General features: G+C 59.5%; 36 protein-coding genes and 1 riboswitch. Of the genes, 21 read left to right on the top strand and 15 right to left on the bottom strand.

Annotated features, from left to right (window positions below; all coding sequences use genetic code 11):
* The first annotated feature begins 140 nt into the window (after window positions 1–140).
* Window positions 141–1,301: an Mbeg1-like protein gene (locus tag ACRX4W_RS08965; protein WP_432300150.1), complete on the top strand. Its 1,161-nt coding sequence runs from the start codon at window positions 141–143 to the stop codon at window positions 1,299–1,301.
* Between the two features lie 111 nt (window positions 1,302–1,412).
* Window positions 1,413–2,417: a nucleoid-associated protein gene (locus ACRX4W_RS08960; protein WP_022094136.1), complete on the top strand. Its 1,005-nt coding sequence runs from the start codon at window positions 1,413–1,415 to the stop codon at window positions 2,415–2,417.
* Between the two features lie 247 nt (window positions 2,418–2,664).
* On the opposite strand, the gene dapD is transcribed toward ACRX4W_RS08960, so the two are convergent.
* Genes dapD through dapA form a run of 3 tightly spaced genes read right to left on the bottom strand, consistent with a single transcriptional unit; the run spans window position 2,665 to window position 6,466 of the window.
* On the bottom strand, window positions 2,665–3,384 hold the full coding sequence (dapD, locus tag ACRX4W_RS08955) for a 2,3,4,5-tetrahydropyridine-2,6-dicarboxylate N-acetyltransferase (protein WP_118267252.1): 720 nt from the start codon (window positions 3,382–3,384) through the stop codon (window positions 2,665–2,667).
* A gap of 39 nt (window positions 3,385–3,423) precedes the next feature.
* Window positions 3,424–4,164: a 4-hydroxy-tetrahydrodipicolinate reductase gene (gene dapB, locus ACRX4W_RS08950; protein WP_432300148.1), complete on the bottom strand. Its 741-nt coding sequence runs from the start codon at window positions 4,162–4,164 to the stop codon at window positions 3,424–3,426.
* Entirely contained in the window at window positions 4,157–6,466 is a 2,310-nt protein-coding gene (gene dapA / locus ACRX4W_RS08945; RefSeq protein WP_432300146.1) for a 4-hydroxy-tetrahydrodipicolinate synthase, read from the bottom strand. The genes dapB and dapA overlap by 8 nt, the downstream gene beginning before the upstream one ends.
* 65 nt (window positions 6,467–6,531) lie before the next feature.
* A riboswitch (Lysine riboswitch) is annotated at window positions 6,532–6,700 on the bottom strand.
* A 145-nt stretch (window positions 6,701–6,845) separates the two neighbouring features.
* On the opposite strand from dapA, the gene ACRX4W_RS08940 reads away from it, so the two are divergent.
* The 5 genes from ACRX4W_RS08940 to ACRX4W_RS08920 all read left to right on the top strand — a co-directional run bounded on the left by ACRX4W_RS08940 (window position 6,846) and on the right by ACRX4W_RS08920 (window position 10,900).
* Entirely contained in the window at window positions 6,846–8,033 is a 1,188-nt protein-coding gene (locus ACRX4W_RS08940) for an N-acetyldiaminopimelate deacetylase (protein WP_432300144.1), read from the top strand.
* Window positions 8,034–8,089: 56 nt separating this feature from the next.
* The gene (locus ACRX4W_RS08935; protein WP_161194564.1) at window positions 8,090–8,359 is read left to right on the top strand and encodes a hypothetical protein; all 270 of its coding nucleotides are present in this window, start codon (window positions 8,090–8,092) and stop codon (window positions 8,357–8,359) included.
* Window positions 8,360–8,523: 164 nt separating this feature from the next.
* On the top strand, window positions 8,524–8,967 hold the full coding sequence (locus ACRX4W_RS08930) for an FxLYD domain-containing protein (RefSeq protein ID WP_117766151.1): 444 nt from the start codon (window positions 8,524–8,526) through the stop codon (window positions 8,965–8,967).
* Window positions 8,968–8,999: 32 nt separating this feature from the next.
* Entirely contained in the window at window positions 9,000–9,422 is a 423-nt protein-coding gene (locus tag ACRX4W_RS08925; RefSeq protein ID WP_432300142.1) for an XRE family transcriptional regulator, read from the top strand.
* A gap of 98 nt (window positions 9,423–9,520) precedes the next feature.
* Window positions 9,521–10,900, top strand: coding sequence for a serine/threonine protein kinase (locus tag ACRX4W_RS08920; RefSeq protein ID WP_161194562.1), 1,380 nt, complete (start codon window positions 9,521–9,523; stop codon window positions 10,898–10,900).
* Between the two features lie 37 nt (window positions 10,901–10,937).
* On the opposite strand, the gene ACRX4W_RS08915 is transcribed toward ACRX4W_RS08920, so the two are convergent.
* Complete coding sequence (locus ACRX4W_RS08915; RefSeq protein ID WP_432300140.1) at window positions 10,938–12,071, bottom strand: coiled-coil domain-containing protein; 1,134 nt, start codon at window positions 12,069–12,071, stop codon at window positions 10,938–10,940.
* A 393-nt stretch (window positions 12,072–12,464) separates the two neighbouring features.
* Between ACRX4W_RS08915 and ACRX4W_RS08910 the strand changes: the two genes are divergently transcribed.
* Window positions 12,465–13,721: a carboxylate--amine ligase gene (locus ACRX4W_RS08910; RefSeq protein ID WP_099431498.1), complete on the top strand. Its 1,257-nt coding sequence runs from the start codon at window positions 12,465–12,467 to the stop codon at window positions 13,719–13,721.
* An 84-nt stretch (window positions 13,722–13,805) separates the two neighbouring features.
* A complete protein-coding gene (locus ACRX4W_RS08905; protein WP_055287235.1) occupies window positions 13,806–14,552 on the top strand; it encodes an aspartate/glutamate racemase family protein in 747 nt (248 codons plus the stop codon).
* A 125-nt stretch (window positions 14,553–14,677) separates the two neighbouring features.
* Here the strand turns inward: ACRX4W_RS08905 and ACRX4W_RS08900 are convergent, their stop codons facing one another.
* The 5 genes from ACRX4W_RS08900 to ACRX4W_RS08880 all read right to left on the bottom strand — a co-directional run bounded on the left by ACRX4W_RS08900 (window position 14,678) and on the right by ACRX4W_RS08880 (window position 21,514).
* A complete protein-coding gene (locus tag ACRX4W_RS08900) occupies window positions 14,678–15,424 on the bottom strand; it encodes a CbiQ family ECF transporter T component (RefSeq protein ID WP_161194559.1) in 747 nt (248 codons plus the stop codon).
* Window positions 15,417–17,168 (bottom strand): ABC transporter ATP-binding protein, encoded by a 1,752-nt coding sequence (locus ACRX4W_RS08895; protein ID WP_161194558.1) that lies wholly within the window; start codon window positions 17,166–17,168, stop codon window positions 15,417–15,419. Before ACRX4W_RS08895 ends, ACRX4W_RS08900 begins: the two co-directional genes overlap by 8 nt.
* A 106-nt stretch (window positions 17,169–17,274) precedes the next feature.
* Window positions 17,275–17,844, bottom strand: a complete 570-nt coding sequence (locus ACRX4W_RS08890) for a hypothetical protein (protein WP_117773926.1) — start codon at window positions 17,842–17,844, stop codon at window positions 17,275–17,277.
* A gap of 400 nt (window positions 17,845–18,244) precedes the next feature.
* Window positions 18,245–20,188, bottom strand: coding sequence for a C69 family dipeptidase (locus tag ACRX4W_RS08885; protein ID WP_432300137.1), 1,944 nt, complete (start codon window positions 20,186–20,188; stop codon window positions 18,245–18,247).
* Window positions 20,189–20,596: 408 nt separating this feature from the next.
* Complete coding sequence (locus ACRX4W_RS08880) at window positions 20,597–21,514, bottom strand: diacylglycerol/lipid kinase family protein (protein ID WP_432300135.1); 918 nt, start codon at window positions 21,512–21,514, stop codon at window positions 20,597–20,599.
* A gap of 98 nt (window positions 21,515–21,612) precedes the next feature.
* On the opposite strand from ACRX4W_RS08880, the gene rnd reads away from it, so the two are divergent.
* From rnd to ACRX4W_RS08835, 9 genes are all read left to right on the top strand, one after another.
* Window positions 21,613–22,746, top strand: coding sequence for a ribonuclease D (gene rnd / locus ACRX4W_RS08875; RefSeq protein WP_006234315.1), 1,134 nt, complete (start codon window positions 21,613–21,615; stop codon window positions 22,744–22,746).
* A gap of 64 nt (window positions 22,747–22,810) precedes the next feature.
* Window positions 22,811–23,515 carry a zinc metallopeptidase gene (locus ACRX4W_RS08870; protein ID WP_432300133.1) on the top strand — a complete coding sequence of 235 codons (705 nt, stop codon included), beginning with the start codon at window positions 22,811–22,813 and terminating at the stop codon, window positions 23,513–23,515.
* A gap of 115 nt (window positions 23,516–23,630) precedes the next feature.
* Window positions 23,631–25,082, top strand: coding sequence for an exodeoxyribonuclease VII large subunit (xseA, locus tag ACRX4W_RS08865; protein WP_432300131.1), 1,452 nt, complete (start codon window positions 23,631–23,633; stop codon window positions 25,080–25,082).
* Window positions 25,083–25,126: 44 nt separating this feature from the next.
* Window positions 25,127–25,393 carry an exodeoxyribonuclease VII small subunit gene (xseB, locus tag ACRX4W_RS08860; RefSeq protein ID WP_117773930.1) on the top strand — a complete coding sequence of 89 codons (267 nt, stop codon included), beginning with the start codon at window positions 25,127–25,129 and terminating at the stop codon, window positions 25,391–25,393.
* A 49-nt stretch (window positions 25,394–25,442) separates the two neighbouring features.
* Entirely contained in the window at window positions 25,443–25,778 is a 336-nt protein-coding gene (locus ACRX4W_RS08855) for a histidine triad nucleotide-binding protein (RefSeq protein WP_432300128.1), read from the top strand.
* 41 nt (window positions 25,779–25,819) lie between these two features.
* Window positions 25,820–26,710: a LysR family transcriptional regulator gene (locus ACRX4W_RS08850; protein WP_118935292.1), complete on the top strand. Its 891-nt coding sequence runs from the start codon at window positions 25,820–25,822 to the stop codon at window positions 26,708–26,710.
* Between the two features lie 119 nt (window positions 26,711–26,829).
* On the top strand, window positions 26,830–27,990 hold the full coding sequence (locus ACRX4W_RS08845) for an MFS transporter (RefSeq protein ID WP_432300126.1): 1,161 nt from the start codon (window positions 26,830–26,832) through the stop codon (window positions 27,988–27,990).
* Window positions 27,991–28,110: 120 nt separating this feature from the next.
* Window positions 28,111–29,289: an acetate/propionate family kinase gene (locus tag ACRX4W_RS08840; protein ID WP_432300124.1), complete on the top strand. Its 1,179-nt coding sequence runs from the start codon at window positions 28,111–28,113 to the stop codon at window positions 29,287–29,289.
* 164 nt (window positions 29,290–29,453) lie between these two features.
* The gene (locus ACRX4W_RS08835; protein ID WP_161194551.1) at window positions 29,454–30,632 is read left to right on the top strand and encodes an acetate/propionate family kinase; all 1,179 of its coding nucleotides are present in this window, start codon (window positions 29,454–29,456) and stop codon (window positions 30,630–30,632) included.
* A gap of 348 nt (window positions 30,633–30,980) precedes the next feature.
* On the opposite strand, the gene pta is transcribed toward ACRX4W_RS08835, so the two are convergent.
* Window positions 30,981–31,961, bottom strand: a complete 981-nt coding sequence (gene pta / locus ACRX4W_RS08830; protein ID WP_089573084.1) for a phosphate acetyltransferase — start codon at window positions 31,959–31,961, stop codon at window positions 30,981–30,983.
* A gap of 231 nt (window positions 31,962–32,192) precedes the next feature.
* On the opposite strand from pta, the gene glf reads away from it, so the two are divergent.
* Complete coding sequence (gene glf, locus ACRX4W_RS08825) at window positions 32,193–33,395, top strand: UDP-galactopyranose mutase (RefSeq protein ID WP_117583930.1); 1,203 nt, start codon at window positions 32,193–32,195, stop codon at window positions 33,393–33,395.
* Window positions 33,388–34,419 carry a glycosyltransferase family 2 protein gene (locus ACRX4W_RS08820; RefSeq protein ID WP_432300121.1) on the top strand — a complete coding sequence of 344 codons (1,032 nt, stop codon included), beginning with the start codon at window positions 33,388–33,390 and terminating at the stop codon, window positions 34,417–34,419. The genes glf and ACRX4W_RS08820 overlap by 8 nt, the downstream gene beginning before the upstream one ends.
* Before the next feature lie 373 nt (window positions 34,420–34,792).
* Here the strand turns inward: ACRX4W_RS08820 and ACRX4W_RS08815 are convergent, their stop codons facing one another.
* The 5 genes from ACRX4W_RS08815 to ppk1 form a co-directional block, all read right to left on the bottom strand.
* Window positions 34,793–35,794: a P1 family peptidase gene (locus ACRX4W_RS08815; protein ID WP_432300119.1), complete on the bottom strand. Its 1,002-nt coding sequence runs from the start codon at window positions 35,792–35,794 to the stop codon at window positions 34,793–34,795.
* 99 nt (window positions 35,795–35,893) lie between these two features.
* Window positions 35,894–36,475, bottom strand: a complete 582-nt coding sequence (locus tag ACRX4W_RS08810; RefSeq protein ID WP_432300117.1) for a Maf family protein — start codon at window positions 36,473–36,475, stop codon at window positions 35,894–35,896.
* Window positions 36,472–37,014 (bottom strand): DJ-1 family glyoxalase III, encoded by a 543-nt coding sequence (locus ACRX4W_RS08805; protein WP_055287259.1) that lies wholly within the window; start codon window positions 37,012–37,014, stop codon window positions 36,472–36,474. The genes ACRX4W_RS08810 and ACRX4W_RS08805 overlap by 4 nt, the downstream gene beginning before the upstream one ends.
* A gap of 106 nt (window positions 37,015–37,120) precedes the next feature.
* The gene (gene rlmD / locus ACRX4W_RS08800; protein WP_432300115.1) at window positions 37,121–38,449 is read right to left on the bottom strand and encodes a 23S rRNA (uracil(1939)-C(5))-methyltransferase RlmD; all 1,329 of its coding nucleotides are present in this window, start codon (window positions 38,447–38,449) and stop codon (window positions 37,121–37,123) included.
* A gap of 98 nt (window positions 38,450–38,547) precedes the next feature.
* Entirely contained in the window at window positions 38,548–40,956 is a 2,409-nt protein-coding gene (gene ppk1 / locus ACRX4W_RS08795; RefSeq protein WP_432300113.1) for a polyphosphate kinase 1, read from the bottom strand.
* A gap of 551 nt (window positions 40,957–41,507) precedes the next feature.
* Here ppk1 and ACRX4W_RS08790 point away from each other — a divergent pair.
* A partial coding sequence (locus ACRX4W_RS08790; RefSeq protein WP_432300112.1) for an arginine deiminase family protein occupies window positions 41,508–41,887 on the top strand: 380 nt, incomplete at its 3' end.

The following is a 41,887-nucleotide window of genomic DNA, read 5'->3' as shown; positions in this document are numbered from 1 at the left end:
GGGTGGCTGAGCCCGATGGAGTACCGCAGGAAGCTTGGATACGCCTAGGCGCGGTCCAAGAAATCGTCCGCACCCCCGTCCGGGCGCCTTTTTGGTGCAAAATAACCTGTCCTCGATGCACCATAGTTGATGGGAGGGCCATGTCGGATTCGCCTAATTTTTTGACCTATGCCCAGACGGCGTTTGACCCGTTTGAGGAACGGCCGTTCTGCGCGGTGGATAGCCTGGTCTTTGCGTGGTTGTCCTATTTGCGTTTGCCGGGTGATATGGCGGAGCTGACGAACTGGCAGGGCCTAGACGTACGCGAGCTGCTTCGTGCCGAGTGCTATCGGGACATGATTGGCGACCTGTGGGATCCAGAGGGGAGCAGGGCCTTGTTGGAGGCCGTGGCAGCAAGCCCTCGCTACCGTGGCGTGCACGTTTGCGGCTATCGTGCCGTGAGCGATGTGGTGGCGACAGAGCAGTTTGCAGCCATGGCGTTCCGGTTTCCGGCGGGGTTTAGCTATCTTTCCTTCCGGGGGACCGACAGTACGATTGTGGGCTGGAAAGAGGACTTTAACATGGCGTTCCGGTGTCCTGTGCCGGCCCAGGAATCCGCGGCGCGCTATGTGGACGAGGCGGCGGATGCGATTGACGGGCCGCTTTTGTGCGGAGGTCATTCCAAGGGTGGAAACCTTGCGGTGTACGGTGCGGCGATGTGCTCCGATGTCGCCCGTGAGCGAATCGAACGGGTGTATTCCCATGATGGTCCTGGCTTCGTCGAGGAGTTTCTGAACGGCAACGCCTTTGCCGATCTTTCCGGCCGCATCGATAAGACGCTACCTCGGTCGTCGATCTTTGGCATGATGTTCGAGACACAGGAGGACTATGCCATCGTTGAGAGCACTGAGTTCAGCCTGCTGCAGCACAATCCCTTTAGCTGGGTGGTTGATGGTCGCGACTTCGTGTACTGTGAGCGCCTGTCCGCCGGTGCTCGATACGTTGATGGCTCCATTCGCGAGATGCTGCTTGCAGTGGGGCCTGCCGAGCGCGAGCGTTTTGTAGATGCATTGTTCTCCGTGTTTGAGGCTACGGGTGCTGAGCGGTTTGCGGATATCGCTGGGAATCTGCGCGAGAGCCTGCCCGTGATGCTCCAAGCTGCACAAGGCTTTGACAAGGATACGCGACGCTTTGTCTCGCAGACCATCGTGGCAATCCTTAAGTGCGCACTGCTGCCCAAACGACCCCAGATCGACATGTCCGCTGCCGGTAAGAGTCTGGCAGAACAGCTCGAGGCTTGGCAGTCCGAGCTCCTGCGCTAGCCATTGGTGCAAAGCAACCTGTCCCAGATGCACCAATCTTCGATGCGCTCGGGGAGGGCTCGACCGCTATACTGGTTCATGCCGAAATCGATCTAGAACGGAATGCCGTATATGAAAATCAATCACGCGATTCTGCATATCCTGGACTTTGACTCTGCCGTCAACGTCATGAGCCAGCGCGAGCTCGATATCGAGAGTCGTACCGTGCGCAACTTCGTGACCACGCATCTGCGCCGCGCACGTACCTCGGCCGACAATAAACGCGCCACGTTTGCCGAGAACTCTGCGTTTGGCGGCGAGCTCAAGGGTTACTTCTTTGGCGAGCGCGAGTTCGTGGACCTGTCGCAGCAGATTGCGGAGTTTATCTCCTCCGAGCTCACCAAAGCCGAGAAAGCCGAGTCCACCGACGTGCTCGTGGCCGATTTTGACGACGATGAGGATGCCCGCTGGTTTGCCGTGATGCTGCTGGGCTCCAAGCAGGCTTTTATGCACGAAGTGGGCCGCGAGGAGGGAGAGGTGCGCAACGACATCGCGCGCCACTACGCCATTCTGCCGAACCCCTCGCAAAAGGTGCCGAGCTATGCCATCGTGCGCGCGAGTACCATGGAGATCGGCTACGTGGACAAGAAGCGCAAGATTGCCGGCGAGGACCGTATGCTTATCCCCGATGGCCTGCTGCAGTGCGACACGGGCGTATCGGGCAAGGAGGTCATCGACACCGTGACGCGTGTGGTCGAGGAAGTCGCCGAGGAGCACGGTGCCAATACGGCCGTAGCGCTCGCTAAGGTTAAGGCTGCCGTTGCCGAGAAGGTCGAGGATGACGAGGAGCTTCCGCCTTGGGATATCGTCGATGAGGTCTTTGAGGACGAACCGGTCATCAAGGAGAGCGTACGTGCGGCGCTGACCGAAGAGAAGGTGCCCGAGCGTGTGCCCGTGGAGCGCAAGCAGGTCGAGCGTGCGGCCGTGCGCAACCACAAGATTCGTACCGACACGGGCATCGAGATCAGCTTTCCGGCCGAGATGGGCTCGAACTCCGAGTACATCGAGTTCGTCAACGAACCCAACGGCCTCATCTCCATCGAGCTCAAGAATATCGGCAGCATCGAGAATCGATAAGTTGCGTTACGCCTGCAGCGAGAAAGCGAAGGCCGAAGCCTCGGATGAGGGCTTCGGCCTTTTTACTTGGGGCTTAATTTCGCTACTGGTTGAGCATAAGTCAGCGAAAACGCCCCAGAGCGAGCAAGGTGACGTGAAAGAGGAGGGCATTGACCTTTTGGTCATGCCCGACGACTGAACGTCAGATTGCCGCTCTGGGGCGTTTGCAGCGTCGGCTAGTTACGCGGTTTGGTAAAACCGCGTAACCCTACAGTTGACGTAAGCCCTCTTCCAGGCCGGTCTTGCTGTCGGTCTTCTCGTCGCGCATCTTGATGACGCGGGCGGGGACACCGGCCACGACGGCGCCGGCGGGGACGTCCTCGACGCACACGGCGCCGGCGGCAACGACGGCGCCCTTGCCTACGTGCACGCCCTCCAGAACCACGGCGTTGGCGCCGATCATGACATCGTCCTCGATGATGACGGGCGTGGCGCTGGCGGGCTCTACGACGCCTGCCAACACGGTGCCTGCGCCGATGTGGCAGTTCTTACCCACGGTGGCGCGGCCGCCCAGCACGGCGCCCATATCGATCATGGAGCCTTCGCCGATGACGGAGCCGATGTTGATGATGGCACCCATCATGATGACGGCGCGATCGCCGATCTCGACGCGGTCGCGGATGATTGCGCCCGGCTCGATGCGGGCGTTGATGCCCTTGAGGTCGAGCATGGGCACGGCGGAGTTGCGGCAGTCGTTCTCTACGTCGTAGTAGTCGATGGAATCGGCATTGGCGACCAGGATGGTCTTAAGCTCATCCCAGTTACCAAAGACGGTCTTGCCGCGATGACCGCCGTAGACGTGCGCATTGCCCCACTGGACCTTCATGCCCGGCTTTTCGCGCACGTACAGTTTGACGGGCGTTTTCTTGGGCGCGGTGGCGATGTAGTTGATAATCTCCTGTGCATCCATCTCGGCTGCGTTACTCATATGCTGTTTCTCCTTTTCGTGGATACGGTTGATACCTGGTTAGGCAAACATGACCTGGTCGAAGGTGTAGAAGCCGGGGTCGCGGGTGATGAGCTTCTGGGCGGCGGCCAGGGCGCCGTTGACAAAGATCTGGCGGCTCGTGGCACGGTGTGTGAGCGTGACCTCCTCGTCCTGGCCAAAGAAACTCACCTCGTGCACGCCGGCGACAGTGCCACCGCGCAGCGAGTGCATGCCGATCTCCTTGGGGTCGCGTGCGCCGCACATGCCCTCGCGGCCATAGACGGGGTGGTAACCTGCCTCGGGCTCGGCTTCGACGACGGCGTCGAGCAGCAGCTTCGCGGTGCCGCTGGGGGCGTCGGCCTTTTGGTTGTGGTGCGTCTCGACAATCTCGCAGTCAAAGCCGGGCAGCTCACGCGTGGCCTGTGCCACCAGATGACGCAGGGCCGCGATGCCGATGGAGTAATTGCCGGAGTGCATGACGCGGGCGTTCTGACCCAGCTCGCGCAGGCGATCCATCTGCTCGGGCGTGTAGCCCGTGGTGCCCGAGACCAACGCCGCGCCCGTGCGCTCGACATAGGCGACGACAGCATTGAAGGCCGCAACGTTCGAGAAGTCGATGATGACGTCGGCTGCTGGGGCGTTCTCGAGCTCGGACAAGTCGAAGCCGGTCTGGGCGACGATGTCAAAAACGGCCTCTCCAGCGGCGTTGACAATGCCCTCGGCGGTAGTGCGGATGAGCGAGCCCATGCGGCCCGTTCCCATAATGACGGTCTTAATCAAGCAGACCAGCTCCCTTCAAAGCATCGGTAAGTGCAGCGCGCGTGTCGTTGGCCATGGGGCACAGCGGCATACGGTAGTTTGCCTCGATCATACCCATCTGAGCGAGCGCCTCTTTGACGGGGATGGGGTTGACCTCACTAAAGAGGGCGTTGATGAGCGGCTGACCGGCAATCTGGATATCGCGGGCGCGCTCCACGTCGCCGTCCAGATAGGCACGGCACATGTCGTGCACGAGCTGCGGCTGAACGTCTGCCCACACGCTGATGGTGCCCGAGGCGCCCAGGCTCATGAGCGGCACGGTGAGTGCGTCCTCGCCCGAGTACATGCGGAAGTCGTCTGACAGCAGGTGGGCGATCTTGGCCGCGTAGGCGACGTTGCCCGAGGCCTCCTTGATGCCCATGATGTTGGGGTGCGCGGCCAGGCGCTCTACGTTGCGCTCGCTGATGCCGCAGCCGCAGCGGCCGGGGATGTTGTAGAGGATGCAAGGGATGTCCACGGCGTCGGCCACGGTCTTAAAGTGCTGGTAGATGCCCTCTTCGTTAGACTTGTTGTAGTAGGGGGTAATGAGCAGCAGACCATCGGCGCCCAGGCCCTGATAGGTGAGCGACTTAGTGAGCATGGTCTGCGTGGAGTTAGAGCCCGAGCCGGCAATAACGGGGACTCGGCCCGCAACCTGCTTGACCACTGCGGCGACAACGGAGTTGTCCTCGTCGTCGGTCATCGTGGCACTCTCTCCGGTGGTGCCCAGGGTGAGGATGGCGTCGGTGCCATTTTGCAGGTGGAAATCGATAAGGCGCTCGAGCGCGTCAAAGTCGACACTGCCGTCCTTTTTAAACGGCGTGACAAGGGCGACGATTGAACCCTCGAGATTGCGGATGTCCATGTTCTTCTCCTTCGCTTCCGCGATCTGGATGCGTTTGTTCCACTGAGCGGCGACGGCCAGGCGCTCGTCCTGAGCGCGGCGGCGGGCACTTTCGGCGCGCGACTTGGCCAGCAACTCTCGGCCGCACGGCAGCACGTCGAGCGTGGCAAAGTAGTCGCCCGGGCGCTCGGCGCGACGGATGAGGTCGGCCGAGCCATCGGGGCGCAGCAGGACCTCGGCGGAGCGCAGACGGCCGTTGTAGTTGTAGCCCATGGAGTAGCCATGCGCGCCGGTGTCGTGAATCACGAGCAGGTCGCCCATGTCGATATGCGGCAGCTCGCGGTCGATGGCGAACTTATCGTTGTTCTCGCATAGGTTGCCCGTGATGTCATAGGTGTTCGTGACGGGCGCTGTGGCCTTGTCGGCGCCGCCCGGCTGACCCATCACCGTGATGTGGTGGTAAGCGCCATACATGGCGGGACGAATGAGGTCGACGGCACTGGCGTCCACGCCGATATAGTCCTTGTAGATTTGCTTCTCGTGGATGGTCTTGGTGACCAGGCAGCCGTAGGGCCCCATCATAAAGCGGCCCATCTCGGTGCGGATGGCCACATCGCCCATGCCAGCGGGAACCAGGATCTCGTCGTATGCCGCGTGCACCCCCTCGCCGATGGCGTGAATGTCGTTGGCCTGCTGCTCGGGCAGATAGGGGATGCCGACGCCGCCGGACAGATTGATGAAGGCGACGTGTGCGCCGGTCTCGCGCTCCAAGCGCACGGCGAGCTCAAAGAGGATGCGCGCGAGCTTGGGGTAGTAGTCGTTGGTGACGGTGTTGCTGGCAAGGAATGCGTGGATGCCAAAGTTTTCGGCGCCCTTGGCCTTGAGCATGCGGAACGCCTCGAAGAGTTGCTCGGTGGTCATGCCGTACTTGGAGTCGCCCGGGTTGTCCATGATGCCGTTGGAGAGCTGGAACAGGCCGCCTGGATTAAAGCGGCAGCTGACCGTCTTGGGGATGGGCCCCGCAACACGCTCGAAGAACTCGATGTGGCTGATGTCGTCAAAGTTGACGATGGCACCCAGCTTGTCGGCGAGCTCAAAGTCGGCAGCCGGCGTGTCGTTGGACGAGAACATGATGTCGTGTCCCGTAATGCCCAGCGAGCGGGCGATCATGAGCTCGGTATAGCTCGAGCAATCGCAGCCGCAGCCGTATTCGTTGAGAATGGAGATGAGCGCCGGGTTGGGATTTGCCTTGACGGCAAAGTATTCCTTAAAGCCCGGGTTCCATGCAAAGGCGTCGCGCACTTCTTGCATGTTGCGGCGGATGCCCGCCTCGTCGTATAGATGAAATGGCGTGGGGAACTGCTCGACGATATGCTCGAGCGTTTCCTTGTCCACAAACGGCTGCTTAGCCGCGTATGCCTCGTTGGGAGTTAATGACATGTCCCGTAAACCTCGCTATCCAGACGGCGCTACCTGCGCATCGAATCCGCATAGCGTGGACCCCATGTCCGGATAGCGCTCCCGCATTGCTGCAGACAGTCCTGCGGGTGTTTCCCGCAGGCCCACCAGGTTGTTCGTGCCCGAAAAACCCAGTTCGGCGGGTTTCGCCTCCCCACGGGGTCAAAGCCTGCCGGCTCGCCCGCGGATCTTCGTGCCCGCGCCTCTATCAAGTGGTAACGACCCTACCACGTTGCACTTTACCAAACAAGAGTATTTGTATATAACGTTTAAAAAATGCAGGGATATGCTGGAAATAAGGGTGTAGCAATCTTGCGGCACAATAGATAGCAGCCGACGCGCACCTACGAAAGGAACCAATATGGCCGAGCTCCAAGAACTCCGTCGCTACCGCCGCGACTTGCACAGGATCCCGGAGCTCGACTTCGATCTTCCGCAGACGATCGCCTATATCGAGGGCGTGTTGGCACCGCTCACCTGCGATGTGACCCATCCGTGTCCCAGCTGCGTCTGCGCTTTCTTCGATGCCGGCACGGGCGCCGTGCATGCCACGGCGATTCGCGCCGACATGGACGCCCTGCCCATCGCGGAGGCAACGGGCGCGACCTTTGCCTCGACGCATCCCGGTAAGATGCATGCGTGCGGTCACGACGGTCACATGGCCATGGTGCTTGCCGCCGCGACGTATGTCGATCGTACGATTCGTGAGCAGCCGGGTGCCATCAAGCGCAACGTGCTCTTTGTGTTTCAGCCGGCCGAGGAGACGACCGGTGGCGCCAAGACGGTATGCGAGAGTGGTGTGTTCGAGCGCTATGGGGCCGACCGCATTTTTGGCTTCCATGTGTGGCCCGATCTGCCTGCCGGCACGTTGGCGAGTTGTTCCGGTCCGCTGCTGGCGCGTTCGAGCGAGACGCATATCCATATTCACGGTACGAGCATCCACATCGCTAAGACCTATGGTGTGCCGGTCGGGGAGTCGCACGATGCCGCGTTGGCGGCAGCAAAGTTTTTGGTTGCCGAGCGCGAGCTGATGGACGAGCTGGGCACCGACGAGCCCTGTATCGGTAAGTTTGGTCTGCTGCAGGCCGGTACGGTTTGTAACGCGGTGGCGGGGGAGGCCCATGTGGCCGGAAGCCTGCGTGTGTTTACGGACGACATGTTCGACCGTGCACGCGAGGGTGTGTGCCGCGTGCTTGATGAGGCATGCGCTGCAACGGGCTGCACGTACGATCTAGACTTTGCCGAGGGCTATCCGCCGGTCGACAACGACCCCGAGTTATTTGCCCGAATCGCGCCTGCTCTGCCCGAGTTACAGCTCGTGGACGAGCCGCTGCTGATTGCCGAGGATTTCGCGTTCTATCAGCGCCATCTGCCGGGCGTGTTTTTCTTGCTGGGCACGGGCGTGCCGGAGGGTCAAGAAAACCCGAGCGATTCGGATGGCTGCCCCGCCTATGCCACGAGCGCTCTGCATACCGATACCATGCTCTTTGACGAGGAAATCCTACTCAAGGGCCTCGATGTCTACAAACGATTGCTCGTGATGGAGTGACGATGAGGCGACGTCGGCAATCTGCCGTATATAGTCCGGGTGGATGCGGGTGTGGTTTGCTGCTACTTCCGGTCATTGCTGTGAGCATTGGCGTGATGTTTGTGCTTGCTGGGCTGGCTGCGGCGGCACTCGTACTGTTTATCACTGCCATCGGCGTGACGATTTGGCTCTGCCGCAATCGCGGGCAACGCCGTGCCGACGGTAAAACCAATGTCGGCTGGGTCGTATTCCTGATCACTGCGTACCCGCTGAGTGTCAGCTACCTGGTGTTCTTTGCCCTGTTGATGATCAGTGCCTTTACCGGGAAATCCGTCACGGTGGGTTGATGCGCTGCCAGCAGACGGTCACGCAAAGTGCGTTTGCTCGGCGTCTGGATAGCTGCATTGGCCGTTTACCGCAACCTTAGCTCTCAGCTAATGAATTCAAATTCAATCCTTCCTACGATGTGCTGTGTGCCGGCACGGTAGCCGGATCGTAGGAAGGATGAATAATGGCAAAAGAGGGAAAGAAGCCGATCGGCAAGATTGTCCTAGGCGTCATCGTGGTGCTGGTTATCGTCGGTGCCGTGGGCTCTATGGGTGGCAATTCAACCGATTCGTCTGCGAGCGATTCGGCAAAACCTGCCGAGACGACACAGCAGGCTGAGGAGCAAAAAGAACCGCAAGAACCGTATACCATTGCTGACGAGGCTGAAGACACCTCCAATCAGTTTGCCTATAAGATCACGGGCACGCTGACCAATAACACGGACAAGGAAAAGAGCTACATTCAGATTGAGTATGTTCTGTATGATGCCGATGGCAACCAGGTTGGAACGGCTCTTGCAAACACCAATCATCTGAAGGCGGGCGGCTCCTGGAAGTTCGAGGCGCTGGGTACGGTGTCTCCCGACCAGGTTGCTAGCTGGGAGCGTTCGGACGTAAGCGGTTTCTAGCATGTTGCATGCACTGGGGGAGGTGAAGTCGTATGCCCGATAAAAAGCTGACCGAGGAGTTGCTCAATGAGCTTCTCGATGCGCCGAACATCGATGGCTATATCAGGGAGCACGACTTTGCCGCCCCGTCGCTTTCGGACTACCTGAAGCAGCTGCTGCAGGAAAAGGGCTTGGAGCGTTCGCGCGTGGTGCGTATGGCCGACCTCAACGAGACCTTTGGCTATCAGATCTTTACTGGTTCGCGCAATCCGAGTCGCAATAAGGTGCTGCAGATTGCCTTTGCGATGGCGCTGACGCTCAAAGAGACCAACCGTGCACTGACGGCTGCCGGGGTAAGCGTCCTTAACTGCAGGGATCGCCGTGATGCGATTATCATCTTTTGCATCGATCGCGGGTGCAGCCTCCAAAAGGTCAACGAGGAGCTGTATCGCTTTGGCGAGGAGACGGTGAGTTAGCGGCTGATATCTGAGCCGGCGGAGCTGCCGAACAACGATGCAAACGAACGGGGCGCGGATGCCATGGGGTGTCTGCGCCCTGCGCTATGATGGAGGCTATGGATACTCAGATCACAACATATTCCGATGACGAGCTGACCGCAGCGCTTGCCGAACATCTGGCGTCGCTCGATCGCGACGACAGCTATCGCGTGGAGCGTGTACTTAAGCGCTCGTCCGTTGAAACAACCGAGCTCGTGTACTTTGAAGGAACCGGTGGTGGTTCGCTCGGCCCCTTTGTCCGTAAACGCATCGATGCCTCGGCTCAAATCGGCGGGGCATACGAGCGTCTGTTTGCCGCTCAGCGGGCAGGCAGGCGTTTTGAGCACCTGCCCAGAATCGTCGATTGTCGTCGTGTGGGCGACGAGCTCAACGTGGTTATGGAATACATCGAAGGGGAGACGCTCGGGGTGCTGGTGGACCGTCTGGGAGCCACCCCCGATTATGCGCGTGAATTGTATCCTGCCCTATGCGATGCCGTGGGCGAGCTCCACGCCGGTTTTGCAATGGCGGGGGAGACGTCGGCGCCGGTGATCCATCGCGACCTCAAACCGTCGAATATCATCGTGACGGGTGCGAACTGTACGCTCGATGAGGGCCTGACGTTTTCGTCGCTGGTGATTATCGACTTGGGGATCGCGCGCGTATGGCGCGATGGCGCCGATGCCGACACCGTCAAGTTTGGCACGCGACCCTATGCGCCGCCCGAGCAGTATGGGTTTGGGCAGACGAGTGTGCGCAGCGACGTCTACGCACTTGGCGCCCTGTTGTTCTTCTGCTTGACGGGAGTCGACCCTAAACCAGGGCTCGACATGCGCGAGCAATGCGAGGCGCGTGGCATTCCCACTCCACTTGCCGATGCCGTCTGCATGTCGATGGCGCTCGACCCGGCCAAGCGTTTTGCGAGTGCGGAAGCGTTGGGACGGGCGACGCGCTCGGCATACGATCTGAGCCGCCCCGTGCGGCCTCCTACACCTGCGCCTGTCCGTACTCCGGCCTCGGAGACGGTGTTGACGCTCCAAGGGCTCCAGAACCCCGCAGGGCTTCCTAGGCCTGCCGCCTCCGCTGCATGCGGTCTGCTCTCTCGCGTTCCGGAGTCTCTGGGGCGCATTTGGAATGCGCTCGTCTGCTTCTCGCTACTTGTGTTCTTTGCCGGAAGTCACTTTGCCGTCTTTCACCCCACGGGAGCAAACCAAAGCTACCCGACGTGGCTTCTCATAATCGAGTATTTTTTCTTTGTCGATGGCCTTATGGTGCTTATGCATTTTGCGCTGCTCGATAAGCGCCGTCTTCGTCGGCGATTCGCACTGCTCGACAGCCATCGCGGCAAGAAACTCGCGAAACTCTGGCTCAAGGCATTGGGTGTGCTGCTCCTATGCATGATCGTCATAGTCGCGATTGCCAATGCGACCGGCGTCGTCGATACCTCCGCTACCTAAAAGAAAAGGGCCCCATTGGGGCCCTTTGCAGTTGCGCTTAGATGCGGTTCATCTGAGCGGCGACTTTGTTGTACCAGTCCTGCCACGTGGGCGGGCAGTACTTTTTGGCCGCTGCCGGGGTAAGGGTGGAGCCGTAGTTGGCGCCCAGATAGGCAACGTGAGCGGAGATGCCCTCGCTCCAGCTGCCAAAGCTGCGCCAACCGCCGCCACGGGCACTCCAGCCCCAGGCGTTGTAAGAATTGGCGCAATAAGCACCCTTGGTGCTCTCGATGCAGGCGATGGCGGGGGACCAACGGGGGTCGACACCGGTATTCCAAGCGGCGACGGCAAAGTTATAGCCCTGGCCTGCCATGGGGGAGCCGGCGAGATAATTGTCGATGCGGCTCGTCCACTCATTAATGAACGAATCGTAATCGGAGCTACCGGTATTGGCGTTGTTCACCGTGGTGTCGATGGTGGTGTTGGTGTTGGTGGCCTGGCTGCTGGAATTGCTGCCGCTTACGCCCTCGCCCGAGATCTTCTCGGCGGCAGCGGCCTTATCGGCCTCAAGCTTGGCAAGCTCGGCGGCATTTTCCTGCTCGGCTTTTGCCTGTGCCTCGCTGCGGAGCTGCTGGGCCTGAGCCAACGCATCCTCGGCGTTTTTCTGCTCTGCCTCAAGCTGAGACTTGGCCTGCTGGAGCTCAGCCTTGTTCTGCTCGAGTTCGGTTTGCATGTTATTAAGCTGTTCGATCTCGTCGACGCTCGAGCTCGTGATCTGGTTGGTGTATTTGCAGGTCGTGATGAACTCACCCAGGCTCTGCGCGTTGACCAGGAAGCTCACGATGGGGTTGGTGCCCTTCTGATACTTGTACAGATCGCGCATGGCGGAGCTTGCTTTGGCCTGCTGCTCGGGAAGCTTAGCCTCGATTTCCTCGATGCTTGCCTCATTGGAGTCAATCTGCTTTTGCAGGTCATCGAGTTTGGTGCGGGCGTCGTTGTAGGCGCTCGTGGCGGCTTCGATCTTCTGCTGGGCTGCGGAAAGCTGGTCCTGCGTTGCCTGCGAGGCGGCATACGCCGCAACGGGGGAGAGCATCGGCGTGGCCGTCAGCGCAACGGCGAGCGCGGCGCTCGTGATGATACGAGCCGGCTTCGACGCAATGAGCGCTGCGGCGCGATGATTCGAATGCTGCATCCAGTCCCTCTGCAATCAATCGTAGGTTATGGTTCGAACGGTATTCTACTACTGCTTTCGACCTCAACTTGAACCTTAAAGGTTCTAAAGGGTCAAGTTGAACTTGAGGCTTTGGCCTTGACCTGCGGGAATGGTGAATTGTTGAGAAACCATAGAGTTCAACTTTAACGTTACGGAACCCTGTCGAGAGGGTTTTTGTTTATCAAAAGTCGCCTCATGTGGGGTTTTGCAACTACAGGGTCCCATCACGGCGAGGGCGGATTTCATGCTGGATAATTGCGCTGATTGCCATAGATACGGTGGAGCTTTGGGCGCCGGCGGTTTGGCACGCTAGAATAAATCAGTTGCGCAAAGACCGCCCGTTGTGTGGGCAGTTCATGATAGGAAGTTTCCATGGCATTGCAGTTTACAGAGCGCGAGTTTATTCCCGTGCTGCTCGGTGGCGACATCAACGCCTATTCGGTGGCGCGCGCCTTCTACGAGGAGTACCAGGTCAAGAGCCTGGTCTTTGGCAAGTACCAGACGGGTCCCGCGTACCGCAGCCAGATTATCGACTACACGCCCAACGTGGATATCGATACCATGCCCGTGATGCTCAGGACCGTCAACGGCATTGCCCAAGCGCATGCCGATAAGACGATTGTTCTTGTGGGCTGTGGCGATAACTATGTTGCCCTCGTGGCTCAGGCCAAGGATGCCCATGAGTTGGCGGATAACATCGTCGCGCCTTACGCTCCCTACAGCATGCTTGAGCAGTGTCAGAAGAAGGAGATCTTCTACGAGCTGTGCGAGAAGCATGGCGTGCCCTATCCGCATACCTTTACCTTCACCATGGCGATGCTGAACGCCCAAGGCGAGGCACCTGCCGAAGTGCTCGACCAGATCGATTTTCCTTACCCGATGATTCTGAAGCCTTCTGACGGCATCATGTGGTGGCAGCACGAGTTCGAGGGCCAGAAAAAGGCCTATGAGATTGCCGACCGTGCCGAGCTGGAACAGGTCATTCGCGACTCGTATGCCAGCGGCTACACCGACGACCTGATCTTGCAGGATCGCGTGCCCGGCAATGACGAGTACATGCGCGTGCTCACCAGTTATTCCGACCGCAACGGCAAGGTGCGCATGATGTGCCTGGGTCACGTGCTGCTCGAGGAGCATCAGCCTCACGGTGTCGGCAACCACGCCTGTATCATCACCGAGCCCAATGACGAGCTCATGGGCGGCGTGCGCAAGTTGCTCGAGGACCTTCACTTTGTGGGTTATTCCAACTTTGACGTTAAGTACGACGAACGCGACGGCTCGTTTAAGTTCTTCGATTTCAACACGCGCCAAGGTCGCAGCAACTACTACGTCACTAACAGCGGCTTTAACGTTGCCAAGTATGTGGTGGACGAGTATGTGTTCAACCGCCCGTTTGAGCCGGAGTTTGTGACGGCGCAGGACGAGGCGCTGTGGATGGTCGTTCCCATGGGCGTCGTCGACAAGTACGTCAAGGATCCCGAGCTGCGCGCTAAGGTGCATCGCCTGGACAAGGAAGGCAAGGGCGCCGACCCTTCGTTTATGAAGGGCGACTTTGTCTTTAACCGCTGGCTGCGCATGTGGCACACCAAGCTGCGCCACTTTAAGCTGTTCAAGACGTATTACAAGTAGATGAGTGCGGCGCCCGTCCGGTTTACATCGGGCGGGCGCGGGTATGATACGCGCAATTGCGCAAGCGTCACCAAGGAGGCGGCGATGGAAAAGCTGGGAGTTATCGGCGGCATGGGCGCCGAGGCCACGTCGTATTACTACGACCAGGTGGTGCGCCATACGGCTGCTGCCTGCGATCAGGAACATATCGACATGGTGGTGCTCTCCAAGTCGACCATGCCCGACCGCACGCTTGCCATTAAGACCGGCGAGCATGCCAAGCTGCTGGCGACCATGAAAGAGTGTGCCCAGGCACTCGAGTCGCTGGGCTGTGCGCACATTGCCATTCCCTGCAACACGTCGCACTACTTCTACGACCAGATCCAGTCGTTTACGAAGGTGCCGATTATCCACATGCCGCGTGAGTCGGTGCGCTATGCCCTTGCGGGTGCGGTGATGGGGGAGTGCGAGTTCGACCCCAACCTGAGTATGCCGGCCGAGCCGGTGCACAAGATTGGCATTATGGGCACCGACGGAACCGTGGGCGCGGGCGTCTACGGCCGCGAATGCGAGGCTGCGGGTGTTGAGGTCGTCTATCCCAGCGAGAAACGTCAGAACGATGTGATGTCGCTTATCTACGATGATGTGAAAGCCGGACGTGAGCCCGATATGGATAAGTTCGACCGCGTGATGTGGGAGTTCGCCCGTAGCGGCTGCGACCGTGTCATTCTGGCCTGCACCGAGCTATCGGTGCTGCAGAAGTATCGAGAGATGCCCGAGATCACCCTCGATGCCATGGATGTCCTGGTGCGCGAATCCATCATCCGCAGCGGCGCCCCCTACCGCCTCTAGCTTCCGACCTGTCAAAAAGGGACAGGTTAATTTTGGTAGGTTTTATCTGATGAAACAGTAAAGGCCTCGGCTCGTTTGGTGCGAGCCGAGGCCTTTTGCGTTGGGCGGTTGCTGCCGGTGGCGAACTAGAACAGGAAGCCGATGGCGATGAGGGCGATGCTGACGATGAGCACGGCGATGTCCAGGCCTTTGATGGAGTAGCGCTTGTACGAGCTGGCGCGTGTACGCAGATAGAAGCCGCGCTGTTCTGCCGCCAAGGCTGTGGCATCGGTCTTGCCCACGCTCGAGATGAGCAGTGGCACGCACAGTGGCAGCATGAGCTTAAGCTTCTTGATGGGGTTCTTGGTGTCGTACTCGACGCCGCGTGCGGTCTGCGCTTCCATGATGGCGTTCATCTCCTGACCAAACACCGGCACAAAGCGTAGCGCCGTGGTAAAGGTGAAGGCATAGCGATACGGCACGTGCAGCACCTCGACGCAGGCGTTGGCAAGGTCGTTGAGCTTGGTCACTATGAGCATGAGGATGAGCGGTAACGCCACACCCAGCAGGCGCAGACAGGCCTTCGATCCTGTGATGAGGCCCGTGTCGGTGATAAAGCCCCACACAACGTTGCCATCGCGCATAAAGGCCAGCTGGAGCACCAGCATGATAAGCGCGAGCGGAATCAGCAACTTGAGCAGCGAGAACAGACGGTCGACGACACCGGCATAGGCACCCAGCGCAAGGGTGAGTGCCAAAAAGCCCAGCAGCGCCACGTAGGTGTCGGACAAGAAGATGCCGACGATGATGGCGGCGGCGAGGCCCAGTTTGACGACGGGGTTCAGGCGATGCAGTAGCGTATCGCCCGGCATGTAGTCGATGACGTTAACCACGGCGGACCATCTCCTTGGTAATTCGAACGACATCGGTGACCTCGCTCACCTGCGCAAAAGCGGGCGAGACGGAAGATGCCAGACGGCGCGAGAGTTCAATAACCTGGGGAGGCTCCACGTAGGCACGCCGCATGAGATCGATGTTCGAGAATAGCTCGTGCGTGCGGCCGCGGCCGAGGATGCGACCGTCGGCCATTACTACGATACGCTCGGCAAAATCCGAGACGACTTCCATATCGTGGCAGACCATAATCACGGCGCAACCGCGCTCGGCCATGGTGCGCACTGTTTCCATGACGGTCATGCACTCGCGGTAATCAAGGCCGCTCGTGGGCTCGTCGAGCACGACGATCTTGGGCTCAACCACTACGACGGAGGCAAGCGCCACCATTTGTCGCTGGCCGCGCGAAAGCGAGAAAGGTGCCTCATCGGCAGGCAGGCCAAAGCGGTCGATAACAAGTTGAGCACGACGCAGAGCCTCGGCACGGTCGATGCCGGCAAGCTCCAGGCCAAAAGCGACCTCGTCGAGTACGGTATCCTTGCAGATCTGGCGGTCGGGGTTTTGGAAGAGGGTTGCGACTTCGCGGGCGATGCGGCTCGTGGGAACGGCTGCGGTGTCCAGCCCCGTAACGCGCACGCTGCCCGAGGCGGGCTTAAGCAGGCCTGTGAGCAGCTTGGTGAGCGTGGTCTTGCCGGCACCGTTCTGGCCGACGATGCCCACGAGCTCGCCGGGATAGAGGGTCAGGTTGAGGTCGTGTACGGCGGCGCCGCCATTGGGATAGGCAAACTCAACGTGATCGAAGGTGAGCACGGGCTCGGCGTCCTTGGCGTGCGGGCGCAACGACGGTGCATGCGGGGAGCCGGCGGGCGCCTGGGCTTCGCTGGCCGCGTGTGCGGGGTCGACAATGCCCGAAATCAGGCGCTCGGCCTCATCGACATCCAAGCAAGGGGTACCGCTTACCAGGCCATCGGCCTCGAGGCTATTGAAGATACGCGTGACGCGAGGGCAGTCGACGCCGATGGCACGGAGCTCGTCGGTATGCGCGAAGACCTCGTGTGGTTCGCCCTGCAGCGCGATTTCGCCATGGTTGAGCACGAGCACGCGGTTGCAGTACTCCGAGAGCAGGGCGACCTTTTGCTCAACGACGACGATGGTGATTCCAAGTGCGCGGTTTGCCTCACGCAGCGTCTCGAAGACCAGCGTGGAGCTGGCAGGGTCGAGTGCCGCGGTGGGCTCGTCGAGAACCAAGACGCGCGGACGCATAGCGAGAATGGCGGCGATGGCTACCTTTTGCTTCTGTCCGCCCGAGAGGGTGGCAATCTCGCGGTCGCGCAGGTCGCTGATGCCGACGGTCTCGAGCGTTTCGCTCACGCGCTGCTCGATCTGGTCATGGGGGACGCCAAAGTTCTCGAGGCCAAAGAGCATCTCGTCCTCGACGACCGAGGCGACCATTTGCGTGTCGATATCCTGCAGCACGCTGCCGACGATCTGCGATACATCGGTGAGCGAGACCTCGCAGGTGTCGTGGCCGTCCACGGTGACGGAGCCAAAAAAGGTGCCGGTGTAGTGGTGAGGCACGGCGCCCGAGAGGCAGGCGGCAAGTGTGGACTTGCCGGCGCCCGAAGGACCGATAATGCCGATGAAATCGCCCTGATGCACATTAAACGACACGTGGGCGAGCGCGGGCTCGGGTGCGCTGCCATATGAGAACGAGACGTCATCGACGCTGATGATCGTTTCCATGAATACCTTTCATAGTCGTTGGGGACGTTCTTACATGACTAGTCGTTAAAGAACGTCCCCAAGAGCTAGTTGTTTGGGACAGTCTTTACCGATGGGACACTGTGGGTTAGTTGAGCTTCAGGGCCTTCTGAATGGGCAGATAGAGGGCGCCGACCAGAATGGCGTTAAAGACGGCGGTCATGGCGACGACGGGCAGCATAGCGGCGGCGAGCTCGCCGACCACGCCAAGCATGGCCATCTTGATAACCATGAAGATGACGCCGGAGACAAAGGTGGTCACGAAGGTAGCGACGATGGCGACGGCAGGCTTGACCTGACCGTTCTTGCCGGCGGCGTTGACGATGCCGGCCATGAGCATGGCGGCGATGCCCTCGGCGGCAAAATCGACGAACGGCGAAGTGGTGGTGATCTGGATCACGGCAGCCGAGATGAGGCCAATGACGAGCGCCTGGCCGATGTTGGGGCGAACGACCAGGATGGTGAGGCAGAAGGCCGAGATGATGAACTCGGGGCTGATCATGCCGCCCGAGATGCCCGAGATTGCCTTGCCGACGGTGAAGTTGAGGATGAAGCCGGCGGCGAGCAGGATGGCGAGCAGGACGAGGGCGCGGACATCGAGTTTGCCGCGGTCGGCGGTCTGGACGGTGCGGGGCTGGGCGGCGGTGTTCTGAGACATGGTGAAAATCCTTTCGGAATGGGAGTGCAAGAGAAAAGCGGAGGCGCGTGATGCGAATGCGATCGGGCTCGAGATAGAAAAAGGCCCCCGGTCGAAACCGGAGGCCTTCCAATCACCTAGAGCTAAAAAACAGGCGTGAGGGACTCACTGTCGACCGATCGTATTCGCATCACGCCACCACCAGTTGTTGAGAGAGTTCATCGTGTTCTTCATGTTGGTGGCTCCTTTCGTGATGCCGTGGCGCGGTCGCACCTAGTTGCTGTTGCGCTGCACTATAGCACAGCGAAGTGTGTGCGGGGAAATCTTTTTTAAAAAGATTTCAGGCGGGTTTCCCGCCGGTCAAAAGAGCGGGCTAAGCGGGCGAGGCTGCCATTGCTGCCTTGCCCGCTCAGCTAGGACGTTACTCCTTGTTGCGACGGTAGAGGAAGTAACCACCGGCGGAGATGACGGCAACGCCAGCGATGGCGAATGCAGCCACCATGCGGCCATCAAAACGATCACCGGTGGTGGGCAGGCCGCCCTTGGTGTTCGTTTTGTTGGCGGTTACTGTGGTTGTGGTGTCCGACTTGCCAGGCTTCTCAGGCTTGGTGGTGGGCTGCTCGGGCTTAGCGGGCTGCTCGGGGGTGCCGGGCTGCTCGGGGGTGCCGGGCTGCTCGGGGGTGCCGGGCTGATCCGGGGTGACCGGATCGGTGGCAAGAGCATCCTTGGCGTAAGTGATGGACACCTTGAGGCCGTTGGTCTCGGTGTTCAGGTCGCTCGGGGTGAAGGGCTCGTCAAAGTTTCCGGCCTTCTGATAGGCGCGCATCTCCTGGAGCAGGGCCTTGCACTTGACGTAGGTGTTCTCGGTGGCAGCCTTGCCGGCCTTGTTGGCCAGAGCGGTGCGGCCCTCGGTGGTCGTCTCGGCCAGCATGGCGGCGTCGACTTCCTTGTTCTGTTCGATGAGCTCGTTCTGGAGTGCATCGAGGTAGGAGCGGACGCTGATACCAAGGGTATCGGGATTCTCAAAGCAGAGGGAGCTGATGTCCATGAGGACGTAGTTGATGGAGTTCTCGGGCTCCTCGTTGTTCACGATGTCCGTCTCTTTGCAGTGGTCGAAGGAGACGGTCTGGTCGCTGAAATACGGGCTAACCTCGGTAATCAGCGCGGAGTAGAAGGGGATGGCGACGGAGTACGCGGCGCGGGAGAGCATTTCCCACTGGATTGTTGCAACCTGGGGATCAAGACCGTTGCGAACCTGGAAGACGTGAATCTCGGTGTTGCGCTCGGTGCCGATGGCATAGGCACCGTCAGTGTTGGCGTTAAGGCCCGGGGTATTCTCGCCACGGTTACCGAGAGAGCGAATCATCTCAAAGGTAGTCCAGTCTTTCTTTCCAGGCTGGAAGAACAGCGGCTGCATCTCGTGGACCAAGGCGCCGGTCGTGGCGCGAGCCTCTTCGCGCTCGTCCTTGACGATCTCGTAGTCGGTGCCCTCCTGGAGCTCGTTGCCAAAGTAGTTACGGCCCTGGACGTAGCGGGTCCACTGGTGCATACCGGAATTCTGAATGGTCTCGCCATAGGTTGCGGCGACGTCGAACTTGCCGTCGGTGTACTCGGCAAAGCCCTTCTCCTTAGGCATGGACTCGATGCCCTCGGAGTGCAGGCAGTTCTCGGGGTCGTTGAGGTCGACATCGTAGTTGAGGTTGCCGATGTTGGGGTTGATCGAGGCGACGTCGTCGGCGAGCTTCATGCCGATCCACTGGTGACCGGAAAGCGCGGCAAATAGCCAGGTCTCGTTGTTGTCGGCGATGATGATCTGGTCGTTGGAGCAGACGCCCTGCTCGTCAATCAGGCTGCCGAGGAGCTCGACGCCCTCGCGGGCCGTGGCGCTCTCGCCCAGGATGACGCTGGCGTAGTTGTACTCGCCGATGCCGGTTTTAGTCAGGGGGTCTGCTGTCTCGGCATCTGCATTCATACTGGTGCTTAGCGTGGCGGAGCAGGATACGCCCTTCTCGTTGATGCCTGCTTCAGAGTAGGCATCCCAGCGTTCATCCCACTGCGAGGGATGGTCGCGTACATAGGTGTAGCGATACGTGGTCTTGGTCGAGGTGTACATGAACGAAGACTCGTCCGAGCTGTACGTATGTCCCGGGCCGTGAGAGGGCTCAATGCCAAAGTGCTTAAGATAGCGCGGGCCATAGTCCTCGGAACGGCCGTAGTACGTGTTGCCGTCGGCCGTAAGGTTTTTGCCCATGTAGACCTGCGTGCAAGCGAGTGCAGAGGTCGGCATGGACATGATGGTTGCAGCTCCAAATGCAAGGCCTATGCCAAGCTTCTTGAGCGCGTTGACGGGGCGAGTTTTCCTCATTTTCCCTCCCAGCGTGCGAAAGCCCTCTGTCGCCAGAGGGCTTCAGCCAATAAAGACACCTCATTAGCGTAACGAACTGGAAACAATATTCATCTATGAAAGAAACTTACTCGATAAGCGTGATGAAATATGCGATGAGCGGTTAATCGTACTCAGTTTGCAACTTTACTTTAATAAAGACGCCCTGTAATTACTGTAGCCGAATAAAGTAGCTGGGAATGCCCGAAATGAAAATCCCCCGCTGTTTGACGAATGCATAAACAGCGGGAGAGGCGATAACTGGATGAATATCATACCAATGTGGATTTACTTCTTTCGGCGGTGAATCACGTTGATGGCGTAACCGACGAGCATGGCCAAGACGATGACAATAAAGCCGATCAGGGGATTGTCGTTCATAGGGTCCTCCTATTTTCCGAGCGGGGAGAATTCGTCGACGATGAGGTCGAGGCATTGCGGAAGCGCGCGGGCTCCAAAGACGCCCGAATTGCTGGAGATAATCTCGCCATCGAACTGCATGCCCAGTGGCGGGGTGCAGGTGATCTTGGCTTCCTTGGTCTGGATGATCTTGAACTGTGGGCGCCCGAGTACCTTACCGGCGGGGTCAAGCGCAGCGGTGATCACAGTAGGCAGCAGCTGAACGGTGCGCACGGGTTCGATGACCGCAATATCGACCATGCCATCGTTCATGCGGCAGTCGGGGAACAGGTTGATGTCGTTTTGAATGACCGAGGTATTGCCCGCCATGCAGCAGATGCCGTCGAGCTCCTCGACAATGCCGTCGTGCTCAATGGTAAAGTGCGCCACCGTGGGGTTGGGCGTGGCGAGAGCGGAGAGGAAGTAGGCGATCTCGCCGATGTCGTTTTTGGTGGGAGCGGCCTTCATCATGATCTCGGCGTCGAAGCCCGAGCCGGCGATGATGATAAAGCCGTGGCGCTTCTCTCTGCCGTTCTCGTCGAGCCAAAAGAGCTCGCCCATGTCCACTTTGACCGTGCGACCGGCGCGGCAAGCCTTGGCAAGCGCCGCCGCCTCAGGGGCATTGCCGATGTTGTTGAAGAACAGGCAGGCCGTGCCGGAGGGGAAGACGAGCGTGGGGACGCCGCATCCGCGCATCTGGTCGAGCACGTTGGAGACGGTGCCGTCGCCGCCCGAAATCACCACGCGATCAAACTCGCGCACGTCTGCCACGGCGTCCTCGGGCTCCATGCCATCGCCGATAAAGCGCATCACGACCTCGTCGCCGCCCTGCGCGAGGGCGTGCGTGAATGCGTAGATTTCATCTGAGCTGGGGCCCGATGCCGGGTTGTGGATGATAAGGCAGCGCATACTTACGTTCCCGTTCTGTGACTAACCGAGTATAGTTGTAAGGCAATGCCGATATCCTACCCGTGTTTTTCGGGCCTAACCTTATTCGATGGGTTGATATGTACATTTCCACACATCAGGCTCTACTCGACTTTTGCCAGCGCGCCCGCGAATTCGACGCGATTGCCGTCGATACCGAGTTTTTGCGCGAGCGCACGTTCCATCCGCGTCTGTGTTTGGTTCAGATTGCCACTCCTGCCGAGAGCGTAGCGGTCGATCCCCTGGTAATCGACGACCTATCGCCGCTGGCCGAGCTTATGGCCGACGAGAGCGTGACCAAGGTCTTCCACGCCTGCTCGCAGGATATGGAGGTCATGCTTCATACCGTAGGCGTGCTGCCGCGTCCGATTTTTGACACGCAGGTGGCCGCCGCCTTTTTGGGCGAGCGCCAGCAGATTTCCTACGGCGCGCTCGTACAGACGTTTTGCGGCGTCTCGCTGCCCAAGACCGAGTCGCTGACCGACTGGTCGCGTCGCCCGCTGACCGATAAGCAGATTGAGTACGCGATCGATGACGTCAAGTACTTGATCGTCGCCTATACCGAGATGATGAGTCGCCTGCGCGAGCTGGGCCGTGTGGACTGGGTGCTCGACGAGTTGCGCCCGCTGGCCGACGAGTCGCACTATCGCGCCGATCGCCACGAGGCGTTCCGCAAGGTCAAACGCATCAATTCGTGCAGCCGTCACCAGCTGGGTATCGCGCGCGAGCTCGCCGCCTGGCGCGAGGATCGCGCCGAGCGCCGCAACATCCCGCGCAAGTGGGTCATGTCCGACGACACGCTGCTGGCGCTCGTCAAGCGCAACCCTGTGCGCGTTGAGGAGTTCCGTAGCATTCGCGGTACTGATCAGTTGGGGGAGCGCGACGTGGATGGCGCGCTCATGGCCATCAAGCGCGGCGCGAGCTGCCCGCACGATCGCCTGCCGCTCATGGTGCGCGGGCATCGCCAGATCTCTCCGGAGCTGGAGAGCGTGACGGATCTCATGTATGCGCTCATTCGCCTGGTTGCTGAGCGCTCGGGCGTGGCGACCTCGGTTATTGCCTCGCGCGATGACCTGGCCGACTACATTGAGCATCCCGAGCAGAGCCCCCTGCGTGAAGGCTGGCGTTTTGAGCTTGTGGGCTCGCGTCTGGACGATCTGCTTTCCGGCAATATGGGACTCACCGTGAAGGACGGAAAGATTGAGTTGTTATAGGGAAGCCTAGTCTGCTGAGTGGGTAGAATGCCTCCAACGTGTAACTCGATTCGGAGGAATTCGCATGCCCTATTACTATGGATATGGCTTTGGCATCGACCCGCTGTACCTGCTGGTTGTTCTTGTTTGTACAGTGCTCGGTCTTGCCGCGCAGAGCTATATCAACTCGACGTACAAAACCTGGTCCAAGGTTCGCTCGGACGGCGACACGGGCGCTGCGGTCGCGCGCCGCATGCTCGACGCCAACGGCTGCAATGCCGTGGGTATCAAGGGCGTCGCTGGTGAGCTCACCGACCACTACAACCCGCAGGATAACAACCTGTACCTCTCGGACGCCAACCGTTCGGGCGGCTCGGTTGCAAGCGTTGCTGTCGCTTGTCACGAGGCAGGCCATGCCGCGCAGCGTCAAAGTGGCTATGCCATGATGAAGGTGCGCACCGCTTTGGTTCCCGTCGTCAACTTTACCCAGAACACTTGGACCATCGTGCTGCTCATGGGCCTGTTCATGAACATTGCGGGGCTCACGACCCTCGCGCTGGTTTTCTTCTCGTTTAGCGTGCTGTTCCAGCTGGTTACGCTGCCGGTCGAGATTGACGCCAGTCGCCGCGCCGTGGCGTACATCGAGCAGTCGGGCATGAGTTCCAAGCAGGTCAACGGTGCCAAGAAGGTGCTGACGGCAGCCGCGCTCACCTACGTGGCTGCGGCGCTCACCTCGATTATTCAGCTGCTCTATCTTATGGCTCGCTACAACAGAAACTCCAACCGATAACAAATTGGGTCGCTGGGCGCCGCGGGGATTTGTGTCCCCGCGGCGCTGTACTATGTGTTGGACTTGAATTTGCGCAGGGCCGGAGCCCTTGTGCACGATGACGAAAGGAGGCTGCGTGGCAGGCTGGAATCTGACCGGCAATGCCGTTTCCGCCGAGTTCGACGGTTCGGACGAGCAGGAGCGTAAGGAACTCAGCGTGAGCCAGGCGGTAGAGATCGCCGCCGGTGCGCTCGATGCCATTCCGCAGCTGAGCGTTCTGGGCGAGGTCACGGGCTTCCGTGGCCCCAATGCCCGAAGCGGCCACTGCTACTTCCAGATTAAGGACGACTCGGCCGCCGTCGACTGCATCATCTGGAAGGGCGCCTATCTCAAGCGTACCTTCGATCTACGTGACGGCATGCAGGTGAGCTTTAAGGGCAGCTTCAATCTCTATAAGGCCACGGGCCGCATGAGCTTTGTCGCTCGCTCGTTTTCGCTGGCGGGGGAGGGTCTGCTGCGTCAACAGGTGGCGCAGTTGGCCGAAAAGCTACGCCGCGAGGGACTGATGGACGAGTCCCGCAAACGCCGCATTCCGGTGTTTTGCTCACGCGTGGCGGTCGTCACCTCGCTTTCCGGTGCGGTAATCGACGACGTCAAGCGTACGCTGCGCCGTCGCAACCCGCTCGTCGAGCTTGTCTGCGTGGGCGCCAAGGTCCAAGGCGAGGGTGCGCCGGCCGAGCTCATTGAGGGCTTGCGCCGCGCCGCTTCCATTACGCCGGCGCCCGACTGTATTTTGCTGGTGCGCGGCGGCGGCTCCTTTGAGGACCTCATGACCTTTAATGACGAGGAGCTTGCCCGCGCGGTGGCGGCTTGTCCTGTGCCCGTGGTGACCGGCATTGGCCATGAGCCCGACACCTCGATTTGCGACATGGTGAGCGACCGTCGCGCCTCCACGCCCACGGCTGCGGCCGAATCGGTGGCGCCGGCTATGACGGAGCTGGCTGATGTGCTCGAGGCGCGCCATCAGCGTCTGGGTGCCGCGATGGCATCGATGATTGGGTCGGCCCAGGTCGACCTGGAGATGCTCGATCAGCGCGGTCGCCGTGCCTGGGATACCTATACGGCTCGCTTGGGTGATGCGCTCGATGCCGCTGCGTGTCGCCCGTGCCTCAACGACCCCACATTTATGGTCGAGCGTCGCGAATCGGAGCTTGCGCTGACTGCCGATCGCCTGTCGGGCGCCATAGTACGCTCGGTCGGGACATTCCGCTCCAACTTTGAGCGCCTGCCCGAGCGTTTGGTTGCAAGCACTTCGGGGCTCGATGGCAAACGCCATGCGCTTACGCTTGCGAGTTCCCGTCTGGAGTATCAGGGGCGCACGATGCTCAGCAAGCCCGCGTCCGACCTGGGCCGAGCGGCCGCGTCGCTCGATGCCCTGTCGCCGCTCAAGGTACTTGCCCGCGGCTATTCCATCGTCTACAGCGAAGATGGCGTGGCTACGAGCGCCAAGACCTTTAAGCCCGGCGACGCCATCCGCGTGCGCATGGCAGACGGCAATGTGGCGGCAACGGTCGATGCAGTCGAGTAGGCCGCGTTTCACATAGTGATAAACCTTTAGGAAAGGAAACAGATATGGCAGAGAAGACCCCGGTGGAGCAGCTCACCTACAAGCAGGCCTCGCAGGAGCTGGAGCTCATCATCCGTAGCCTGGAGTCGGGCGATATGGAGCTTGAGGAGTCGCTCGAGAGCTATACCCGCGGCGTCGAGCTCCTCAAGAGCCTGCGCACCCGCTTGTCCGATGCCGAGCAGAAGGTCTCGGTGCTCCTTAAGGACGTCGACGGCAACGACGTACTCGCCGACGGCGAGGCCGCCAACACCGACGACAGCCTCTCGTTCTAACCATCCCGACCAAATATAATTACCTTGGTCTGTGAGAAAGGAACCAACCATGTGCGATTGCATCTTCTGCAAAATTGCCAACCACGAGATCCCCTCGACCGTCGTCTATGAGGACGACCAGGTCATCGCGTTCGACGACCTTAACCCCCAGGCGCCGGTTCACACGCTCGTGATCCCCAAGAAGCACTACAACGACATCGCCGACAACGTGCCTGCCGAGACCATGGGCGCCATGGCTCACGCCATCCAGGAGGTCGCCAAGGCCAAGGGTCTGGAGGACGGTTTCCGCGTCATCTCCAACAAGGGTGTCAACGCCGGCCAGACCGTCATGCACTTCCACATGCACGTCCTCGGCGGCAAAAACCTGGGCGAGAACCTCATCTGAGGGCGCGTAGCCCGTCGACTTGGCTGCCTTTGGAGTAATCTATGCAGCTTTCTCAACTCGAATACCTTCAAGCGGTAGCGAACTATGGCGGCGTGCGCAAAGCAGCTCGCGCCGTTCATGTGAGTCCGCAGGCTGTTTCGTCGGCAATCAAAAAGTTGGAATCTGAGTATCAGATTGTTTTGCTCGACCGATCGGCGGGGGAGGCTGTTTTGTCTCCGGCGGGCAGAGAATTTGCGCGTCGTGCACGCGTGATCCTGGCACAAGTCGACGATCTCAAAAAGTACGCTCAATCGAGGGACGACGGCGTCTCGCCCGACGGCCACTTTCGTCTTTACGCCCCTTGCCTTCATGGGCGGGGGCGCCTTTTTGCCGAAAACTGGTATGACTCGTTTGAACGCTCGCATCCTCAGATTCATCTTGATGTGTGGCATCAGCCAACGGCAACATGCTTTGAATCACTTATACTTGGAATTTCGGACGCGGCTATCTCGTTTGAGGAACCACGGGACAGCGTCCTTTCTTCAAAATATATGGGTGAAAAGGAGCTCAGGGTTCTTTCATGTCCAGCTGGTCATCAATCTGTTGACGCTATGACCATTCGTGAGTTACTGGGCGGCAGGCTCGCTGTTCCCATTAATTTGTCACCCTGTCTCAATGCAATCAATCAATGTCCCGAAGCTCAGCTGGTTAATTTCCGCTTTCGCGATGTCGAATACGGAAACAGGGCGCAGGCTGAGTTTCTTCAAGCCGGGGGATTGATATTGAGTTTTTCTGGCTCTTCTCTCGCATCGGATGGATCGGAAGTGAGCGAGTGCTCCATTGAAGCCTCACATGACGTAGCCTTGCCCATCTACTTTTGCTATCGACAAAATGCCTGGACCGATCGACACCAGACGGTATTTCTTCACCTATTGCGCCATCTCGCTTCGTGAGATTAATTGGCTTCGAGGCATCAAGTGATTATTGACGCCTTGTAACACATAGCTGACAGCTTTGCCCTCATGTTTTTCCAAGATTCCGATTTAGATTGCTGACTCTTGGAGGGTGGAGCATGAAAAACCGTACGGTTTTGCTTTATATGACGTTCGTTTTTCTGTCGAACTTCAGCACCATCTTGTATTTTCTAACTGTCTACCTTGAGTTCGTCGGACTTTCGATGGTATCGATTTCTAGCATGATGATTGCATATCAAGTGAGCAAGTTCATCCTTGAAGTTCCCACTGGCTATATTGCTGATAGGTTTGGACGAAAGACAAGCGGTCTCGTTGGCGTCGTGGGAATGCTTGGATACTACGCCGCCCTGCTTCTCGTCCGTTCTCCCCTGCTTTTAATCGGTGCGTTCGCTCTCAAGGGTTTTGCCGTTGCGTGTGTGAGCGGATCCATCGAAGCGATTTACATTGACAGCGTCTCTCAGGACCAGCTCGTAAGACTTAATGTCGTTGAGCGATTTGTTTTCTATGCCTCTTATGCCATCTCCGCTTGCGTGGGCGGTTTCATTTCGTCCGTCGGTGCATATCTCATTGGTCTTTCGGCAGATATCATCGCAATGGTGTTGACGTTGGTTGTCGTTGTCTGCATTCCTGAAATGCGAAGAGGGGGCACTGCGACGACACCTGAACATGGGATTAGCCCGAAGATGATCGGTACCGCTATTGCGGGTAATGGCATTCTTCGTTCAGCGTTCATCATGGACTGTTCTCAGGCATTTGCTTTTGTCGCCCTGGAAGACTTTTTCTCACTGCTGCTTGCGGGTCGCGGAATGAATGCCGTCGCTTCGGGTGTCACCATTGCGGTCCAGCTCCTTGCCTCGGCCTCCATGGGACTTATTGTGCCCTGTGCGATTGCTCATGTCGACAAGGGCCGCTTTGCGCGTATTTGCGGCATCGTGCGCCTTTTCCTGACAGCTTTGTTTTTGATTCCCCTTACTCCGGCTAATTTGCTGCCCGTGTTCTATGCGCTGCAGACGGTTGCGTACTCGTTATTTGCTCCAATTAAATACTCATTTTTTCAAAAGGCAGCCGATTCATCGATGCGCTGTTCACTGATTTCGGTTCAAAACCAGATGGTGGCGGTGGGCGCCATCCTTTTCTATCTGTTCAATGCTGTGTTGAGCAGCATCGCGGGCATTCGAGTCGTATTGCTTGTCGCGCTCGGGATTTCTTCCATTGTGTATATCCCCGCGCTCTTTCGTCTTACAAGCCAAAGGTCATGAGTATTTGGGCACCGATAACTTATATATCAACGCAATAAACCCGAGCGCGAGGGCGTTTGGGTTTATTATTGATGCGTATGTAACCTGGCGGCGCCACACCGCCTGTTAGTAGGGAGACACATGAACGTTCTGGTCGTCAACGCAGGATCTTCGACCCTTAAGTATCAGGTCATCGATACCAAGTCCCACAAGGTGTCCGCAAAGGGCTCCTGCGAGCGCGTCTGTTTTACCGGCGGTACCTTCACCCACGCTGCCAACGGCTCCAAGAAGGTGACCGAGAACATCGAGTTTCCCGACCACAAGGTCGCCATCGAGGTCGTCCTGAAGGACCTCGAGGCCAACGGCGTCAAGATCGAGGGTATCGGCCACCGTATCGTTCAGGGCGGTTGGTACTTCGGTGATTCCTCCCTCGTCGACGAGGACGTCCTCGCCAAGATCCGCGAGGTTGCTCCGCTCGCCCCGCTGCACAATAACCCCGAGGCCAACGTTATCGAGTACTGCCTCGATCAGTATCCCGACCTGCCCAACGTCACGGTTTACGACACCGCTTTCCACTTCAACATGCCCGAGGTCGCCAAGATTTACGCCCTGCCCAAGGACGTCTGCGACAAGCTGCACATCCGTAAGTACGGCGCCCACGGCACCAGCTACCGCTACATCTCCAAGAAGGTCGCCGAGATGACCAACGGCGAGGCCCGCAAGGTCGTCGTGTGCCATATCGGCTCCGGCGCTTCCCTGTGCGCCATCGAGGACGGCAAGTGCATGGACACCACCATGGGCTTGACGCCGCTCGACGGCGTTATGATGGGCACCCGCTGCGGCTCCATCGACCCGGCTACCGTGTGCTACCTGCAGCGCGAGGGCGGCTACACCTTCGACGAGGTCGACGAGATGATGAACAAGAAGTCCGGCCTTTTGGCTGTGACCGGTGGCAAGACCAACGACTGCCGCAATGTCGAGGAGCTCGCTGCCGCTGGCGACCCCGAGGCTCAGCTCGCCTTCGATATGTTCGTCTACAAGATTGCCGCCAAGGCTGCCGAGATGGCCACTTCTATGTGCGGTATGGACACCCTGGTCTTTACCGCCGGCATCGGCGAGCACGCTCCGGCCGTCCGCGCCGGCGTTGCCGACCGCCTGGCCTTTATGGGCGTCAAGATGGATCATGCCCGCAACGCCCTGCGTGGTGACGGCGCTTGGTGCCTGTCTGCCAAGGATTCCAAGGTCAAGATTTTCGTCATCCCCACGGACGAGGAGTTCATGATCGCTTCCGACGTCGAGCGCATCGTCAACGGCAAGTAATTGATACAAGGGGAGGGGACTGGATGGCCTTGTGCCGTTCAGCCCCCTTTTACGCTCTTTGGGCGAAGAGTTTGATAGATATTTATCGAATTCTGATAACTTCTTATTAAGGATACGGCCGCCTTATGGGTTTGCCGACCGTACTGTAATCACGAAGGAGTCTCATGAACGTACTTGTTGTCAACGCCGGTAGCTCAAGCCTTAAATATCAGCTTTTGGATACCGATACCCGCGAGGTTTTCGCCAAGGGCAACTGCGAACGTATCGGTTCGGACATGGGCATCTTTGGCCACTCCGAGAACGGTGGCGCCAAGCAAACCGAGGAGGTTCCCTTCCCGGATCACCGTTCGGCTATCGCACGTGTGCTCGAGGAGCTCGAGAAGACCGACTTTACGATCGATGGCATCGGCCACCGTATCGTTCAGGGTGGCTGGTACTTCGATGATTCCGCGGTCGTCGACGATGAGGTCATGGCTAAGATCCTCGAGGTGGCACCGCTTGCTCCGCTGCACAACTACGGCGAGGCGGCGGCAATCGAGTATTGTCGCGAGAAGTATCCGGAGCTGCCCAACGTGGCCGTCTTCGACACCTCGTTCCACATGACTATGCCCGAGGTCGCCTACACCTACGCCCTGCCCAAGGGCGTGTGTGACAAGTATCACGTGCGCAAGTACGGCGCCCACGGCACAAGCCACCGCTATGAGTGGATGATGGCCAAGGAGATCCTGGGTTCGCGCTGCCACCGTCTGCTTTCGTGTCATCTGGGCAACGGCGCTTCGCTCGCCGCCATTGAGGACGGCGTGTGCCGCGATACCACGATGGGCCTCACGCCGCTCGACGGCCTGATGATGGGCACCCGTTGTGGTTCCATTGACCCGGCTACCGTGTGCTACCTGCAGCGCGAGGGCGGCTACAGCTACCAGGAAGTCGATGACATGATGAACAAGCAGTCTGGTCTGCTTGCCATCTCTGGCATCTCCAACGACGCCCGTGACATCCGTACGCGCGCCTCCGAGGGCGACGAGCGCTGCCTGCTCGCCTTCGATATGTTCGCCTACAAGGCCATGCAGCAGGCCGGCTCCATGATCGCTTCTATGGCGGGCGTGGACACCATCACCTTTACCGCCGGCATCGGCGAGAACGACTGGTCGATCCGCAAGGCTTTCTGCGACTGCTTCGAGTGGCTGGGCGTGCGCATCGACAACAACAAGAACCGCGAGGCCGTGGGTAACGGCCCGCAGGTCATCAGCGCCGCCGGTTCCGCCGTCACGGTCATGGTCATCCCCACCGACGAGGAATACATGATCGCCCACGACGTCGAGCGTCTGACCGCGAATAACTAGTGCGTTCGCTTGCGATTGAACGAAAGGCCTCCTGAGCAGCAGCTCAGGAGGCCTTTTTGCTAGCAGGCGGAAATTCCAGTCCCAAAGTGATCATCACCAGTAACGCCTGCGCTCCCAGCAACGACACCCATCCATTCAGATCCTCAGCCCCAGCTCGTAGCCAAGCCGCCGTCCACTCCAGATGCTCTGATTGCTACGTGGCGGCAGGGACCCTACAGGGTAAAGCTCTGAAAACATTCCGCAGGACGGAGGAAGCCCCCGCCGCACGTAGTGCGCAGCGGGGGCTTCCGACATGTCCGAGGACGTTTTCAGAGCTTTACCCTGTAGGGTCCCGAGGGGCTATGTCCGCTACTCAGCCATCTGAGCCTGGACGGCGGTGATGGCTACGACACCCACGATGTCGTCGGCAGAGCAGCCGCGCGAAAGGTCGTTAACCGGCTTGGCGATGCCCTGCAGGATGGGGCCGTAAGCGTCGGCGCCAGCGAAGCGCTGAACCAGCTTGTAGCCGATGTTGCCGGCCTCGAGGTCGGGGAACACGAGCACGTTGGCCTTGCCGGCAACGGAGGAGCCGGGAGCCTTGAGCTGGGCGACGGTGGGGACGATAGCGGCATCGAGCTGCAGGTCGCCGTCGATGGCGAGCTCAGGAGCCTTCTCCTTGCAGAACTTCACGGCCTCCTGGACCTTCTTGGCGACCTCGCCGCCGGCGGAGCCCATGGTGGAGTAGGAGAGCATGGCCACGTGCGGCTCAACGTTGCCCATGAAGGTGGACCAGGAGTGAGCGGAGGCGATGGCGATCTCGGAGAGCTCGTCGGAGGACGGGTTGATGTTGAGGCCGCAGTCGGCGAAGATCAGCGTGCCGTCGGTGCCGAACTGCGGGGTGTCGGTGCACATCACGAAGAAGGCCGAGACCAGCTTGGTGCCCGGGGCGGTCTTGAGGATCTGCAGCGCGGGGCGCAGGGTGTCGGCGGTGGAGTGGCAGGCGCCGGAGACCAGGCCGTCGGCGTCGCCCATCTTGACCATCATGGTGCCAAAGTAGGTGGCGTCCATCACCTGGGCGCGAGCCTGCTCGATGGTAACGCCCTTCTTGGCGCGGAGCTCGGCAAACTTCTGTGCGTACTCCTCGTGCTTCTCGGCATTGCGCGGGTCGATGACGGTGGCGCCGGGAACGTTGATCTCGTTGGGATCGCCCAGGATGACGATGTTGGCCAGGCCTTCCTCGATGATCTTGTTGGCCGCGACGATGGTGCGCGGATCCTCGCCCTCGGGCAGGACGATGGTCTTAAGGTCGGCCTTGGCGGCAGACTTCATACGGTTTAGGAAATCGCTCATGTTACTCCTTGCAAGCGTTTCGCTAAGCTCCAGGCGCCCGGCTGTTCACGAATAAACCCGCTGCTAGCGGGTTTACCTTTCAATTATGTACGCCGCGGTGCTTGAGCTTTCCTTGTGTGGCAAGCTCATTATAGGACGCATTAGCGCTATAATCGCTCTGATAAATATGTCTCGAAGAATGTTCGAGAAAAGCCCAGCTAACGAGCCCGTGGCTTTTGACAAGGAGTATCGATGCAGATTACCTCAGGCCTGCCTGAAGGCTTTAACGCCGGCGCGTACGACATGATTGTCGTCGGTGCTGGATATGCCGGTGCCGTTTGCGCCCGCCGTCTTGCCGAGACCATCGGCTATCGTGTTGCCGTTTTGGAGCGCCGTAGCCACATTGCGGGCAATGCCTATGACTGCACTGACGAGGCCGGAATCCTGATCCACGAGTACGGTCCGCATATCTATCACACCTTTAACGAGCGCGTGCACAATTTCCTGTCGCGCTTTACCAAGTGGACGGATTATCAGCACAAGGTGCTCGCCAACATCAACGGCACCCTTATGCCCGTGCCCTTCAACCACGCGAGTCTCAAGCTCGCCTTTGGTGACGAGCGCGGCGAGGAGCTGTATCAGAAGCTCGTGGAGACCTTTGGCAAGGATGTCAAGGTGCCCATTATGGAGCTGCGTAAGAAGAACGACCCCGACTTGGCCGAGGTCGCTGATTACGTCTACGAGAACGTCTTTTTGCATTACACCATGAAGCAGTGGGGCCAGACGCCCGACCAGATCGATCCCTCGATCACCGGCCGCGTTCCCGTCTTTGTGGGCGACGATGACCGCTACTTCCCGCAGGCCCCCTTCCAGGGTATGCCGCAGGATGGCTACACGGCGCTGTTTGAGCACATGCTCGACCACGACCTGATTGATGTGTTCTGCGACGTGGATGCTCGCGATCTCTTCGAGATCGACGAGACAACCGTCAAGGTCGACGGCAAGGTCTACGGCGGCGAGATCGTCTATACCGGTCCGCTCGATGAGCTGTTCAACCTCGACCTGGGCGCGCTGCCGTACCGCACGCTCGACATGAAGTTCGAGACGCTCGATATGGATCAGTTCCAGCCCGTGGGTACCGTCAACTACACCACGAGCGAGGATTACACGCGCATTACCGAGTTCAAGAACATGACCGGTCAGGTTCTGCCCGGCAAGACCACCATCATGAAGGAGTACTCCAAGGCCTATACGCCCGGCTCGGGCGAGACGCCGTATTACGCCATTCTTGAGCCCGAGAACCGTGAGCTCTATGAGCGCTATCTTGAGCGCGTCCAGAACCTGACAAACTTCCACCCGGTGGGTCGTCTGGCCGAGTATCGTTACTACGATATGGATGCCGTGACCAATTCCGCCCTCGATCTTTCGGATGAGATTATCGCCTGCCATGCATAAAGTCATAACATTCGGTATTCCCTCGTATAACGCCGCTAAGGACATGGACCATTGCATTACCTCCATCTTGGAGGGGAGCAATTATGCCACCGATATCGAGATTATCGTGGTGGACGACGGCTCCAAGGATGAGACGGCCGCCAAGGCCGACGAGTGGGAGGCCCGTTATCCTGGAATCATCCGCGCGGTGCACCAGGAGAATGGCGGCCACGGTATTGCCGTCCTTTCGGGTCTGCGCGAGGCGCAGGGCACCTACTACAAGGTTGTCGACTCGGACGACTGGCTTGACGGCGCTGCCCTTTCGACCATGCTGTCGATTCTGCGCGGCTTTGAAGAGCGCGACCAGCGCGTTGACCTGTTTATCTCGAACTACGTGTACGAGAAGGTTTACGAGGGTACGCATACGGCCATTGGTTACAAGTTTGCCTTGCCTCGAAAAAAGATCTTTACCTGGGACCAGATTGGCCATTTCCGCCTGGACCAGAATCTGCTCATGCACAGCCTGTGCTATCGCACGGATGTGCTGCGCGAGTCCAACCTTCCCATGCCGCCGCACACGTTCTATGTGGACAACATCTACGCCTACGTGCCGCTGCCGCGTTGCAAGACCATGTACTACGCCGACATCGACCTCTATCGCTACTTTATCGGTCGCGAGGGCCAGAGTGTCAACGAGGCCACGATGGTCAAGCGTCTCGATCAGCAGTTCCGTGTGACGCGCATCATGATGGAGTCGTACCACCTGTACAGCGATGTCGAGTCGTCGCGTCTGCGTTCGTACATGATGGGTTATTTCACTATGATGATGGCGATCTGCTCGGTGCTCACCAAGCTTTCCGAGGAAGATTGCGCCGACGAGCGCCTAAAGACGCTGTGGAATGATTTGAAGGCCTATGACGAGCGTATGTATCGTCGTGCACGTTACGGTGTGGTCGGCTTCTTCACCAACCTGCATGGACGGGCCGGAGACAAAACCACACTCGGCCTATACCATCTTGCCTCAAAGATCTTCAAATTCAACTAACTGCTGAGTAATCGCTGCTGATAGGTTGACTGGGCCCCTTGGCCTTTAGTTTGCTACTGCGAACAGTCCTGCTCGCACGGAAAGCACATTAAGTGCTTTTCGGCTCGTGCGGAACTTGTATCAAACTAAAGGCCAAGGGACCTCTGCTATAAGTATCGATTCTGGGATTGTTTGAATTTGAAGATCTTGGACGCGCGGTACACAGGGGCCTGGGCTGAAAGGGATCTGGTTGAGTAGGTTGCCCGGTGGGGCTTGGCTATGTTTGTCGCGAGTTCCGCATGCAAAGAAGGCCACTTAATGTGGCCTTCGTCTTGCATAGGACTGTAGAGCAGCAAACATAACCAAGCCCTACCGGGCAACCGGTCGAGTGAGGTTACTTCGCGGCGCCGGGGATGCCGTGGGAGGTTTTGGCGGTTTTGGCTCCGTTTACGATGGCGGTTTGCAAAGCCCTTACGGCGAGCATGCCCAGCAGGTCTAGGGGAACGGCGGCGCTTGCCTGGGCGCCCAGTTTGCCGCTGGCGAGGGTGTAGATGGTGTCGCCGTCGTTGGTGGTGTGCGTGGGACGGATGGCGTGTGCGTAGGCGTCTGCGGCCATCTGGGAGACCTTGGTGGCTTGTGCCTTAGTGAGTTCCACGTTGGTGACGATGCAGCTGATGGTGGTGTTGGTGCGGTCGAGCGGCATCTGCATGGATCCGGCGGCGGCAAAGGCTGCGAGTTCCATGTCGACGATCTGGTCGCTATCGGCTGCGGCGCGCATACCGGCGACCCACTCGCCGGTGAAGGGGTCGACAACGTTGCCGCAGGCGTTGACCGAGACCACGGCGCCCACCTTGATGGGGCCGAGCGCCACGGCGGCAGCGCCAAGGCCGGCCTTCATGCAGGTGGCGGGGCCCATGAGCTTACCCACGGTGGCACCGGTGCCGGCACCTACATTGCCCTGCCTGAACGTGGTGGGGGTGTTGTCGAGCGCCTCGCGCACGGCGGCGATGCCGGCCTCAATGTCGGGACGCACCGTGGGGTCGCCAAAGGCAAGGTCGAAGATACAGCTGGAGCACACGATGGGCACCTGCGTGGGGCCGACGGGCAGACCAATGCCGCGGCTCTCGAGTTCGCGGGCCACGCCGCTTGCAGCCTCGAGGCCAAAGGCCGATCCGCCCGAAAGGCAGACGGCGTGGACCTTATCGACGGTGTTTTCGGGACGCAGCAGGTCGGTCTCACGCGAAGCGGGGGCACCACCACGTACGTCAACGCCGCCGGTGGCACCCTCGGGCGCCACGATTACGGTGCAGCCGGTGCCAGCCTCCTCGTCCGTATAGTTGCCAAAGCAAAAGCCATCGACATTGCAAACATCGATGGCTTCGAGCAGTGTGTCCATGTGTTCTCCTATCGGTTTTCCGCCGGGCCTTATGCCCGGTCGGGATCCGTACGGTACGGCAAAATTGTAGGCGCTGGGGGATACCCAGCGCCAGAGCAATTACGAGAGTTTTTGAATCGCGCGTGCGACGCGAGCGATGGGCAAGCCCACCACGCTGTAGAAGTCACCCGAAATATCGTGCACAAGCATGCGGCCGCCTGTGCCTTGGATGCCGTAGGCCCCGGCCTTGTCCATGGGTTCGCCGGAGGCAACATAGCGCTCGATCTGCTCTTCGGTAAGCTCATAGAACGTCACGTCGGTCACATCGACAAACGACAGGCTCTCGGCGGCATGCGGAGCTGTAGCGTCGCCGGCTTTAACGATGCAGACGCCGGTTGCGACCTGGTGCGTGCGGCCCGAAAGCTCGCGGAGCATGGTGCGCGCCTCGTCCCCGTCTGCCGGCTTGCCCAAAATTTGGCCGTCAAAGGTGACAATAGTATCGGCCGCGACGGTCAGTTCGTTGGGCTCGGCATGTTCGGCCGTGACGGCAGCGGCTTTGGCACGCGCCAAGCGCTCGACGAGTGTAAGCGGAGCTTCGCCATCAAAAGGCGTTTCGTCGATATCTGCGGGAATCACGCGAATGTCATAGCCCGCCTCGCGCATCAACTCGATGCGGCGCGGTGATTGCGAAGCCAAAATCATAGCTGAATGCCCTCGGCGACCTTCTCGACGGCCTTGTCGCCGGCGAGCGTGCGCAGCAGCTCAAGCGCAAAGGGGAGCGACTGGGCCATGCCGCTGGCGGTGATGATGTTGCCGTCTTGCGTAACCTTCTCGCCGGTATAGGCGCCTTCGGGGAAGCTTTTCTCAAAGCCAGGGAAGCACGTGGCGTGGCGCCCCTCGAGTAGGTCGAGCTCGCCCAGGATAAACGGGGCGGCGCAGATGGCGGCAACGTGCTTGGTCGCGGCGAACTCGCAGACCACGTCGCAGACGCGCTGATCGGCACGCAGGTTGGTGGCACCGGGCAAGCCGCCGGGCAGCACGACGCAGTCGTACTCGTCAAAGTTGATCTCATCAAAGAGCGCATCGCAGGTCACGGGGATCTGCAGCGAGCTTACGACCTCACGTGTGGGCATAATCGAGACGAGCGTGGCACGCACACCGCCGCGACGCATGACATCGACCATGGTCAAGCATTCAATAGTTTCAAAGCCATCGGCGGCGAGAACGGCAACGCTGGGCATGAGGGTTCCTTTCATAGGCGGCATACAATTAGCCGTCTTATACCCCGAAGACCTCCGCTTGCCACGCCCGATTTCTCAATGATTTATCTGAGCAATGATTGAGTGGCTAGTTGCGCCTAAGGTGGACGACGGTCTCGCAGTGGAAGGTTTGTGGGAACAGATCGACTGGCGTGATCTTTACGGGGGAGAAGGTGCCTTCTTCGACAAAGCGTTTGAGATCGCGCGCCAGGGTGGCCGGGTCGCAGCTCACGTAGGCTACATCGCGAGCACTCGTGCTGGCGATAAGGTCGATCGCCTCGGGGGCGAGGCCTGCGCGCGGCGGGTCGACCACCAAGACGTCGGCATCCTGGTCGGGGAACTCGCGCACCGCGTCTCCGCCAATGACGTCGACGTTATCAAGCTTGTTGATCTCCAGGTTACGGCGCAGGTCGCGCACGGCCGGGCCGTAGGCCTCGACGGCGGCGACGAAGTTGCAGCGGCGGGCGAGCGGCAGGGTAAAGGTTCCGGCGCCGCAGTACAGGTCCACGGCAAGCTCGTCTTCTTGCGGGTCGAGCGCTTCCATGACAAGCTCGATCAAAATCTCGGCACCCTTGGTGTTGACCTGGAAAAAAGACGGGGCAGACAAGCGCATCTGGCCCTCGGCGATATTCTCGGTCCATGAGCCCTCTCCGGCGAGCATTTCGACCTTGGAGACACGGCGGGCCTTCTTTTCGCCCTTGCTCATCACGCGCACGATGCTCGTGGGATGAGCGGCGTCCGCCAGCACGCGGGAGACCTGCGAGCGCGGAAAAGAGCCTGTTGGCGTCCAGAGTGCAACCTCGAGCGCCTTGGTGCGGCGCGATGCACGAATGCCCACGCGTTCGAGTCCCAAGTCATGGCTGCCGCTTAGATAGTTGAGTGCGCCGACGACCGATTTGAGCGCCTTGGGAAAACGTTTATCGAACAGCGGGCACGCATCGACGGTCACGATTTTGCTGGGGTCGACACCGTGCATGCCAAGGCGCACGCGACCGTTGACGACGGTCGGTTCGAGCTCGATTTTATTGCGGTAGCCCCAGTCGTCCTTGGTGTGGCAGATGGGCTGTACCAACTCATCGACCTGCTCAGGAGCGAACTTGCCGATGCGCTCGAGCGTGGAGCGCAGGTTTTGCTCCTTGGCGGCGAGCTGTGCCGTGCGTGAGAGATTGCCCCACGAGCAGCCGCCGCAGATGCCCACGTAGGGGCAGGGAGGCTGAATGCGATCGGGGCTCGGCTCCAGAATCTCGGTCGTGCGGGCGCGCATGAACGACTTGCCGTCCTGTGCGACCTCGGCCTCGACGGTGTCGCCTGCCACGGCGCCCTGCACAAAGACGGCTTTGCCGTTGTCGGCGTGCGCCAGCCCGTCGGCGCCGTAGGTCATCGATTCTATAGTGAGCTTCATATCCCTGCCTGTCATTCGTGTTGTTGCTCGCACCATGGTAGCAGGGAAAAGCGCCCCGCATCCGAGGCTTTCCTCAAATGCGGGGCGCTTCTACAAACTGCTTCTACAAACGACTATTTCGTCTTGCCGGTAATGAGCGTCTTAAGACCCAGGCCGATCAGGCCCAGGCCCATGCGCACACGACCGGGGCGATGGCGCTCGATGGCCTTGGTCTTGCCGGCGGGCTTATCGCGACGGGCGCTCGTCTCGGGTGCGGGCTTAGCTGCCTGCGGCTCGGGCTGAGGTGCAGGTGCGGGCTCGGGCTCAATGACGGTCGCCTGGACCTTCTGAACCTCGGGTGTGGCCGGCTGCGGCTTAGGAGCAGGGGCGGGCTTTGCCTCAATGACGGGCTCGGGCGCGGCCTCGGCGTTGCGGTAGGCACGCTCCAGCAGGGCTTCCTGCGAGTTGAAGGGTTTCTCACCCTCTGCGCGCTCCACGGGGACCCAGGTGCCGTCGCTCGTGAGGCTGCGGGCCTTCACGTTGTCGCGCAGCTGCATGCTCATGTACTCGTGCACCAGGGCGCGGCAGGTGGGGTCGAGCACGGGGAAGGCGATCTCCACGCGGTGCTCGGTGTTGCGCGTCATCATGTCGGCCGAGCTCAGATAGATCATGTCCGAGTCCACGCCAAAGGCGTAAACGCGCGCATGCTCCAAAAAGCGTCCGACGATAGAACGGACATGCACGTTCTCGGTCTTGCCAGGAACGCCCGGCTTGAGGCACGAGATGCCGCGGATGATCATGTCCACGCGGACTCCTGCGCACGATGCCTCGGCGATCTTGTCGATGACCTCGCGGTCGGTGAGCGAGTTGAGTTTAAAGAACACGCGGGCGGGCTCGCCGGCGAGGGCGCGCTGGATCTCGCGGTCAAGCCCGCGCATGATGAGCGGTTTCAGTCCGACGGGCGCCACACCCAGGAAGCGGTAATCGCCGCGCAGGTTGCCCAGCGACAGGTTGCGGAAGAACAGGTTGGCGTCCTCGCCGATGCCGGGGTGAGCGGTCATGAGCATAAAGTCGCTGTAGAGTTTGGCCGTCTTCTCGTTAAAGTTGCCGGTGCCCAGCAGCGTCAGGCGCGTTAGCGCCATGCCCTCGCGATAGGTGAGCTGGCAGATCTTGGAGTGGCACTTAAAGCCCTCGGAGCCGTAGATGACGGTACAGCCGGCCTCTTCCAGGCGCTCGGCCCACTCGATGTTGTTCTGCTCGTCAAAGCGCGCGCGGAGCTCCATGAGCACCGTGACCTCTTTGCCGTTCTCGGCGGCATCGATCAGTGACTCGCACAGGCGGCTCTGCTTGGCCACGCGGTAGAGCGTGATGCGCAGTGAGATGCACTCGGGGTCGTAGGCGGCCTCGTGCACCAGATCCAGGAAGGGGTTCATGGCCTCATAGGGATAAAAGAGCAGCTTGTCGTGCTGAAGTACCTGCTCGCGGATGGAGCGGGTCATATCGATGGTGGGGTTGGGCTGCGGCTTAAACGGCGTAAAGAGCAGCTCGTTGCGCAGGTGCTCGGGAATCTTGCCCTCAATGCCAAAGACGTAGCCTAGGTCGAGCGGGATATCGCAGGTAAAGACAGAGCGGCGCGAAAGCTCGAGCGCCTTGCGGATGGTCTTGAGCGTCGCCTTCTCGAGCGACCCCGAGACCGCGAGCACCACCGGCTGCAGGCGCAAGCGTTTCTTGAGGATGCGCTTCATGTGCTGACGGTAATCCTCTTCCTCCTCGACGCCCTCGCCGTCCGGGTCGATGTCGGCGTTGCGGGTGACGCGGATGAGCGCGCGGTCGAGCGGCTTATAGGAGCCAAAGCAGCTGTCCAGGCAGGCGAGGATGACGTCCTCGAGTAAGATGTAGGAGTAGGTGCCGGTGGGCGAGGGGATCTCGACCACGCGGTTCATCGAGGTGGGAATCTCGATAAGGCCCAGCAGACTCTCCTCGTCGGTGACGCCGTCCAGGCCGCAGGCCAGGTAGAGTGCGCCGTTGCGCAGGTTGGGGAAGGGGTGGCGCGGGTCAATCACCAGCGGTGAGATGACCGGCGACACGTAGGCCTGGAAGTAACGGGTTACAAAGGTGCGCTCCTCGGGCGTAAGCGAATCGATGCGGGCGCGGTGAACGCCCAGGGTGTCGAGCTTGCCCTCGATGCTCTTAAAGATGGACTCCCATCGGGTAAGGAGCCCGGGCAGCTCTGCCATGACAGCATCGACCTGTTCGGAGGCGGTCATATTGCTCTTGTTGTCGACAGGCTGTTTTTTGAGCTCTGCCAGATCGGACAGGCCGCCCACGCGCACCATGAGAAACTCATCGAGGTTAGACTCGAAAATCGACACGAACTTTAGCCGCTCGAACAGCGGAACGGTCTCGTCGAAGGCTTCGTCAAGCACACGGTTGTCAAAGCGCAGCCAGCTGAGCTCTCGGTTCTGCGTGTACGAGAAGTCGCGCGGCGGCTTACGCAGCTTTGCGGCGGCTTGCTTTTTTTCGATTTTGCTCGGCATATGCATCTGTCCGTTCAGTCCCCGTGGGGGACGGTTGCCTAACACTATTCACTATTGTCTCAATTTAGTCGACCTATGGCACGGACGTATCGCGTGAACGGTATCTTTACCTACTTCTTACGCTGACAAGCCATAGAGCTGACGCTCTTCGCGTTGTGAAAAACGGTCTATATCCTCACTCAACTGGTGAGTATGTGTGAATAAGAATGATAGGTAGCTGAATATCATCGAATAGAGACAGAAACACGAACAAGCGTCATTTATATACATAAAACCGTTTTAGATATGCAATTCTTAATCGAAAGATTGGAGTTGTAATTGCGAATGATTTTTAAGAAAAAAGAGCATTTACCTTAGAAAAGCTACTTTAGAACGCCGAAGTGCATTATGGGGGAATCATATTCGATATACCGTTCATCGAACTTTGTTGACCGTTCGGGGGCGAGGTGGAATTGCGGGTGATATTTGGATATAACTAGAGCTGTCAGCAAGCAGCACCCGTTACGGAAGGGTGCTGAGAGATTCGGCCGTAAGGCCCGAAAGAAAGGTAGGAGGCCATGACGAAAGGTCTGCACGTGCCTTCCGAGATCGGCAAGCTCAGGAAGGTCTGCCTGCACCGTCCCGGCGACGAGCTCCTCAACCTGCCGCCCGACGAGCTCGAGCGACTCCTGTTCGACGACGTCCCGTTCCTGGAGGTCGCGCAGCAGGAGCACGACACCTTCGCCCAGATCCTTAAGGACCAGGGCGTGGAGGTGCTCTACCTCGAGAACCTCGTCGCAGAGGTGTTCGACCAGGTCCCCGGCGCCCGCGCCGAGTTCACCGACCAGTACATCGCCGAGGCAGGCATCCGCGGCCAGCACATGCCGCAGATCGTCCGCGAGAAGCTGGACTCCATCGAGGACAACCTCGAGTTCGTCAAGAAGACCATGGCCGGCAT

The organism is Collinsella aerofaciens (assembly GCF_964283865.1).
Classification (GTDB): Bacteria; Actinomycetota; Coriobacteriia; order Coriobacteriales; family Coriobacteriaceae; genus Collinsella.
The sequence above is the reverse complement of the archived record's forward strand: the minus strand, read 5'-3'. Positions and strand labels throughout refer to the sequence as shown.

What these genes read in the sequence shown, in the direction of transcription:
- ACRX4W_RS08890 (WP_117773926.1), bottom strand. Translation starts at nt 17,844, where the DNA reads ATGTCTCAGAACACCGCCGCCCAGCCCCGCACCGTCCAGACCGCCGAC.
- pta (WP_089573084.1), bottom strand. Translation starts at nt 31,961, where the DNA reads ATGAGCGATTTCCTAAACCGTATGAAGTCTGCCGCCAAGGCCGACCTT.
- ACRX4W_RS08805 (WP_055287259.1), bottom strand. Translation starts at nt 37,014, where the DNA reads ATGCCCAGCGTTGCCGTTCTCGCCGCCGATGGCTTTGAAACTATTGAA.
- ACRX4W_RS08885 (WP_432300137.1), bottom strand. Translation starts at nt 20,188, where the DNA reads ATGAGGAAAACTCGCCCCGTCAACGCGCTCAAGAAGCTTGGCATAGGC.
- ACRX4W_RS08845 (WP_432300126.1), top strand. Translation starts at nt 26,830, where the DNA reads ATGAAAAACCGTACGGTTTTGCTTTATATGACGTTCGTTTTTCTGTCG.
- rlmD (WP_432300115.1), bottom strand. Translation starts at nt 38,449, where the DNA reads ATGACAGGCAGGGATATGAAGCTCACTATAGAATCGATGACCTACGGC.
- ACRX4W_RS08810 (WP_432300117.1), bottom strand. Translation starts at nt 36,475, where the DNA reads ATGATTTTGGCTTCGCAATCACCGCGCCGCATCGAGTTGATGCGCGAG.
- xseB (WP_117773930.1), top strand. Translation starts at nt 25,127, where the DNA reads ATGGCAGAGAAGACCCCGGTGGAGCAGCTCACCTACAAGCAGGCCTCG.
- ACRX4W_RS08905 (WP_055287235.1), top strand. Translation starts at nt 13,806, where the DNA reads ATGGAAAAGCTGGGAGTTATCGGCGGCATGGGCGCCGAGGCCACGTCG.
- dapD (WP_118267252.1), bottom strand. Translation starts at nt 3,384, where the DNA reads ATGAGTAACGCAGCCGAGATGGATGCACAGGAGATTATCAACTACATC.
- ACRX4W_RS08815 (WP_432300119.1), bottom strand. Translation starts at nt 35,794, where the DNA reads ATGGACACACTGCTCGAAGCCATCGATGTTTGCAATGTCGATGGCTTT.
- ACRX4W_RS08910 (WP_099431498.1), top strand. Translation starts at nt 12,465, where the DNA reads ATGGCATTGCAGTTTACAGAGCGCGAGTTTATTCCCGTGCTGCTCGGT.
- ACRX4W_RS08940 (WP_432300144.1), top strand. Translation starts at nt 6,846, where the DNA reads ATGGCCGAGCTCCAAGAACTCCGTCGCTACCGCCGCGACTTGCACAGG.
- ppk1 (WP_432300113.1), bottom strand. Translation starts at nt 40,956, where the DNA reads ATGCATATGCCGAGCAAAATCGAAAAAAAGCAAGCCGCCGCAAAGCTG.
- ACRX4W_RS08895 (WP_161194558.1), bottom strand. Translation starts at nt 17,168, where the DNA reads ATGGAAACGATCATCAGCGTCGATGACGTCTCGTTCTCATATGGCAGC.
- ACRX4W_RS08835 (WP_161194551.1), top strand. Translation starts at nt 29,454, where the DNA reads ATGAACGTACTTGTTGTCAACGCCGGTAGCTCAAGCCTTAAATATCAG.
- dapA (WP_432300146.1), bottom strand. Translation starts at nt 6,466, where the DNA reads ATGTCATTAACTCCCAACGAGGCATACGCGGCTAAGCAGCCGTTTGTG.
- ACRX4W_RS08850 (WP_118935292.1), top strand. Translation starts at nt 25,820, where the DNA reads ATGCAGCTTTCTCAACTCGAATACCTTCAAGCGGTAGCGAACTATGGC.
- ACRX4W_RS08880 (WP_432300135.1), bottom strand. Translation starts at nt 21,514, where the DNA reads ATGCGCTGCCTTATCATCCACAACCCGGCATCGGGCCCCAGCTCAGAT.
- glf (WP_117583930.1), top strand. Translation starts at nt 32,193, where the DNA reads ATGCAGATTACCTCAGGCCTGCCTGAAGGCTTTAACGCCGGCGCGTAC.
- ACRX4W_RS08855 (WP_432300128.1), top strand. Translation starts at nt 25,443, where the DNA reads ATGTGCGATTGCATCTTCTGCAAAATTGCCAACCACGAGATCCCCTCG.
- ACRX4W_RS08840 (WP_432300124.1), top strand. Translation starts at nt 28,111, where the DNA reads ATGAACGTTCTGGTCGTCAACGCAGGATCTTCGACCCTTAAGTATCAG.
- ACRX4W_RS08920 (WP_161194562.1), top strand. Translation starts at nt 9,521, where the DNA reads ATGGATACTCAGATCACAACATATTCCGATGACGAGCTGACCGCAGCG.
- ACRX4W_RS08915 (WP_432300140.1), bottom strand. Translation starts at nt 12,071, where the DNA reads ATGCAGCATTCGAATCATCGCGCCGCAGCGCTCATTGCGTCGAAGCCG.
- ACRX4W_RS08965 (WP_432300150.1), top strand. Translation starts at nt 141, where the DNA reads ATGTCGGATTCGCCTAATTTTTTGACCTATGCCCAGACGGCGTTTGAC.
- rnd (WP_006234315.1), top strand. Translation starts at nt 21,613, where the DNA reads ATGTACATTTCCACACATCAGGCTCTACTCGACTTTTGCCAGCGCGCC.
- ACRX4W_RS08870 (WP_432300133.1), top strand. Translation starts at nt 22,811, where the DNA reads ATGCCCTATTACTATGGATATGGCTTTGGCATCGACCCGCTGTACCTG.
- ACRX4W_RS08960 (WP_022094136.1), top strand. Translation starts at nt 1,413, where the DNA reads ATGAAAATCAATCACGCGATTCTGCATATCCTGGACTTTGACTCTGCC.
- ACRX4W_RS08925 (WP_432300142.1), top strand. Translation starts at nt 9,000, where the DNA reads ATGCCCGATAAAAAGCTGACCGAGGAGTTGCTCAATGAGCTTCTCGAT.
- ACRX4W_RS08820 (WP_432300121.1), top strand. Translation starts at nt 33,388, where the DNA reads ATGCATAAAGTCATAACATTCGGTATTCCCTCGTATAACGCCGCTAAG.
- ACRX4W_RS08930 (WP_117766151.1), top strand. Translation starts at nt 8,524, where the DNA reads ATGGCAAAAGAGGGAAAGAAGCCGATCGGCAAGATTGTCCTAGGCGTC.